This window comes from Streptomyces sp. NBC_00490, from assembly GCF_036013645.1.
Taxonomy (GTDB): domain Bacteria; phylum Actinomycetota; class Actinomycetes; order Streptomycetales; family Streptomycetaceae; genus Streptomyces; species Streptomyces canus_F.
In genome coordinates, this window is record NZ_CP107869.1 from 1,588,990 (window position 1) to 1,644,658 (window position 55,669).

Consider the following 55,669-nt stretch of genomic DNA (forward strand, 5'->3'; position numbering starts at 1 on the left):
GACCGCACGGCCCGTGAGCTGGCCGAGGTCGCCGTGCCGGAGCTCGCCGACATCGCCGCCGTGGATCTGTTGGACGCGGTGATGGAGGGCAGGCGCAGCATCCTCGGTCCCACCGAGCCGGCCGTGATCCGTGCCCTCGCCGTCCAGGCGGACCACCCCTCGGAGGCCCTCAGCGCCGCCGACCCGCCCGGGCAGGTCGCCCGGTACGGCGCCGACCGTCTGGTCACCGAGTGCGTGCGCACGGGACAGCCGGTCATGGTGGCCGAGGTCGCGGAGGCCGACCTGCCCCGCATCGCCCGCTCCCCCGAGGCGGCGGGACAGCTGGCCCGCGCGGGCGTCCACTCGTATCTGGCCGTGCCGCTCATCGCGCGCGGCGAGGTGCTCGGCGCCCTCGACCTCAAACGCACCCGCAATCCGCTGCCGTTCAGCGAGGACGACCTGCTGCTGGCCCGGGAGCTGGCGTCCCGGGCGGCCGTGCAGATCGACAACGCCCGCTGGTACCAGAACGCCCGCGACACCGCCCTGACCCTCCAGCGCAGTCTGCTGCCCAGCCATCCGCCGGTGACGGGCGGCCTGGAGGTCGCCTCCCGCTACCAGCCCGCGGGGGCGACCGCCGAGGTCGGGGGCGACTGGTTCGACGTGATCCCCCTCGACGGCCGCAGGACCGCGCTGGTCGTGGGCGACGTGATGGGCAGCGGCATCAACGCCGCCGCGACCATGGGCCGGCTGCGCACCGCGACGAACACCCTGGCCTCCCTGAACCTGGAACCGGCCCGGCTCCTGGAGCACCTCGACCGGATCACCCAGGACCTCGAGGACTCCATCGCCACCTGCGTCTACGCCGTCCACGACCCGCAGCTGCGCCAGTGCCGGATCGCCAACGCCGGGCACCTGCCGCCCGTCCGCCTCCGCTCGGGACGCAAGCCGGAACTCCTCGACCTGCCCACCGGGGCGCCGCTGGGCGTGGGCGGGGTCGCCTTCTCCACCACGACCGTCGACCTGGAACCCGGCGACCGGCTGGTGTTCTACACGGACGGTCTCGTCGAGACCCGCCAACACCCCCTCGACGAACGCCTGGACGCGCTCCTGGACCTCCTCGACGGCCCGGACCGCCCCCTGGAGGAGGTGTGCGACCTCCTGCTGCGCACCCTGCACCAGCCGGACAACTCCGACGACGTGGCGCTGCTCATCGCCCGCGCGCAGACGCCGGGTTGACCTTCCCGATGCACAGGAACCCGTTACCCGCCCCTTATCGGCCGCCCCGCACCATCTCAGCAAGACGTGGCATCGGGACGCCGGGTGGGAGCGAGGCATGACGCACGATCCGGATCAGGAAGCGACACCGCCCGAGGTACTCGTCGGGCCGGGCGAACACACTCCGCTACGAGACCGTCGGCGACGCGGGTCACGGGCCTGGCTGGAGGTTCGGCGCCGGCGGCGAGGCCGTGCACGGCGAGGCGACCGTCAAGGACCGGGACACCGGCGAGTGCGTCGTCCGGGTGTGGCAGCGCGGCACCGTCGAGAAGGTGGACGGCGACCGGGTGACCGTCAAGAGCGAGGACGGGGCCCGGTGGACGTGGACCGTGAACGCGGACACGACCGTCCTGCGTGAGGGCACCAAGAATTCCGGGGCCGACGACCTGAAGCAGGACGAGACGGTCCACGTGACCGGTACCCGGTCCGACGGCGGCACCCGGACGGCTTCCCATGCCGTGGCGGGCACCTGGGAGCGCAAGGGTCCCGAGAGCCGGCGCGACGGGCTCCCGGGCCACGGACACCGCGGGTGGGCCGAGCCGAGCCCCTCCGGTGGCGCTACGACCTGACGCCGATCACGACGTTGGCGTACCACTCCTCGGAGACGACCACCCGCGATGTCAGTCCCGCGCGGGTGAAGGCGTCGACGGCCGTGGGCGCCTGCCGTTCGCTCGTCTCGACGAGCAGACAGCCGCCGGGCGCAAGCCACTCGGGTGCCCCGGCGGCGACCCTGCGCAGCACGTCCAGCCCGTCGCTCCCCCCGTCCAGGGCGACCAGCGGTTCGTGCTCGCGCGCCTCCGCGGGCAGGAACGCGACCTCGTCGGTGGGGACGTACGGCACGTTCGCCGCGAGGATGCCGACGCGGCCGCGCAGTCGCCCGGACAGCGCCTCGTAGAGGTCGCCCGCGTGGACGTGGCCGCCGAAGGGGGCGATGTTGCGCCCCGCGCAGCGCACCGCGGCCGGGTCGATGTCGGCGGCGTGCAGTTCGGCACCGCCGAGCGCGTCGGCGAGGGCCGCTCCCACCGCGCCCGAGCCGCAGCACAGGTCCACGACGACGGAGGCGTCCGGGGCGTGGGCGAGGGCCTGTTCAACCAGGAACTCGGTGCGGCGGCGGGGCACGAAGACCCCGGGTTCCACGACGATGCGCAGCCCGCGGAACTCGGCCCATCCGACGACGAGTTCGAGGGGGGCGCCGCCGGCGCGGCGGTCCACCATCGCCGTGAGTTCGTCCGGGGTGCGGGCGGCGGCGAGGATCAACTGGGCCTCGTCCTCGGCGAAGACGCAGCCCGCGGCGCGCAGTGCCGTCACGACGGAGGCGCGCGAGGAGGCGGAAGTGGCAGTCATGGAGGCAGCAACCCTACCCGCCCACGGCCTCCCCTGGTCGGCATACCCGACTCGCCCAAGTTGTACTATGCAACGAGAGTCGTGGAGGAGGTTTCGTGGACGCAACCGAGGCCGTCGAGAGCATCCAGCGCGAGATGACGATCTTCGCCCGGCGGGCCCGGGCGTCGGCGGGCCGTATGCACCCCGAGCTGTCGCTGGTCTCGTACACGCTGCTCGGGCACCTGGAGGAGCGCGACGGCTGCCGCGCCACCGACCTCGCCGCGCACTACGCCCTCGACAAGTCCACCGTCAGCCGCCAGGTGGCCGCGCTGGAACGCGCCGCGCTCGTCGAGCGGCGCCAGGACCCGGAGGACCACCGTGTGCAGGTGCTGCATCTGACGGAGACCGGCCGGCAGATCCTCGCCCAGGTCACCGTGAGCCGCCGGGCCGCCTTCCGGGAGCGGCTCGCGAACTGGCCGGAGGAGGATCTCGCGCGGTTCGCCGACTACCTCGTGCGCTACAACGCCTGGCCGGGCCCGCAGGAGAGCTGAGCGCCTAGGACACGGCCACCAGCCGTTCCGGCGCCCGTGCCGCGGCGAACGCGGTCCTGCGACGGAGCCGGAAGCCCAGGGACTCGTACAGCCGGATCGCACCGGTGTTCCCGGCGGCCGTGTGCAGGAACGGCGTCTCACCGCGCTCCCTGATGCCGTACGCGACGGCGTGGATCAGCCGGGTCGCCAGGCCCTCGCCGCGGAAGGCGGGGTCGGTGCAGACCGCGCTGATCTCGGTCCACCCGGGCGGGTGGAGCCGCTCCCCCGCCATGGCGACCAGGGCCCCGTCCCGGCGTATGCCCAGGTAGGTGCCCATCTCGATGGTGCGCGGCAGGAAGGGGCCTGGCCGGGTGCGCTCGACCAGGTCGAGGATCTCGGGCACGTCGGCGGGGCCGAGGCGTACGGCCTCCGGTTCCGGTGCGGCGGCCACCCCGTCGTCGACGAGCTGTACGCCGTCGATGCGGGCCGTGATCTCCCAGCCGTCCGGCACCTCGCCCCGGTAGCCGGGCAGCGGGACCTCGGCGCCGGGACCCGCGAGAGCCGCGAGGTCGGCCCAGTCGTCGGCGTCCGGCTCGTCCGGCAGGGCGAGCCAGGGCGAGACGTCCAGCGGGTAGCGCACGACGCGTCCGCGGCGCTCGGCGAAGTGGGCGTGCGGCCCCGTCAGGGAGGCGAGGGCGGGGTTGTCGAGGATGTGGGGTATGCCGGGGCGGGGCGTGCCCGTCTGTGGCGTGCCGTGGCTCATCCGGCCACCTCGATCACGACCTTGCCGCGCGCATGACCGTCCTCGACGGTGCGCAACGCCTCGCCGGCCTCGGCGAGCGGGAACCGCCGCACGACATGCGGGTCCAGCTCGCCCTTCACCACCAACCGCGCCACGGCGTCCAGCACGGCGGAGGTACGGGCCCGGATCACCCTGGCGCCGCCCAGCCGCTCCACGTCCTGCTCCGACGCCCCCGCGGTGATCAGCTTCGTCCGGTCCGTCAGCAGCGTCGCCGCCTCGGTCAGCACCTCGCCGCCGACGAGGTCGTAGACCCCGTCGACGCCGTCCGGTGCCGCCGCGCGCGCCCGGTCGGACCAGTCCGGTCCCGACGGGACGTGGACGGCGCCCAGCGACTCGACGAAGTCCTTCTTGCCCGCGCTCGCGACCCCCACCACGCGGATTCCGAGCGCCCGGGCGATCTGCACGGCCGCAGCACCGACTCCGCCGCCCGCGCCGGTGACCAGCAGGGTCGCCCCCGCGGGCAGGTCCAGCTGGCGCACCCCGTCGTACGCCGTCGCGGCGGCCACGGGCAGGGTCGCCGCGTCGGCGAAGGCCAGCCCGGCCGGCTTGTGCGCGGCCACCGCGACCGGGAGCAGGGCGTACTCGGCGTAGCCGCCTGTCAGCGCGTCGCCGAAGACCTCGTCCCCGGCGGCGAACCCGTCGACGCCGTCCCCGACCGCCTCGACGACACCGGAGACCTCGCTGCCGAGGACCGCGGGGAACACGCGCTCGCCGGTGTCGGTGGGCCGGCGGTATCCGGTCCGCAGCTTCCAGTCGACCGGATTCACGCCCGCGACACGCACGGCGACCAGCAGCTGTCCGGGTCCGGGCACGGGCCGCTCGACCTCGACGAGTGCCTCGGTCTCCGGACCGCCGTACCGCGTGAACACGTACGCCTTGGGCATGGCTCCACTCTCCTTCGCTCGCGCCGGGCACCAGTCGGAAGGAAGATCGGCGAACAGCTATTCCCCGGGCGGCGGAGTGTTCATACGGCCGCAATGATCGCGGTCCTGACCAGGGACGGAGCACCGCCGACCACAGCGTACGGTTGAACCATGAACGTCACCCGAGGCTTCACCGGGCGCCCCCGCGCCCACAACGCCGGGCTGCCTCCCGGCCAGTACGACGCGGGCGACGACTGGCCCGTGCTGTCCGCGGAGGTCACGCCGGAGCTGTCGCCGGCCGAGTGGACCTTCCGCGTCGACGGGCTGGTCGAGGAACCGCACACCTGGGACTGGGACGAGGCGCACGCGCTGCCGGGTTCGGTGTACGAGGGTGACATCCACTGTGTGACGAGCTGGTCGAAGTTCGGGGTGCGGTTCGGGGGCGTCTCGCTGGACGCCTTCCTCGATGTGGTCCGTCCCCATGGGTCCGCCACCCATGTCGTCGCCTACTCCCACACCGGCTACACCACCAACCTGCCGCTGGCCGACGTGACCGGCGGCAAGGCGTGGATCGCGTGGGAGTTCGACGGGAAGCCGCTGTCCCCCGAGCACGGCGGGCCGGCGCGGCTGCTCGTGCCGCACCTGTACTTCTGGAAGAGCGCCAAGTGGATCGCGGGCCTGCGGCTCCTGGATCAGGACGAGCCGGGGTTCTGGGAGCAGAACGGCTATCACGCGCGGGGCAACCCGTGGGAGGAGCAAAGGTACTCCGGTGACTGAGCAAGCCGTGGAAGCGCCGTCCTTCACGCCCCCGACGCGGTTCGCCGTGCCCGGCCGCATCGCCGTCAGCAACCGGGCCGCCGCGCTGTGGCAGACCGCCACGCTCACCGAGATCCGCCGGGAGACTCCGCACGCCGCCACCTACCGGTTCGCGGTGCCCGCCTGGGCGGGACATCTGCCCGGCCAGCATCTGATGCTGCGGCTCACCGCCGAGGACGGCTATGTGGCCCAGCGCCACTACTCGATCGCGTCCGCGCCCGACGACGCGGGGCACATCGAGCTGACCCTGGACCATGTCGAGGGCGGCGAGGTGTCGGGCTGGTTCCACACGGTCGCCCAGCCCGGTGACGAGGTCGAGGTACGCGGCCCCCTGAGCGGCTTCTTCGCCTGGCCCGGCGACCGGCCCGCGCTGCTGATCGGCGCCGGCTCCGGGGTCGTCCCGCTGATGTCGATGGTGCGGCACCACCGGGCACAGGGCCTGTCCGTACCGCTGCGGCTGCTGGTGTCGGCGCGCAGCCCCGAGGAGCTCATCTACGCGGGCGAGTTCGGCGCCGAGACGACGCCCGTCTTCACCCGCAGGGCCCCGCAGGGGGCACCGGTGGGGCGTATGGCGGCCGCACATGTGGCGCCGCTCCTGGCCGAGCAGCCTCCCGGTGGGTGGGAGGCCTATGTGTGCGGCTCCAATGCCTTCGCGGAGCACGCGTCGCGCTTGCTGGTCGCGGCGGGACAGCCGGTGGAGCGGATCCGGATCGAACGGTTCGGCTGATCGTCCCCGCCATCGCTCCGTTTCACGGGCAAGACGGCCGGGCACTCCTGTGCAGCGGGGCTGTGAGCGGGTACTGGGTCTGTGCGGGCACTCGCAGGCGTACGCGGTGCGGAGGTCGACATGCGAACCCGGGTGCGCGGCTGGCGGTGGCGGCACAATCCGCTGCGGCGCCGGTCGGACGTGGTCGAGGCGTGGACGGCGCTGCTCTTCGCCGTGCTGCTGCTCGTGGCCGCGCCGCTCGCCGGGGTGGTGGCGGCCGGGTGGGCCCGTTCCGAGGCGCAGCAGACGGCGGCCTCCCAGCGTGCCGAGCGGCACAGCGTGCGGGCCGAGGTGGTCGGCGTGGATCCCGGGTCGCCGCCGACGTTGCAGGGCGCCCGGCAGCACACGTATCTCACGACGGTCCGCTGGACGGAACCGGACGGGAACGAGCGGACCGCCACGGCGCGGGTCCCGGGCGGCACACGCGACGGTGACGTGGTCGAGGTGTGGTTCGACTCCCGGGGCCGTAACGTCAAGCCGCCCCCGGACGGCTTCTCCGTCTGGCAGTACACCCTCACCATGGGCGCCTGCGCCGCGGGCGGCTCGGCCGCTCTGATTCTCCTGGGCCGTGCCGCCGTACGGCATGTGGCCACACGGCACCGGCTGGCGGAGTGGGAGGAGGAGTGGGCGCGCACCGAGCCGGAGTGGTCGCGGTGGCGGTGGGCGTGAACCGCCCCCGCGAGCGGCCGACCCTCCCGCCTCAGCCCGTCCCCTGCGTCCGCCGGGCGATCCGCCCGTGGTCCCGCAACGCCCCCGCCAGCCCCGGCAGCACGGGTTCCCCGCGGTCGACGAGGACCCGCCCGCCGACCATCGTCGTCCACGCCCGGGCCGGTCCGCAGCGCAGCCAGGCCTCCACCGGGTCGCTGAGCGCGCCCGCGAGGGCGACCTCGTGGAGGTCCCAGACGACGAGGTCGGCGCAGGCGCCGGGGCGCAGCTGGCCGATCTCCTCGTCGCGGCCGAGGCAGCGGGCCGAGCCGTGGGTGGCCATGTCGAGGGCGTCCCGCGCGGTCATCGCACCGGGGCCGCCGCGGTAGCGGCCGAGCAGCAGGGCGTTCCGCGTCTCCATCCAGAGGGAGGCGTGGTCCGTGGAGGCCGAGCCGTCGCAGCCGATGCCGACGGGCAGGCCGAGTTCGCCCATCTCCCGCACCCGGGCCGTGCCGCCGCCGATCAGCATGTTGGAGCTGGGGCAGTGCGCCACGCCGACGCCCGCGGCCGCGAGGCGGCGCATTTCGTCGTCGTTCGGGTGGATGCAGTGGGCGACCCAGGTCCGGTCGCTCATCCAGCCGCAGTCCTCGAAGTACTCCACGGGCCGGCAGCCGTAGGTCTCCAGGCAGTACGTGTCCTCGTCGTGGTCCTCGGCCAGGTGGGTGTGGAGGCGTACGTCGTGGCGCTCGGCGAGTTCGGCCGTGGCCGTCATGACGTCCTTGGTGACCGAGAACGGCGAGCAGGGGGCGAGCGCGACGCGGATCAGGGCGCCCGGTGCCGGGTCGTGGTGGGCCCTGATCAGCCGCTCGCTGTCGGCGAGCACCTCGTCCGTGCTCTGGGTGACGCTCCTCGGCGGCAGTCCCCCGTCCTCGACGGACCGGGTCATCGAGCCGCGCGTCGCGTGGAAGCGGAAGCCGATGTCGCGGGCGGCACTGATCTCGGCGTCCACCAGGCGTGGCCGCGGGTGGACGTAGAGATGGTCCGAGGAGGTCGTGCAGCCGCCCATGAGCAGTTCGGCCATGCCCACGTAGGCCGAGACGTACGCGGCCTCCTCGTCGAGGGCGGCCCACAGCGGGTAGAGCGTGGTCAGCCAGTCGAAGAGGGTGCCGTTCACGGCGGGCGCGTAGGAGCGGGTGAGGTTCTGGTAGAGGTGGTGGTGCGTGTTGACCAGACCCGGGGTGACGAGCCGTCCCGCCGCGGAGAGCGTGGTCGAGGCCCCGGGTTCGCTTCCGGGGGCGCCCACGGCGGTGACCCGACCATTGGTGACGGCCACCCAGCCGCCGGGGATCTCCCGATCCCCGTCCACGACCAGCAGTCCGGCGTCCTTGACCAGCAGATCAACGGCTGACGTCATGGCGTCATCGTAGACAGGTACCTGACCGAAGGCCTGGCGAGTCGTCGGACCTCACACGTACGGTGTGATCATCACTGGCCCTCTTCAAAGGCGGTCCTGCATGGCCCTGTTCGACCTCCCCCTCGACGAGCTCCACGAGTACCGCAGCGCGTCCGTCGAGCCCGAGGACTTCGACGCGTTCTGGACCAAGACCCTCCGGGAGGCCCGCGAGCACGACCTGGACGCCCGTTTCGAACTCGTCGACACCGGTCTGACCACGGTCGAGGTGTACGACGTGACGTTCGCGGGGTTCGGCGGGCACCCGGTGAAGGGCTGGCTGACACTGCCCGCCGGGGCCACCGAACCGCTCCCGCTGATCGTGGAGTTCATCGGGTACGGAGGCGGGCGCGGGCTGCCGCACGAGCATCTGCTGTGGGCGTCCACGGGCCGGGCGCACTTCGTGATGGACACCCGCGGCCAGGGCAGCGCGTGGGGCGGGGGCGGCGGCACGGCGGATCCCATAGGCGGGGCGCCCGCGTACCCCGGTTTCATGACGCGTGGCATCGACGCACCCGAGAACTACTACTACCGCCGGGTGTTCACGGACGGGGTGCGCGCCGTCGAGGCGGCCCGTTCGCATCCCGCGACCGACGCCTCCCGCACGGTCGTGCACGGCACGAGCCAGGGCGGCGGCATCACGATCGCCGTGGGCGGTCTGGTCCCGGACCTGGTCGCCGTCGCGCCGGACGTGCCGTTCCTGTGCGACTTCCCCCGCGCGGCGAAGTTGACGGACCGTCACCCGTACCGCGAGATCGGCCTGTTCCTCAAGACCCACCGCGGCCGCACCGAGGACGCGCTGCGCACCCTGTCCTACTTCGACGGTGTCCACTTCGCCGCCCGCGGCCGTGCCCCGGCCCTCTTCTCCACGGCCCTGGAGGATCAGACCTGCCCGCCCTCGACGGTCTTCGCCGCGTTCAACTCCTGGGCGCACGACGACAAGGAGATCGAGGTCTACGACTTCAACGACCACGAGGGCGGCGGCCCCTACCAGCAGGCCGTCAAGCTGCACTGGCTGCGCTCGCGCGTCTGAGGAACCGGGTCTTCCCTCCAGTCCGACCAGTCGGTACGTTCATCGGGCCCGGACCGCAGTGTCGCGGTCCGGGCTTTCGGCGGACGACGGAGGCCAGCCATGTCCGAGCACGGAGCCCGCGTTCAGGGGCACTGCGACGAGCGTTTCGCGGCGGTGCGTGTCGCGTTCGAGGAGAACTTCCGGGAGCGGGGCGAGCTCGGGGCGGCGGTGGCCGTCACGGTCGGCGGGCGGACCGTGGTGGATCTGTGGGGCGGTTGGGCGGACGCCGCGCGCACCCGGGCGTGGGAACGGGACACGCTGGTCAATGTGTGGTCGACCTCGAAGGGGCCGGTGGCCCTGTGCGCACACATCCTCGCCGACCGTGGGCTGCTGGACCTCGACGCGCCGGTGGCCGTGTACTGGCCCGAGTTCGCCGCGGCGGGCAAGGAGAAGGTGCTCGTACGGCATCTGCTGTCGCACCGGGCCGGGCTGTCCGGACCGCGGGAGCCGCACTCGCTGGAGCAGCTCTACGACTGGGAGTTCACGACGCGGCGGCTCGCGGGGACGCAGCCCTGGTGGGAGCCGGGCTCGCGGTCCGGGTACCACGCACTGACGTACGGCTTCCTGGTCGGCGAGGTGGTGCGGCGGGTGTCGGGGCTGCTTCCGGGGGCCTTCCTGGAGCGGGAGGTGACCGGGCCGCTCGGCATCGACTTCACCGTGGGGCTGCCGGAGAGGGAGTACGGGCGCGCGGCCGAGCTGGTCCATCCGCCGGCCGCGTCGAGCAGTGAACAGGCCGCGATCTTCAGCCAGTTGACGCCCCTCGCGCTGGCCGCGCTGGCCAACCCGTTGGCGGGTGCGACCGAGGCGAACACACCCGGGTGGCGGGCCGCCGAGATCCCCGCCGCCAACGGCCACGGGACCGCCCGTGCCGTGTCCCAGCTGTACGGCGTCTTCGCGGGGCGGGGGACGTACGACGGCCGCCGCGTCCTGTCGCCGGAGGCCGCCGAGCGGGTGCGCGAGGGGCAGGGCAGCTGCCGGGACCTGGTGCTGGGCGCCGGTTTCGAGAGCGAGACCGAGATCGGCCTGGGACTGTGGCTCAGCGGGGCGAACGCGTCGTACGGACCCAATCCGCGGGCCTTCGGGCACGACGGATTCGGCGGTTCCTGCGGGCTGGCCGACCCCGAGGCGGAGGTGTCCCTCGGTTACGTCATGAACCGGATGGGGCCCCATATCGCCGACGATCCGCGGAAGATGGCGCTGATCGAGGCCCTCTACGGGGCCCTGTGACGGGTGGGCCGGTTTCGGTCGATCCCACGGGCCGCCCTTCCCTTGTGGTTTAGACCAATGCTAGATCTGGTGGCGCAATGAGCCCGCACGGCTACGGCACGTCACCGACAGGAGGCGCGGCATGGCCCGCACCACCACCCCGCACGAGGACCAGCCCCTGTACTGGAGGATCGCCACACAGTTGCTCGACGAGCTGCGCGACGGCACCGTCCCACCCGGTGAACGGCTGCCGGGCGAGCGGAAGCTGGCCGAGCACTTCGGGGTCAGCAGGGAGACCGTCCGGCAGGCGCTCCAGGTGCTGCGCCGCGACGGCCTGGTCGCCACCGACCGGCGGGGCAGCCATGCCGCCCTTCCCGCGACACCGGTCGAGGCTCCGTCCACACTGGCCTTTCCGGTCGGCGCCGACAGCGCGGGCCCGGGTGCGGCCGACCGGGCGACCGTCACCTGGGAGACTCCCCCGCCGGAACACGCCGCGGCGCTGGGGCTCGCCCCGCACCGGCCGACCCTGGTGCACCGCTACGAGTCGGGCCGGCGTACGGCCCTGACCTCCTTCTCCGCCGTGGCGCTCGCCGAGGTCGAGGAGCTGGCCCGGTATCGCGGGCGGGCCGACGGCAACGCCTCGGCGCAGCTGCGGCGGGCCTACGACTGGATGCGCAAGGCGGGCCTTACCCTGCACCACCGCGACTCCATCACCCCGCTCGCCGACACCCCCTCGGTCCGGGTCACCCGCCGCGTCCACGACCAGTACGCCCGGCCCCTGGAGATCACCGACCTCGTACTGGACGCCCGGCAGGAGGCACTGGTCTACGAGTTCACGCTACCGGCCGACGGAAGTACAGCCGCACCGCGGAACCGGACGGGTCCAGATCCGCGCTGACCAGGTCCGTCAACTGCCGTACGAGCCACATCCCGTGGCCGCCCGGGGCGCGCGGCTCGGGCGGCAGATGGCCGGGAAAGGGCGGCCGCGGCGCCGAGGAGTGCGCTCCCTCGTCCCGGATCTCGCAGATGACGTACTCGGGGTCGCTGCGCAGCCGTACGACGCCCCGTCCGCCGCCGTGGCGCAGGGCGTTGACGACGCTCTCGTGCACCGCCGCCACCAGGTCGTACGTCCGCTGCTCCGGCAGGCCGACGCGACGGGCGTACGCGGCGAGGCCCCGGCGTACGGCGGCCGAGCCACCGCGGGCGAAGGGGAGGTCGTCCGGGCCCGCGGGCAGACGGGCGGGCCGCAGCGCGTCGCACTCCGCACCGAAGTCGGCGGGGTCGGTGAAGTCGGCTGCTGCGTCGGTGAGTTCGGGGTGGGTGCGGGCCGCGGTGCGGACGATGTCGGAGGGCAGCGTGCGGGTGTCGTACGGGCAGAGAATCCAGTGACCCGTACCGGCGAAGGCGACGTTCAGGAGGGACTCGTAGCGCATCCACTCCCGGGTCTCGAAGGCGTCGCGGCCCGCCCAGACGGGTTCGCCGACGACGCGCACCCGTCGGCCGGTGCCCTGGCGGTCGCAGTAGGCGTGGTAGCGACCCAGGGTGCGGGACGGGTAGTCGTACCAGTCGTGGGCGTCAACGAACTCGACCCCGCGGGAACGGTCGCCGAGCGTTTCGACGAGCAGCGTGATGTTGTGCGGGCTCACCACCGCGAGGACGGCGTCGCCGGCGTCGAGGCCCTCGGTGACGAAGCCCGCCGTGTCCGCGAGGAATTCGGTGTCCGAGCCGTAGCGCAGGGCCTGATGGACGAAGCGGGTGCGGGTCATGGTGTGTCTCCGTCCGGTTCGAAGCGCAGGCCGGGTACGCGGTCCCAGCCGGTCACCCGCATCACCCGCTGGATGTGCGGGGCGACTCCCGCCAGGACGAGGGTGCCGTCCACGGCGGAGAGGGCGAGAGCGGAGAAGACCAGCAGGCGCAGTGCGCCGACGTCGATGAAGTGCAGTTCGTGCAGGTCGAGCCGGATGCGGGCGCCGCTGGCGGGGCGGGCCCGTTCGGCGTGCAGGGCGCGTGCGACAGCGGTGACGTTGGTGTCGTCCACCTCCCCGGCGAGGGCGAGGCCGGGCGGTGCGAAGGTGCGCGTGATGGTCAGCAGGTCGTCGCGCCACACCTGGTCGGCACCCACCAGGCCGTGGTGGAGCCCGGCGAGCGGGGCCAGTTCGGACTCGTCGAAGACCCGGCTGTCGTACTGGCAGATGCCGAGCACCGGCAGGGCGGCGAACACGGGGTCGAGGAGGAGTTCGCTGTCGTGGAGCGTCTTGAGCCCCTTCCCCGCCTGCGAGCGCAGGATCTCCGTGCACACCCGCAGCCCCAGGAAACCGTCGCCGACCGCGCGGCGCGCCTCGCGGCGGATCATCTCGTCCAGGTCCCACAGCCCCTCGGGGGTGGCGAGATGGGCGTCGACGCACAGCCGGCCGGCGGCGACCTCCTCGTCGACCCGGCAGCCGTGCGCCTCCAGGAACGACAGGGCGACACCCGCGGGCATGTCGGCCGGCGGCAGGAGCAGTCCGCGGTGGCCGCTGGCCAGGCCGTCGAGCAGGAACGCGGCGAGGACGGTCTCACGCTCCTCGTCCGTGTCGTAGCCGAGGAGCAGATGGTCACCGTGGCGCATCTGGCCCACAGCCGTCACAGCGGATGCGGGGATCATCGCGCGCCTCCCTCGACGGGGCGTCACCACTTCCACGCTACGCCGGATTCCGGTTCCCCGTCAGGGGTCTAGGGTGACCTACCGTCGGGTTGCGGTGAGGGGGGACGATGGCGGCCTCTGTGCAGGGCGGCAGGACCGGCAACCTTCCCGCCGAGACGAACGAGTTCATCGGCCGCAAGCTCGAACTGGCCGAAATGGCAGGGCTGTTGGGGGCAGCGCGGCTGGTGACACTGACGGGGCCGGGAGGGGTCGGCAAGTCCCGGCTCGCGCTGCGCGCCGCACACGCCGCGAAGCCGGCCTTCCGTGGCGGGACCTGGCTGGTGGAGCTCTCGGAGCTCAGGAATCCGGACCTGCTCACGAACACCGTGGCGCAGGCGACCCGGCTGACCGAGCAGACCCTGCGGCCACTCCTGGGGGCCCTGTGCGAGCACCTCGCCGGGCCGCCGCTGCTGCTCGTCCTGGACACCTGCGAGCACGTCCTGGCGGAGTGCGCCCGCGTCGTGCGGGAACTCCTTTCCCAGGTACCGGAGTTGCGGGTGCTGGCGACCAGCCGTCAGGCGCTGGGTGTACCGGGTGAGCAACTGCTGGCGGTGGCTCCGCTGCCGCTGGGCGAACGGGACGACGCGGTGGCGCTGTTCGCGGCCCGGGCAGCGGCCGCGGTGCCGTCGTTCGCGCTCACCGAGGCCAACCGGCCCGACGTGGCGGCGGTCTGCGCCCGCCTCGACGGGATGCCGCTGGCCCTGGAGCTCGCCGCCGTACGGCTGCGGGGCCTGCCGCTCGACCGGCTGCTGGAAGGGCTGGGCTCACGTTTCGACCTGCTCGTCTCGTCCGCCCGGTCACAGCCTGCCCGGCACCAGACACTGCGCACGGCCATCGGCTGGAGCCATGAGCTGTGCACACCGCCGGAGCGGCTGCTGTGGGCCCGGCTGTCGGTGTTCGTCGGCGGCTGGGACGTGGAGGCGGCCGAGTTCGTGTGCCACGGCGGGCCGTTGAGTGCCGAGGACGTCCTCGCGCTGCTCGCCTCGCTCAGTGAGAAGTCGATCGTGACCCGGGACGGCGAGGGCGTGGCGGGACGCTACCGGATGCTCGACACCGTCCGCTCGTTCGGCGCCGAGTGGCTGGCCGGGCTCGGCGAGGAAGGGGCGGTCCGGCGCCGCCACCGGGACTACTTCCGGTGGATCGCCCGCCAGGGCGAGGCGGAGTGGCTGGGGCCGGGCCAGCGGATGTGGGCGGAGCGGCTGACCGCGGAGCACGCCAATCTGCGCCTGGCGGTCGAGGAGTGCCTGGCTGCGCCCGAGCCGGAGACCGCGCTCGAACTCACGGGCAGCCTCTGGTACTTCTGGTTCGCCTGCGGGTTCGCGGAGGAGGGCCGAGGCTGTCTGGAGCGGGCGCTGCGGCGTGCCTCCGAGGGCGGCGGGCCCGAACACACCCTCGCCGTGTGGGCACACCGGCTCGTCACGCTCGTACCGGACGACCTGGAGGCCGCCGAGTCGGTGAGCACCGCCTATGTGTGGCTGGCCGAGGAACGCCATCTCCCGGTTCCCGCGCTGCCGTTGACCGGGGCGAGCCTGGCGGTGCGGGGCGAGTCGGCGCGCTCGGCGGTGCTGTACGGGAGCACCCGGCAGGCCCCGGCGGGCGACGGCGGCGCCGAGTTCTTCCAGCTGATGACGCTCGCCCTGCAGGCGTATCTCCTGGCCGGGCAGGCCGCGTTCGAGCGCTGTGCCTCGGTCGCCGGACGGCTGCGCCAGGAATGCGAGAAGCGGGGCGAGCTGTGGATGCGGGCCTGGGGTGACTTCTTCGTCTCGCTCGCCGCGATCGGCCTCGGCCGGCCGGACGAGGCGCTGCGTCCGGCCCGGGAGGCGCTGACCGCGAAGTGGCGGGTGCACGACCGGCTCGGCGCCGCCGCGGTCGCCGACCTGCTGGTCGCCGCGCAGGCCGCCCGGGGCGAGGACGAGCTGGCGGCACGCCTGCTGGGCGTCAGCAGAAGCCTGTGGCGCACGGCGGGGCTGCCGCAGCTGGGCAGACCCGACACCACCGTCTTCCACCGGGAGTACGAGCGCCGGCTGCGCGCCTCCCTGGGCGACGCCCGGTTCGCCGAAGCGCTGCGCGAGGGCGGGGAGCTGGGGCCGGAGGCGGCGATCGGACTGGCGCTGGGCGGAGCCGGCACAGGAGAGGACTCCTAGCCCGGGGAGGCCACCGGTGACGGCCTCCTCACCTGCGGACGAGGGCCGAGCCGACGCGCAGCGGGCCCCGCCCAGCGACTCCGCCCCTCAGTACGGCAGCCGCGCCACGACCATGCGGACGCGCGGGCTTCCGTCGCCCCGGCGGCCGAACTCGGGCAGCGCCACCAGCTCGACGCGAAAACCGGTGCGCTCCAGCTCCCCACGCACCTCCCCCAGCCGGAAGGCCCGGTAGTACATGACGAAAGGCGGTCGCCACACCGCGTTGCGCACCCGCATCGCCGTGTCGAAGCCCAGCAGCATCCAGTAGCCGAGCGATCCGGGCCGGGGCGGCGCGACGACCGGGAAGGCGAACCGGCCGCCCGGCCGCAGTACGGAGCGGACCTGGCCGAACAGTCCCGGCAGCTCCCCCGGCAGGAAGTGCCCGAAGGCCCCGAAGCTGACGACGAGGTCGAAGGCGGGCCGGAAGGGCAGCGCGCGGGCGTCCGCTCGGACCCAGTGGACCCGGGGCCCGGCGGGCCGCTCACGCTCACGGGCGACGTCGAGCATGCCGGCACTGAAGTCCACGCCGGTGACGCTCTCGCGGCAGACCCGCGCGAGCACCTCCACCCCCGCCCCGGTGCCGCAGCACAGGTCGAGCCCGGCGTCGAAGGGCCCGGTCCGCCGCAGCGCCCGCGCGACGGAGTCGAGCACCGAATCCGGGGTCCGGAAGGGCGTGTGGTCGAACTTCGGGGCGAGGAGGTCGTAGCCACGCTCCACGGAGGACAGGGCCTGGACGGCGAGTTCGCGGAGGCTCGGGCCTTCTGGGCTGAACATCGCGTCAGCTTAGGGGAGCGCCCCCATGGACACGCCGCGGGCCGAGGCATACCGTAGGACGCGAATACTCAACTAATTGACTATGGAGTGAGGTCGTATGCGCGCTTTCCGTGAGGCCGTCGAGGCGTGGGACTTCGACGCCGTCGAGGCACTGCTGGCGGAGGACGTCGTCTTCACCAGCCCGGTCGTCTTCAAGCCGTACCCCGGCAAGGCGATCACGGCGGCGATCCTGCGGGGCGTCTCCCGGGTCTTCGAGGACTTCCGCTACGAGCGCGAGCTCACCGGGGCCGACGGCCGCGACCATGCTCTGGTGTTCGCCGCCCGGGTGGGCGACCGCGCCCTGACGGGCTGCGACTTCATCCACGTCAACGAGGACGGCCTGATCGACGAACTCACGGTCATGGTGCGGCCGTTGTCGGGCGCCCAGGCCCTCGCGGAGGCCATGGGCGCCCAGTTCGAGCGGATCGCGAAGGAGGCGGAGGCAAGCTCCGCCTCCTGACGCCACGAGATACGTCAGCGAACCGCCATCGGGGGTCCGATGGCTGGTATGCGGCTCAGGGTGCGGGCCCTTCCGGTTGGATGGCCTCATGAGCACCGACGAGCACGCGCGGTTCATGCGGGCCAACCAGGCCAACTGGGACGCCCGTACCCCCGTCCACCTCGCCAGCCGCTTCTACGGTCTCGACCAGGACCTCGATCCCGCCCGCTGGTTCGCCGGGTTCGAGTGGGACGACCTCGGCGAGCTGGGCGGCCGCGACGTGCTCCACCTCCAGTGCCATCTGGGCACCGAGACGATCGCCTTCGCCCGGCGCGGGGCCCGGGCCACCGGCCTGGACTTCTCGGCGGCGTCGGTGGCGGCCGCGCGGGACATCGCGGCGAAGGCGGGGCTGGACGTCGCGTACGTACAGGCCAATGTCTACGACGCCGTCGAGGCGCTCGGCGGGCGGCGGTTCGACGTCGTGTACACCGGGAAGGGTGCGCTGTGCTACCTACCCGACCTGGAGCGGTGGGCGGGTGTCGTCGCGCAACTGCTGCGCCCGGGCGGGCGGTTGTACCTCGTCGAGTTCCATCCGCTGCTCAACTCGCTGGGACCGAAACCCGCCCCGGGCGAGGGGCCCGAGCTGCTGCTCCGGCACGACTATCTGGGCGGGGGCGACGCCGTGCACCGTGACGCGACGCACACCTACACCGACGGGCCGGCCGTGGCGGACGCCACCGACAGCTACGAGTGGATGCACGGAATAGACGAGGTCATCAACTCGTTGACCGGGGCAGGACTGGCCATTCGGCGGCTCCGGGAGAGCGACGAGCTTCCCTGGCCGCGCTGGCCGCAGATGGTCCGCACCCCGTCCGGCTGGTGGCGTCTTCCCGAGCCGCGGATCCCGCTTCTCTACGGACTCCTCGCCACACGCTGAACCGCCGTGGTACCGTCCCGTTAGCACCTGTGTACGCCCGGTCCTGGGCGCCGGTGCCGATTCACCTTCAGTTCGCCGGTCGTCGTACCGGCTCTCCCCTCACCTCGCAGTCGACGATCGTCGCCGTTTCCGAGGTGCTCTCTCCGCCGCCCGAAGGCCTTCTGTCCGCCTTCCCGAAGTCCGCGGCACTCCCCTGCCTTCCGCATGTCCCATGCCCTGTGTCCTCGAAAGGACCGACCACCATGACCACCACACTCGAACACCCCCCTGTCCAGCAGCTCCCGGTCCGCGCCGCCACCGGCGTCCTCGACATCGACGCGCACGGGAAGGGTCTGCTGCGCGCCGAGAGCATGCTGCCCCTGCCGTCCGACCTCCAGGTCTCCCCCGCGCTGATCCGCAAGTACGGGCTGCGCAAGGGCGACGTCGTCGACGGCGTACGCGGCACCCAGCGCGCCCTCACCGAGGTCGCCCGGGTCAACGGCCGCACCCCCGACGCCCTGCGCGGCCGCCGCCACTTCCGCGACCTGACGCCGCTGCACCCCAGCGAGCGCATCCGCCTCGAACATCCGGCCTCCGGTCTCACCGGCCGGGTCGCCGACCTCATCGCCCCCGTGGGCAAGGGACAGCGCGGTCTGATCGTCGCCCCGCCCAAGACCGGCAAGACGGTCCTCCTCCAGCAGATCGCGGCGGCCGTCGCCGGCAACCACCCCGAGTGCCGGCTGATGGTCGTGCTGCTCGACGAGCGCCCCGAGGAAGTCACCGACATGCGGCGCTCCGTGCGCGGCGAGGTGTACGCCTCCACGTTCGACCGCACGCCCAAGCAGCACATCGCGCTCGCGGACCTCGTGATCGAGCGGGCCAAGCGGCTCGTCGAAAACGGCGAGGACGTCGTGATCCTCCTCGACTCGCTGACCCGGCTGTGCCGGGCGCACAACAACGCGGCCGCCGCCGGTGGCCGCACCCTCAGCGGCGGCGTGGACGCGACCGCGCTCATCGGACCCAAGCGGTTCTTCGGCGCCGCCCGGGCGGCCGAGGAGGGCGGCTCGCTCACCATCCTCGCCACCGCCCTGGTGGAGACCGGCTCCCGTGCCGACGACTTCTTCTTCGAGGAGCTCAAGAGCACCGGCAACATGGAGCTCCGCCTCGACCGCGACCTCGCCTCCCGCCGCGTCTTCCCGGCCGTCGCCATCAACCCCTCCGGCACCCGTCGCGAGGAACTCCTGCTGCCCCCGGCCGAGTTGACCGCCGTACGCGGCCTGCGCCGGGCCCTGCAGACCCGCGACGGCCAGCCCAGCCTGGAAACCCTCCTGGAGCGCATGCGCGAGACCCCGGACAACGCGACGTTCCTGCGCCGCGTCCTGCCGACGCTGCCCAGCGGCTGACGCACTCCCCCGTCCGGGTGCTCGGGCGCCCCGCACGGCCCGGGCAGCGGGGTACAGGGCCGGTCCATTCCTAGGTTTGCGGTATGACTATCGGATCTACCTCCCGGGTTGCCGTGTCGGCCTGCGCCCTGTGCACGGCGGGCCTGCTGGCGCTCGCCCCCCTCTCGGCGGCCGCTCGCACAGGCCCCGGCCCCGATGCGCCCGGCGGCCCGCGGGCCTCGGCCGTGCGGCCCGCACTGCTGTACCGCTCCGGCACACAGGTCCGCCCGCACCGGGACGCGCCCCGGGTGCCGGACGTCTCCGCGCTGTCGTGGGTCGTGGCCGACACGGAGAGCGGGGAGGTGCTCGCCGCGCACGACGCGCATCGCAAGCTGCCGCCCGCCAGCACGCTCAAGACGCTCTTCGCGCTCGCCGTGCTGCCCACCCTGCCCGGTGGCATCCGGCACAGGGTCGGGAACGAGGAGCTGGCGGACGTCGGGGCCGGCAGCAGCCTCGTCGGGGTGCGGGAAGGGCAGACGTACCGGGTCGCCGATCTGTGGCGCGGGGTGTTCCTCAACTCCGGGAACGACGCCGTGCACGTGCTGGCCCGGCTCAGCGGCGGCTGGCGCTTCACGGCCACCCGGATGCAGGCCAAGGCCCGAGCGCTCGGCGCCCTCGACACCCATGTCCGCTCGCCCGACGGCTACGACACACCCGGTCAGGTCTCGTCCGCGTACGACCTCGCCGTGTTCGGGCGAGCGGGCCTGCACAACCCGGACTTCGCCCGGTACTGCGGCACGGTCGAGGCGAAGTTCCCCGGTGGCGGGGGCTGGTCGTACGCCATCCAGAACACCAACCGGCTGCTCACCGGCGCCGACGGTGTGGAGCCCTACGACGGGCTGGTCGGGGTCAAGAACGGCTACACCAGCAACGCGGGCAACACGCTCGTCGCCGCCGCCGAGCGGGGCGGCCGCAGGCTCGTCGTCACCGTGATGAACCCTCAGGCGGGCGGTGGCTTCGCCGTGTACGAGGAGGCGCGCGCGCTGCTCGACTGGGGGTTCGCGGCGGCGGGGCGCGTCGAACCGGTGGGTTCCCTGGACGCGCTGCGGGTCCGGCCGCGGCCGGGGCCCGACCCGGCGCCCGCGACCGCCGCGCTCGTCGTCCCGGACGACGAACCCGGCTGGTCACGGACGGCGGCGATCACGGGCGCCGCCGGGCTAGGTGCGGGCGCCGTCGCCTTCGTCCTTCGGGTCAAGGCCAGGCGAATTCCCAGGAGTTGACCGGTCGGCAGCCACAGCAGCAGACCGAGACCGATCCAGGTGTACATGTCGCCGCCGATGCACAGCACCACGTACGGGGCGCCCGCCAGGCGCGGGTGCCCTGCGCGCCACCAGTTTCGGCGCTGTCCCCTTCCCGCTTCTCAAAACACCGACAGGCCCGTGAGCGTCGTGAACCTGTCCAGTGCCGCCACTCCGGCCACCGAGTTGCCTCGCTCGTCCAGGCCCGGACTCCACACGCACAGCGTGCAGCGGCCCGGTACCACCGCGATGATCCCGCCGCCGACCCCGCTCTTGCCCGGCAGCCCGACCCGGTAGGCGAAGTCGCCCGCCGCGTCGTACGTTCCGCAGGTCAGCATCACCGCGTTGACCTGCTTGGCCTGGCTGCGGGTGAGCAGGCGGGTGCCGTCGGCGCGGATGCCGTGGCGGGCCAGGAAGGAGGTGGCGAGGGCCAGGTCGGCGCAGGACGCCAGGAGGGAGCACTGGCGGAAGTACTGGTCGAGCAGGACCGGGACCGGATTGTCGATGTTGCCGTACGCGGCCATGAAGTGGGCGAGGGCGGCGTTGCGGTCGCCGTGGGCGGACTCGGAGGCGGCGACCTCCTCGTCGAAGTCCAGGCCCGGGTTGCCGCTCTCGGCGCGGAGGAACGACAGGAGCTCTCCGGCGGAGTCCCCGGTACGGCTCTGGAGGCGGTCGGTGACGACGAGCGCGCCCGCGTTGATGAACGGGTTGCGTGGGATGCCGTTCTCGTACTCCAGCTGGACCAGGGAGTTGAAAGGGTTGCCGGAGGGTTCGCGGCCCACGTGCTCCCAGAGGGCGTCACCCTCGCGGGCCAGGTCGAGGGCGAGGGTGAAGACCTTGGTGATGGACTGGGTGGAGAACGGCTGCCGCCAGTCGCCCACGCCGTACACCGTGCCGTCCAGTTCCGCGACGGCCATGCCGAAGCTGCGCGGGTCGCAGGCGGCGAGCGCCGGGATGTAGTCGGCGGGCCTGCCGCGCCCCGGGGTGCGTTCGATCTCCTCGGCGATGCGTGCCAGGACCGGCTCGAAGGTCATGGACGAAGTCATGATCACTATTGTGCCTCCGGGCCGGTCAGGGCGCGCATCAGCGGATCGGGACGGGTCAGGCCAGGGCCTGGCCGGTGCCCGCGACGACCTCGGGCCGCAGCAGGTCGGCGAGGGTCTCGGCGGGCAACAGGCCCTTCTCCAGGACGAGTTCGGCGACCCCGCGGCCGGTGGCGAGGGCCTCCTTGGCGATGTCGGTGGCGGCCGTGTACCCGATGTGCGGGTTGAGCGCGGTCACCAGGCCGATGGAGTTCTCCACGCTCGCGCGCAGCACCTCGGTGTTGGCGGTGATGCCGTCCACGCACCGCTCGGCGAGCGTGAGGCAGGCGGCGCGCAGATGTGTGATGGACTCCGACAGGGAGTGCAGGATGATCGGCTCGAACGCGTTGAGCTGGAGCTGCCCCGCCTCCGCGGCCATCGTGATCGTCACGTCGTTGCCGATCACCTCGAAGGCGACCTGGTTGACCACCTCGGGGATCACCGGGTTCACCTTGCCCGGCATGATCGACGAACCGGCCTGTACCGGCGGCAGGTTGATCTCACCGAGCCCCGCACGCGGACCGGACGACAGCAGCCGCAGATCGTTGCAGCTCTTGGACAGCTTGACCGCGACCCGCTTGAGCACGCCGGACATCTGGACGAACGCCCCGCAGTCCTGGGTCGCCTCGACCAGGTTGACGGCGGTGACCAGCGGCAGCCCGGTGATCTCGGCGAGATGGCGGCGGGCCGCCTCGGCGTACCCGGCGGGAGCGTTGAGTCCCGTACCGATGGCCGTGGCGCCGAGGTTGATCTCATGGATCAACTGGACGGCCTCGTCGAGACGATGACGATCCTCGTCGATCATGACGGCGAAGGCGGAGAACTCCTGACCGAGCGTCATCGGTACCGCGTCCTGCAACTGTGTACGGCCCATCTTGAGCACATCACGGAACTCGACCGCCTTACGGGCGAACGAGTCCTGCAGTACCGCCATCGCCTTGAGCAGTCCCCGCACCGCGAAGACCGTCGCCACCTTGACGGCGGTCGGGTAGACGTCGTTGGTGGACTGACCGAGGTTGACGTCCTCGTTCGGGTGCAGATGCGGGTACTGCCCCTTCCCGAACCCCAGCAGCTCCAACGCCCGGTTCGCGACGACCTCGTTGGCGTTCATGTTGGTCGAGGTGCCGGCGCCGCCCTGCACGACGTCCACCACGAACTGGTCGTGCAGCTTCCCCTCACGAATCTCCCGGCAGGCCTCGACGATCGCGGCGGCCTTCCGCGGCTCCAGCAGCCCGAGCTCCTCATTGGCGAGCGCGGCGGCCTCCTTGACGGCGGCGAGGGCCTCGATGAGGTGCGGGTAGGCGGAGATCGGCATGCCGGTGATGGGAAAGTTCTCGGTGGCACGCAGGGTGTGCACACCCCAGTAGGCATCAGCGGGAACATCACGATCACCGAGCAGATCGTGCTCGCGGCGAGTGACGGCGACGGCGGTCATGAGGTTCGGTGCCTCTTTCTGAGGGGGGAGGTGAGTTTTTTTAGGGGCGCGGGGAACTGCGCGACCAGCCACAAACGGCCCGCAGCCGCAGAACGACAAATCCAGGCACATCCTTAGGCGCAAGCGGAAACCGCAACCGGCTCGAGCGAACGAACCGGCCGAACCCGCCCGACCTCCCGACCGCCTCCCAGAAGAGCCTCACCCTGGAACTCGGCCAGCACAGACGGATCGACCCCGGCCCACGCCAACGCCGCCGCGGCAACCGGCACCCGCGCCCGGTTCGCCCCGTCAGCGATCTTCACAGCAACAGAACGCCCGTCCGGAAGGGCAGCGACCTGCACACCCTCGAAGCCGTCCTTGGCCAGCAGCCCCGGCACGGCCCGCATCAGCGCGGCCACGTCCCGCCCCGCCCCGGACGCCATCTCCGTATGCGCCCGCATCGCGTCGGCGACCCGGGCCTCGGGCGTACCCGGAGCCGCGGAGGTGATCCGCGCGGCGGCCCGGGCAAGCCCGTGCAGGGACACGGAGAACAGGGGCGCCCCGCAGCCGTCCACCGTCACCCGGGCGATCCGCTGCCCGGTGAGGTCCTCGACGATCTCGGCGATCGCCTGCTGAAGGGGATGACCGGGGTCCAGATACCCCTCGAGCGGCCAGTCGTTCAGCACGCACGTGTAGAGCATCGCCGCGTGCTTCCCGGAGCAGTTCTGGGCGAGCCGCGACGGCGGTCGGGACTCCCGCACCCACTCGTCGCGTACGACCGGGTCGTAGGGCATGTCCGGGACGTTGCGCAGGGCGTCCTCGCCCACGCCCGCCAGCTCCAGGATCCGGCGGGCACCGGCGAGATGACGTTCCTCGCCGGAGTGGCTCGCCGCGGTCAGCGACAGCAGCTCTCCGTCGAGCGGGAGCCCGGCCCGGACCATGGCGACGGCCTGCACCGGCTTCAGCGCCGAGCGCGGATAGAACGCCGCCTCGATGTCGCCGAGCTGGAACCGGACGTGCCCGTCCGCGCCGAGGACGACGACGGAGCCGTAGTGGATGCCCTCCACGACCCCGCCGCGTATGAGGTGGGCGACGGGGGCGTGGAGGGGCTCGCGGATCAGGGGTGGGTCCGCGACGAGACTGCTGTACATCACTTCCTGCTTCTAAGGGTGCGCCACGCGGGTCACGCGTCGGCGGCGGTGGATTCGGTCTCGGTGGAGGTGCGGGCGACCCGGCCGCGGACGGCGTACCACCCGGCGACGAGTGCTCCGGCGATCAGCGGCAGGCACAGCACGGTGGTGCGTCCGACCCCGCCGTCGGCGTACATGAGGACCAGGACGGAGGCGAGGAACACCATCGTCACGAGCTCGGTCCAGGGGGATCCCGGCAGTCGGTAGCCGGGGCGGGTCAGTTCGCCCTTCTCCGTCTTCTGCCAGAAGAGCAGGTGACAGAGCATGATCATGCCCCAGGTGGACAGGATCCCGATCGCGGCGAAGTTGAGCACGATCTCGAACGCGTCGGCGGGGACCACGAAGTTGAGGCCGACGCCGAGGACGCAGATGCCGCTGGTGAGCAGGATGCCGCCGTAGGGGACCTGGCTGCGGCTCATGACGCCGGTGAACCTGGGCGCGGAGCCGGACATCGCCATGGAGCGCAGGATGCGGCCGGTGGAGTAGAGGCCGGAGTTGAGCGAGGACATGGCGGCGGTGAGGACGACGAGGTTCATCACGCCGCCGGCCGCCGGGACGCCGATGTTGGAGAGCACGGTGACGAAGGGGCTCTGGCCGCCGGTGTACTTGTTCCACGGCAGCAGCATCGAGAGCAGGACGACCGAGCCGACGTAGAAGAGGCCGACGCGCCACATGATCGAGTTGATCGCCTTCGGCATGATCTTCTCGGGGTTCTCGGTCTCGCCGGCCGCGACGCCGACCAGTTCGACGGAGGCGTAGGCGAAGACGACGCCCTGGAGGATCAGCAGCATGGGCAGCAGACCGTTGGGGAAGATGCCGCCGTGGTCGGTGATCAGGGCCGGGCCGGGGGTGGTGTCGCCGACCTCGTGCTGGGTGACCAGCAGGAAGATGCCGATCAGCATGAACGCCACGAGCGCGCCCACCTTGATGATGGCGAACCAGAACTCCAGCTCGCCGAACATCTTCACCGAGATGAGGTTCACGGTGAGGACGACGGCGAGGGCGATGAGCGCGATCACCCACTGCGGGATGTCGGAGAACATGCCCCAGTAGTGGGTGTAGACGGCCACGGCGGTGATGTCGGCGATGCCGGTGGTGGCCCAGTTGAGGAAGTACATCCAGCCCGCTATGTAGGCGCCCTTCTCGCCCAGGAATTCCCGGGCGTAGGACACGAAGGCGCCGGAGGACGGGCGGTACAGGACGAGTTCGCCCAGGGCTCGGACCACGAGGAACGCGAAGATTCCGCAGACCGCGTAGGCGATGAACAGGGAGGGCCCGGCGTCGGCGAGGCGGCCGCCGGCTCCGAGGAAGAGGCCGGTGCCGATGGCGCCGCCGATGGCGATCATGTTGACGTGCCGGGACTTCAGCGACTTGCTGTAGCCCTCGTCTCCGGCGTCGACATGGCCGGAACGTTTCTGCACGCCGTCGTGCAGGCTTTGCTCGCTCACGCCTGGGGGTTGCCTTCCGTGGGGGTGTCCGTGCCCTTGCCAGGGGAACGCACGATGTCGGTGAGGGTGGTTTCGACGCGGTCGAGGTGGTGGGACATGGCCTCCACCGCGTCGAGCTCGGAACCGTCGATCAGCGCCTCGACGATCGCCCGGTGCTCCCGGTTGGACTGCTCCCGGCGGCCGCCCAGTTCGTTGAGGAAGGCCGACTGACGCGCCAGTGCGTCACGGATCTCCTCGATGACCCGGCGGAAGACCGGGTTCTGGGCGGCCTCGGCCACGGCGAGATGGAAGAGGGTGTCCATCGCGACCCACGCCGTGGTGTCCGTCTCCCGCTCCATGCGGTCCAGGAGATGGGCCAGGTGGTCGAGGTTCTCCGGGGTGCGGCGCAGGGCCGCGTACCCGGCGACCGGGATCTCGACGTGGCGGCGCACTTCCAGCAGGTCGCTGGCCGCGTAGTCGCCGAAGGTGGGGTCCTCCACCGCGTTGGCGACGACGAAGGTGCCCTTGCCGGTCTTGGAGACGGTCAGGCCCATGGTCTGCAGGGCTCGGAGCGCCTCGCGCAGCACGGGCCGGCTGACCTCCAGGGTGCGGCAGAGCTCGGCCTCGGAGGGGAGCTTGTCGCCGATGGCGTACTCCCCGCTCTCGATGGCGCCACGCAGATACCCCAGCACCGCTTCCATGGCACTGACGCGTCGCGGGGGCTGTCCGGCTGTCCGGCTGTCTGACAGGTTCACGGGAGTGATACTCCGGGCCCCGGGAGGGTGCTGTCAAGGCGTGCGAATGGAGAATTTCATGGGGTGTGAGACGTGAAAGCCGTCTCACACCCGCCGGCCTCGGGTCAGCTGCTCAACGCACCCGTCGCCAGCAGGCCGAACAGCAGCACGCCCACGACGAGCCGGTAGACGACGAAGGCGTTGAAGGAGTGCTTGGCCACGAACTTCAGCAGCCAGGCGATGGAGGCGTAGGCGACGACGAAGGAGACCGCCGTGCCGACGACCAGCGGGACCGCCCCCGCGCCGGTGCCGAGCGCGTCCTTGAGCTCGTAGATTCCGGCGCCGGTCAGGGCGGGGATGCCCAGGAAGAACGACAGACGGGTGGCCGCGACACGGTCCAGGTCCAGCATGAGCGCGGTGGACATGGTGGCGCCGGAGCGGGAGAAACCGGGGAAGAGCAGGGCGAGGATCTGGGAGCTGCCGACGAGCATCGCGTCCTTGAACGAGGTGTCGTCCTCCCCGCGCTTGTGCCGGCCCATCTGGTCCGCCGCCCACATCACGCCGCTGCCGACGATCAGGGAGCCCGCGACCACCCACAGCGAGGCGAGCGGGCCCTCGATGAGCGGCTTGGCGGCGAGACCCACGACGACGATCGGGACGGTGGCGTAGATGACCCACCAGGCGAACTTGTAGTCGTGGTGGTACCGCTCCTCCTTGTTCCGCAGCCCACGGCCCCACGCGGAGACGATCCGCACGATGTCCTTGAAGAAGTACACGAGCACGGCGGCGATCGCGCCGACCTGGATGACGGCCGAGAACCCGACGACCGCGTCGTCGTCGACGGGGATGTTCATGAGCCCCTCGGCGATCTTCAGATGGCCGGTGGAGGAGACGGGCAGGAACTCGGTCACCCCCTCGACGGCTCCGAGGACGACGGCCTGACCGACGCTGATGACGCTCATGGGTTCCAGTTCTTCCGGGCGGGGCGGGGGTGCGGCGGGGACAGTCTTACTACACGCCGATGTGGCCCGGGTCCTTACGCCCAGACGGCGCGGGCGAGTTCCACGCCCGCGAACGCCGCTCCCAGACCGGCGACCAGGCTCCCGCCCGCGTTGGCGAGGGCGTACAGCCCCGCGCCCGCCTCGGTCAGCCGCAGGGTCTCGTACGAGAAGGTCGAGTACGTGGTCAGGGCGCCGCACAGACCGGTGCCGAGCAGGAGCTGGAGGTGGTGGGACCCGGCGGCGCCGGTCAGCAGGCCGAGGATCAGACAGCCGGTGACATTGACGACGAAGGTGCCCCACGGGAAGACCGAGTCGTGGCGGGACTGGATCGCGCGGTCGGTGAGATAGCGGAGCGGTGCACCGACCGTGGCGCCCGCGACGACCAGCAGCCAGTTCACAACGACCTCTTACCGTGCGCGTCCGATTCGCCGGATTCATCGCCCCGTCCGGCGTACCTGATGACCTCGCAGCCGTCGAGGACGACCAGGCCTTCGGTGACGAGTTCGTCGAGCTGCGGCAGGAAGGCCCGCACCCGCTCCTCGGTGTCGACGATGAGGATCGCGACGGGCAGGTCCTCGCTCAGGGACAGCAGCCGTGAGGTGTGGATCCGGGAGGAGGCGCCGAAGCCCTCGATGCCCCGGAAGACGCTGGCGCCCGCGAGACCCGCCGCGTGGGCGCGGTGCACGATCTCGCTGTAGAGGGGCTTGTGGTGCCAGGTGTCGTGTTCGCCGATGAACACGGTCACCCGCAGCGCGTCGCCGGTCAGCCTTGTCATGGTCGCCTCCGCCGCAGGACGCGGCGGGTCGCCGTCGCGGCGAGCCACACCGCCGTGAGGGCCGCGAGCAGGGTCGCGGCGAGGTAGGTCAGGCCGGTGCCGGGATGGCCCGAGTCGAGGAGTTTCCGCACGTCGACGGCGTACGTGGAGAAGGTGGTGAAGCCGCCGAGGACGCCGGTGCCGAAGAAGGGACGGACCAGGCGGTGCGCGGCCCACCTCTCGGTGATGACCACCATGAACACACCGATGACGGCACAGCCGACGACGTTGGTCCAGAAGGTCGCCCACGGGAATCCGCCGGGCTGCGGGGGCCACCACAGGGTGAGTGCGTACCGGGCCGTGGCCCCGAGGGCACCGCCGAGCGCGACCACGGCGACCACGGGTCCCTGGCCGCGCAGGACCGGCTGCCGGGGGGTGGGGACGCGGAGCGTCTCGGTCTCCGGGGCTGTCATGGTCGTACGTCTCCTGCCTGGACGGCCTGATCACGGCCGTCAACAGGGTAACGCCGGGCTCACTTGGGCGCGGGCGGCTCGCACAGGGCCACGCCACGCTCCCAGAGGCTGCCCAGGACCAGGTGGCCGGCGGCCTCGCAGACGCTGGTGACCATACGGAAGCCGGAGTGGCGGCGGGTGAGGTGGTGGACGGTCTCGCCGTGGTCGTCGACAGCGAGGACGCCGATCGTGCCCGTGGGACGGAAGGGGGCGCGCACCGCCAAGCGGGCGGCGGTACGGCGGGCCGCCGGACCGGCGCGGTGCACAAGGTCCAGCGGGGGGACACGGGGTCCGGCCAGAGACACCCAGATCGGCCCGTCGGGCCCGGCGCGCCAGATGTTGTCGGGCATGCCGGGGAGGTTCTCGACGAAGGGTTCGGAGCGGCCCGCGTCCGGGCCGGTGAGCCAGTGCCGGGTCAGGCGGTACGCGCCGGTCTCGGCGACCACGAGGAACGATTCGTCGCCACTCGGGGCGAGGCCGTTGGCGAACTGGAGCCCGTCCAGGACGACTTCGGGTGTCTCGCTGCCGGGTGCGAGGCGCAGGAGCCGGCCCGTTCCGGTGTGTTCGACGAGGTCGCCGATCCACTGGTCGAGGGGGTAGCGGCGACTGGAGACCGTGAAGTACACGGTGCCGTCGGAGAGGGCGACGGTGTTGCTGCAGAACCGCAGCCGCTCCCCCGCCACCGAGTCGGCGAGGATGCGCATGACGCCCGTGTTCAGGTCGACGCGCAGCAGACCGAGTTCGGCGTCGCACACCAACAGGGTGTCGTCCGGGAGGAGTTCGAGGCCGAGCGGCCTGCCGCCGGTCTCGGCGAGCACCTCGACGCGGGTCGTGGCCGGGTCGGCGAGACCGTCGAGGCGCAGGATACGGCCGTCCTCCACACCGGTCAGCACACGGCCCCGGCTGTCGGCGACGACGTCCTCGGGGCCGTGGCCGCCGATCGCGACGTACCTGCGCGGGACCAGCATCTGTGCACGCTCCACGGACATCCGCCCTTCGTCGCCTCGGAGCCTTTGGCGGCCCGAGAGCCCTTCTTACCAGCCTTTCTCGAACATGCGCGCCACCTCTGCTATCCGCACCTCGTCCCGTCGGTAGTACATGCGTCGGCGGATCCGCTTGGCGCGCAACAGGCCGATGTCCGTGAGGAGTTCGAGGTGGGTGTCGGCGATCCGGCGGCGCACCCCGAGTTTGGCGGCCACGGCGTCCGCGGTGACGCCGTCCTCGGTCGGGTCGCGGCGACGTTGCGACGGGAAGTGCGCGGCCGGATCCTTCAGCAGTTCCAGAATGTCCAGCCGTCGCTCACTGACGGGAGTCCTCAGCATGTCGTCCCCCTCCGGACCGGCCTCCTCGTACCGCGTGTTCCCACTGTCCCGCAGTCCAGGCCGCCGTGTACGGACTTCACACGGCTTGTCCGATACCGAACCCACTTGCGTGGAACGTCTGTGTCTTTATGGGCGATCCGGTCGGTGGTTCTCGGCGAGGAGGAGATACGCGGCGGCGGTCCAGGTGTACGCCCGGTCACGCTGTCCCGTGCCGGTGAGGGCGTCGAAGTTCTCGGCGAAGCCGTGGGTCTCGCACAGGGTCCGGAAGCGGGCGCCGATCTCGTCGGCGAGGCGGTGGTGACCGGCGCGGCGCAGGCCGTCCTCGATGAGAACGGTCGCGGGTGCCCAGATGGGGCCGCGCCAGTAGCCGTCGGCGCGGTAGTGCGGTGAGGTGGGCAGTTCGGTGGCGAGGCCGTACGGGGTGAGGTGGGCCTCGATCCGGGTGGCCAGGGTCTTGGCGATGTGGTCGGGCAGGTGCTCGCCCAGGACGATCGGCATCAGGTCGAGGAGGCTGGAGCTGGTCCAGGTGTCGCCGCTGTCGGCGTCCCGCGTCACGAACCGCTCCCCCGTCCACAGTTCGTCGAGCAGCGCGGTCTGGGTCGCCTCGGCGGTGCGGGACCAGCGGTCGGCTTCGTCGGGCAGGTCCAGTTCCGTTGCCAGGGCGGCGAGTTCACGCAGTTGGAGGGTGAGGAACGCGGCCAGGTCGGCGGTGACGACCACGCGGGCGGGGTCGAAGGAGGTGGCGTTGTCCCAGCCGCTGTCGTTGCCGTGCTGGTAGTGCGGCAGGGCGGCGTCCGGTGCCCGTCGCGCGGCGAGCCAGAAGTCCGTCCAGCGGCTCAACCTGTCGTAGACGTCGGTGAGTTCGGCGCGGTCGAGGGGTGTCGGCAGTCGTCGGCGCAGTCGGGCCAGGGCCCAGCCGTGGACCGGGGGTTTGACGAAGTTGCGGAGGACCTCCGAGTGGGTGACCGAGTCAGGGAGCGCCCCGCTCTCGTCCTGGTGGTCGAACGGAAGGCAGAACTGGTCCCGGGCCAGTGCGGGTGCTCCGGGGGCGAGGGCGAGGGCGTTGAAGCAGTGGTCCCAGCTCCACACCTTGTCCATCCAGTGCTTGGACATCAGCACCGCGGGCCGGGTGACGAGGCCCGCCGGGTCGACGGTCGCCGACCACAGGACGTAGACGGCGAGTTCGGCGGCCGGGGTGCGCGGGGAGCGCCAGGGGGCGACAGCGTCCGCGAAGGCGGCGAAGGCTCGTTCCGCCTCCGCCGCGACCTCCTCGAAGGTCGCCGTGGCGGTGTAGGGGCGGCGGGCGGTGTCGAGCTCCTCGATCGCCGCCTCCCAGCTCCCGCCGGTGAGCGTGAGGCCGCGGTCGGCCTCTCCCAACGCCTGCCCGCCGGTGGATTCCGCCGCACTGCCGGACAGGACGGTGACGCGGTAGCGGCGGCCGGTCTCGTACGAGGTGAAGACGTGGGCTCCGTCGACCGGGTCGCGGAAGACGTACGTACCGGTGAAGGGCGTCAGGGTCCGCGCCGCCGCCGTGACACGCAGCCCGAGGCCCGTGCCGCGCAACCGGACGGTGTCGGGTGACTCGTAGGCGAGGTCGATCCGGCCGTTCGGGCCGCCCCAGGTGAGCAGGCTCGGCGTCGCGGTGAAGCGGGCCGGCGCCTCGGGGGCCAGACGCAGGACGGGGTGCATGCCGTTCTGGTGGGAGACCAGGTGGAGGTCTTCGGCGTACGTCTTCTCCCCGAGGACCGGGGAGATGCCGAACCAGGAGCCGCGCGTGCTGAACGGGATGTCGTGGAGGGAGAAGGCCGGGCCGGAGCGGGCTGCGGTCATGAAGGGGCTACTCGTTTCTTGGGCGGGAACGGCACGGGCCGTGTCAGTCCTTCACGGCACCGGCGGTCACACCGGCGGCGACGTAGCGCTGGGCGAGGACGAGGATGACGGCGGCCGGCAGCGAGGCCACGACGGCGGTGGCCATGATGGCGTTCCACTGCTGGTTGTTGTTGCCGATGTAGTGGTAGATGCCGAGGGTGATCGGCTCGTGCGTGCCTCCGTTGACGAGGGTGCCGGCGAAGACGAAGTCGGACCAGGACCACAGGAACGCGAACAGCGACACCGTGACGACGGCGTTGCGGCTCATGGGCAGCACGACCGACCGGAAGGTGCGCAGCGGCCCGGCGCCGTCCGTCTTCGCGGCCTGGAGGAGTTCTTCGGGGATGCCGGACATGAACGCGGTGAAGATCAGTACGGCGAAGGGGACGGCCAGGGTGGAGTCCGCGACGATCAGGCCGGGCACCGACTGGAGCAGGCCGAGGCTGAGGTAGATGGCGTAGAAGCCCATCGCCATGATGATGCCGGGGATCATCTGGGCGACCAGGAAGAGGAAGCTCAGTACGCCGCCGCCTCGCGGGCGCAGTTTCGCCAGGGCGTAGCCGGCGGGCGCGGCGAGGGCCACGGTCAGGGCGACCGTGCCCAGACCGATGACGAGGCTGGTGGCGAGGTAGGGCAACTGGTCGTCCAGGACGGCCCGGTAGCCCTCCAGCGTGGCGTGGGCGGGGAACAGTCCGGGTGGGCTCTTGCGCAGGTCCTGGTCGCGGGTGAAGGACGCGTTGAGCATCCAGTAGACCGGGAAGAGCATGACGGCGGTGAGCGCGAGGCCGATGGCCGTCTTCCACCAGGTGCGCCTGTCGCTTCGGTTCATGACAGTGCCTGCTTTCGCTGGACCCTGAGGTACACCAGGCCGAAGACCAGGGCGGCGACGACGAGCAGGTTGCCGACGGCCGCTCCGGGGCCGAAGGCGGGCAGGAGGTTGCCGAAGCCCAGCTGGTAGGACCAGGTGGCGAAGGTGGTGGAGGAGTCGGCGGGGCCGCCCTTGGTCATGATCCAGATGATGTCGAAGACCTTGAGTGTGTAGACCAGGCCCAGCAGCAGGGTGATGGCGGACACCGGGCGCAGCAGCGGGAAGGTGATGTGCCAGAAGCGCCGCCAGGCGTTCGCGCCGTCGAGCGCGGCCGCCTCGTAGAGGCTGTGGGGGATCGCCTGGAGGCCGCTGTGGAGGACGACCAGATTGAACGGGATGCCGATCCAGATGTTGGCGATGATCACCGAGGTCAGGGACCACGTGGGTGAGGTCAGCCAGTTCACCGGGTCGACGCCGACGGCGTGCAGGGCGGCGTTCACGATGCCCGAGTCGCTGTTCAGCATCCACGACCAGGTGGAGGCGGACACGATCAGCGGCAGCAGCCACGGCACGAGGAACAGGGCGCGCAGGGTCGTGGAGAGCCGGAAGTGCTGGTGGAAGAAGACCGCGAGGGCCAGGCCGATGGCGTACTGGAAGACCAGGCACACCACGGTGAAGACGACGGTGTGGGTGAGGGCCGGGGCGAAGGTGGGGTCGTCGAGGACGGTGCGGTAGTTGGCGAGGCCGGTGAAGGGCGCGTCGCCCTGGACGAAGGAGCGGACGGTGTAGTGGCGCAGGCTCAGGTCGAGGTTGCGGTACAGCGGATAGGCGTAGAAGAGGCCGAGGTAGAGGGTGACCGGGGTGAGGAAGGCCCAGGCGGCCCACTGCTGGGAAGTCGGGCGGCGGCGCCTGGGTATGGAGGGGGCCGGGAGCGGGGCGATGGTGGCCGCCCCCTTCCGGTCCGGCGGGAGGCGGCGCTCGGACAGGTGTGTCGTCTGCTTCATCGGACCGTCGTCACTTGACCGCGCTCTGCGCCGACGTCAGCGCGTCCTTGGGTGACTTGGCGCCGCTGAGCGCCGACTGGACCGCCTTCCACAACTGCTCCGAGATCTTCGGGTACTTGGTGCCGAGGTCGTCGCTGGTGCGTCCCTTGGCCGCCTTGACGGCCGCCACCCAGGGCTTCAACTCGGCGTTCGCCGCGACCTGTTCGTCCTGTACGGCGCTGACGGGTGCCACGTAGGACAGCGTGGTGTCGGTTTCCCGGAGGCTGGCGTCGCTGGTCAGGCAGGAGACCAGTTTGCGTGCGGTGGTGTAGCGGCCGGTGTCGCCCTGGACCGGGATCGTGACGAACTCCCCGCCGGTCGGGGCGGCGGCGTTGCCTCCGGAGGCGCCGGGTATCGGGAGCACGCCGTAGTCGAAGCCGGCCTTCTGGGCGTTCGCGAGCTGCCAGGTGCCGTTCTCCGCGAAGGCGTAGTCGCCGGTGGCGAACTCCTGCCAGCTGGTGGTCTGGGTGTTGTTGAGGACCGAGTTGGGGGCGTATCCCTTCTTCACCCAGTCGTTCCAGAGCGAGAGGGCCGACACGGCCTGGGCGGAGTCGAGTTCGGTGAGTTTCGCGCCCGAGCCCCAGAGCCAGGGCAGGAACTGGAAGCTGCCCTCCTCGGTGCCGATCGCGGAGAAGGTGATGCCCTTCTTGCCCGCCTTGTCGATCTTCTCCAGGGCCGCCGTCAGGGACGGCCAGTCCTTGACGGAGGCTATGTCGACGCCCGCGGCCTTGAGGACCTCCTTGTTGTAGTAGAGGGCGAGGGTGTTGGCTCCGATGGGAGTGCCGTAGGTCTTCCCGTCCGACTGTCCGGCCGCCAGCAGGTTGGGGTCGACCTTCGAGGTGTCCAGCTTGTTGTCGTCGGTGGTGGTCAGGACTCCGGCCTCCGCCAGGGTCGACACCACGGGGTTGTCGACGATGAGCACGTCCGGTGAGTTGTCCTGCTGGGCCGCCAGCAGGGTCTTGTTGGCCAGGTCGCCGGTGTCGAACGCGGTCCGCTTGACCTTCACGCCGGCCTTGGTGCCGCAGCCGTCGAGCAGCTTCGCCCAGTCCGAGTCCTTGGCGAACTGCGGGTAGGGGTCCCAGACGGTGTAGGTGCCGCCGTCGTCCCCCTCCGCGGAGGAACTCCCGTCGGAGGAACAGGCGGTCATGCCGGTGCTGAGGGCGGCGACGGTCAGGGCCGCGGCGGTGAGCCGTCGTCCGGTGGATCCGTTCATGGGGCGTTCCTTCGTGGTCTCGGCGAGGGCATGCCGCATCAGGGCATGCCGAAGATGGGGTCGGGAAGCAGCCGGCCGTGCATGGCCGGTGACGAGGGGAAGAAGCGGGAAAAGGGGCTCGGGCCGGCGTCAGGCGCCGTGGTGCGGGTGCGCGGGGCCGGTGCTCGAGCGCAGGGAGACGGGCGGAACGAGCAGGTGGTGGCGCGGTGCCGCGTCGGGGTGGTCCAGCCGCTCGACGAGCAGTTCGACGGCGAGCCGGCCCATCTGTTCGGCCGGCACGTCCGCCGCGGTGAGCTGCGGGGTCACCGTCTCCGCCCACCTGCCGGCCACGACCCCGGTGACGGAGAAGTCACGCGGCACATGGCGGCCCGCCACGGACAGGCCGCGGTAGATACCGCCCAGGGCGGCCTCGTTGAGGGTGACCAGCGCCGTGGTGGCGGGGTCGTCGTACAGGATCCGCTCCATGCAGGCCTCGCCGGAGGGGGCGTCGTCGCCGCAGCAGTACGTCCGCACGGTGAGCCCGCGCTCGGCCGCGGCCTTGGTGAAGCCGTCGAGCCCTCGGTGCGCCGACTCGTAGCCGGCGCGCAGCATTCGCTCGGGCCGGTTGACCAGGGCGATCCTGCGGTGGCCGAGGTCGGCGAGGTGGTGGACGCAGGCGGCCGCCAGCGCGGTGTGGTCCAGGCCCACCCACCAGTCGCCGTCCGGCTGTCCGGTGCGGCCGATGCAGACGGAGGGGAAGTTCTCGGCGGCCAGGTGGTCGAGCCGGTCGTCCTGGAGCCTGATCTCCATGAGGATCGCGCCGTCGACCCGGCGCTCGGCCAGCAGTCGCTGGAAGGAGCGGTCGCTGTCCACGCCGCTCGGGGAGAGCAGCACGTCGTAGTCGTAGGTCGCCGCGGCCTCCACCACGCTGCCGATGAAGTCCAGCTGCATGCCGGTGTAGTGGTTGCCGGCGGGCGGGAAGACCAGGCCGAGGGTGCTGGTGCGGCCGTTGGCCAGGGCGCGGGCGCTCGCGTTCGGGCGGTAGCCCAGTTCGTCGATGACCCGCTGGATCTTCTGCCGGGTGTCGTCCGACACCGGGCGCTTGCCGCTGAGGGCGTAGGAGACGGTGCTCCGCGAGACCCCGGCCCGCTTGGCGATCTCACCGATGTTCACGAGAGCACTCTCCTTTGTCGAACCGGTTCGCGTGAAGGGAAGTTAGGAGCCGCCGGGGCCGCTGTCAATGCCTTGCGTCCATTTCCAGGAAGCCTTGGGAAATCCACGTCGGGGGTATTGCTGACCGTTTTCCGGCACTGCTAGCGTCCGCCGTCGCTGTCATCGAACCGGTTCGAGTCACGTGTCCCATCCCCTCAGGATCCCCACGGAGACCCCAGTGCCACGCACCCGCAGCAGAACCAGAGCCGGCCTAGCCGCCACCGCGGTCCTCGCCGCCCTGCTCACCGTCCCCGCCGCCACCGGCACCGCGAGCGCCGCGGACCCGGAGAAGCTCACCATCGACCTGGCCACCGACACCGGCGCCTTCCACGGCGGCGCCTCCGGATCGCTCTACGGCGTCTACGGCGACGGCGTGCCCAGCCGCAACGTCCTGGAAGGTATGCACGTCCGCACGGTGTCGACGAAGGCCCAGGACGGACCCCAGCACCCGGGCGCGGACGCCCTGGAGATGCTGCCGCCGTTCGTGGACTCGGGCGGCGAGGACGTCTACATCTACATGACCGACATCTACCGCGGCTTCCCCTACCAGTGGCCCGGCGCCGACGGTCCGGCACGGCTCGCCGACTTCAAGGAGAAGATCACCAAGCAGGTCCGCCAGGTCCTGACCCTGGACGACGCGTACCAGGACCACGTCGTCTACGTCCCCTTCAACGAACCCGAAGGGAACATGTTCGGCACCGGCGAGTGGAGCTACAACAAGGTCTCCTGGCTCAACGACCCGCAGTACTACTTCGCGGCCTGGAAGGAGGTCTACCACCTCATCAAGGGCCTCGACCCGGACGCCCGGATCGCCGGCCCCAACACCAGCGTCCTCTACGACCAGGTCAAGGGCTTCCTGCAGTACGCCAAGGCCAACGACGTCGTCCCCGACGTGATGAGCTGGCACGAGCTGTCCAGCCCCGCCGCCGTCCGGACGAACGTGGCGAAGTACCGGCAGATGGAGAAGGACGTCGGCGTCGGCCCGCTGCCCGTCAACGTCAACGAGTACGGACACAACTTCCATCTGTCCGTACCCGGCCAGGTCGTGCAGTGGGTCTCCGCCATCGAGGAGTCCAAGATCGACGCCGATCTGGCGTACTGGAACATCGACGGCAACCTCAACGACTCGGCGGTCGAGGCCAACAAGGGCAACGGCCAGTGGTGGCTGTTCAACGCCTACGGCCAGATGTCCGGTCACACGGTCCAGGTGACCGCCCCGCACCCCAACCAGCAGTACACCCTCCAGGGCGTCGCCACCCTCGACGAGACCAAGAGACAGTCGAGGGCACTCTTCGGCGGCAAGAGCGGAGACGCGGACGTCGTCTTCGAGAACATCGACCCCGAGCTGTTCGGAACGACGGTCCACGCCACCGTCCAGGAGATCCCCTGGACCGGCCAGGTCGGCGACTCCGCCCAGCCGCTGCGCCTCGCGGACAAGGAGCTCGCGGTCGGCGCGGACGGCAGGGTGTCACTGCCCATGACCGGCATGAACGAGATGTCGGCGTACCAGGTCATCCTCTCCCCCGGCGGCCACGGCGGCGTGCCGGCCGAACCCTCGGTCAGCTGGCGCAAGACCTACGAGGCGGAGAACGCCACCTACACCGGCGGCGGTTACTCGAAGAACGGTCCTGAGGGCACACCGTCCAATGTCGGCGGGTTCGCCACCTCCGGGACGTACAACGTCGGCGGTCTGCGCACCGGCTCGGACGGCGTCCTCGCCTTCGACGTCGAGGTCCCGCGGGACGGGACGTACGACCTGAGTGTGTTCGCCAACTCCTACAACCTGTACGACCTGGTGAAGGAGCAGGGCCCCACCAACGTCTTCCTGCGCGTGGACGGCACGGCCCCGCAGGAGCTGCGGCTGCCGCTCGGCTACAAGTGGGTCGTCTGGGGGCACACCGACACCACGGTGAAGCTGACCGCGGGCAAGCACCGCATCACCCTCGCCGCGAAGGACGCCGACCTCGGCGCGACCAAGGGCGACGCCATCATCGACAAGGTCGACCTGTCGCTGCGGGACGCGAAGGTGACCGCGCCGGCGGTGTACGAGGCCGAGTACGCCACGCTGAACGGGACTCGGCCCACCTACACCCACCGCGGCGCCTCGGGTCCCGGCGCCGTACCACTGTCCAAGGGCGGCTCGGCGACCTTCTGGGTCTACTCCCCCGCCGAGGGCGAATCGACCGTGTCCGTCGACCACTTGGGCGGCGGACGGGCCAGCCTGGCCCTCAACGGTGAGAAGGTGTCCGGCATCAAGGGCGACAAGAAGGGCACCGAGCAGGTCCGGGTCTTCCTGTCCGGCGGTATCAACAAGCTGGTCGTGACCGGGAGTTCAGGCGCCCTGCGCCTCGACCGGATGCGGGTTGCTCCCTCCGGCGGCGCCCTGCGGACCCGGGTGTACCAGGCCGAGGACGGCACCCTCACCGGTGCCGCCAAGGTGACCGGCGCCTACACCTTCGCCTCCGGAGGCAAGGCGGTCACCGACATCGGTGACGGTCGGGCCAACGCCCTCACCGTCGATGTCGTCGCCCAGCGGGCCGGTCGGCACGCGGTCACGATCCGCTACTCCAACGCCGAACAAGCCCCCGCGACCCACTACAACCCCGACCCCATCGCCCGCCACGCAGACCTCTCGGTCAACGGCGGCCCGGCCCGCCGGTTGCTGTTCCCGACGACCTTCCACTTCAACAACTTCTGGGAGCTCACCGTCCCGGTCACCCTGAAGCAGGGCACCAACCGACTCACCTTCACCGCCGAGGAACTGCCCGACTTCAACGGCGACACCTACAACCAGTACGACCAGCGGTCCCCGTACGCCCCGGTCGTCGACCGGATCGCGGTGACCCCGCTCACGGAGAACTAACCGCGCCCGACCGCCTGCGCGAAGGTGCCCGGCCGCACTGCTGCGGCCGGGCACCTGTCGGGACGGAACTACCGGTGGCTGAACCACGCCATCGCCGGGAGCGCCTTGTTGTCGTAGTCGAACAGCGCCTGGTTCTCCCAGCCGTTGCCGGACGTGCTGTCGGTCGGGTCCCAGCCGTTGCCGGTGACCGCGGTCCAGGTCGACTCCCAGTAGAAGACTCCGAGGCCGCGGCCGTTCGGGACGGCCTCCACGATGCTGGCGACGTCGTTCATCCACCGGGTCTGGCCGGCCGTCGTGGCCGGGTAGCCGGAGACCAGTTCGCTGGAGAGGTCGATGATGTTCTCGAAGGAGTCGTCGCTGTCCAGACGGAAGGGGTAGGCCGTCTCGGCGACGAAGACCGGCTTGCCGTAGCGGGCGGCCGCGTCGTCCAGGGTCGTCTGGAAGTCGGCGAGCGAGCCGTGCCAGTAGCCGTAGTAGGACAGGCCGATGACGTCGAACTTCACGCCGTTGGAGACCGCGTTGTCGAACCACGAGCGGGTGCCGCTCAGGTCACCGCCCTTGGCGAGGTGCAGCGCCACCTGGGTGGAGGAGCTGACCGCCTTGACCGCGTCGTAGCCGGAGTTGAGCAGACCGGCGAGCTGCGACCAGTTGGAGGTGGAGCCCGCGTTCCACAGCATGCCGCCGTTGATCTCGTTGCCCACCTGGACCATGTCGGCCGTGGTGCCCTGCGCCTTCAGCGCGTTGAGGACGTCGTACGTGTGGTTGTAGACGTCCGTCTTCAGCTGGCTGTAGCTGTGCCCCGACCACGCGGACGGCACGGCCTGCGCCCCCGGGTCGGCCCAGGTGTCCGAGTAGTGGAAGTCGACCAGCAGCTTCATGCCCTGCGCCTTGATGCGCTTGGCCAGCGCCAGGACCTGCGTCTTGGTGTTGTAGCCGTCCTTCGGGCTCACCCAGACCTTGACGCGGGCGTAGTTCTGCCCGGCGGACTTCAGGATCGCGAGCGCGTCACCGGTCGTGCCGGAGCTGGTCCGGTACGTACCGCCGAGGGCCTCGCTCTTGGCGAGCGAGGAGACGTCGGAGCCCTTGATGGACGTGCTGGTCGAGCCCGAGGCGAAGGTCAGGTCGTCGACGTTGATCCAGTTGCCCGCGTTGGCATCGGAGTTGATGCTGATCGTGCACTGGTTGTTCGTCACCGCGACGGAGGTGACGACACGTATCCAGCCGCTGGCGGAGACCGGCAGGTTGGTGCGCTGCTCGGAACTGCCGCAGTTCTTCAGCGAGATGTACGCGGAGTTCTGCCCGCCGCCGGAGCGGACCCAGGCGGTGAGGGTGTAGTTCCCGTTGGTCAGCCCGGACAGGTACTGGTACGTCTCCACCTTGTAGGCGGCGGACGCGTAGTGGCTGAGGCGGTAACTGCCGCCGTGGCCACCGGACTCGGAGTACGAGGCGCCGGTCGAGCCGTACTCGGACCAGCCGGTCGGGGCTGCCGAGCCCGCGCCGTCCGCTTCGAAACCGCCGTTGGTGAGCGTGCTGGCCGCCTGGGCGGTCTGCGCGGGCAGGGCGGTGAGGGCGAGCCCCGCGGTGAGCGGGAGGAGCAGGGCCCGGAGGGTGCGTCTGGGATGGAACATCGTCGTCCGTCGTCCCTTCGACAAATGGGGTGGGGATTCCTCGCCGGGGCCGGCGAAGGGCCCCTCCGCCCGCGGCACGAGCGGCTCGCACGGGCGGAGGGGAGTCGGTTGGGCCGGTGGGGCGCCGGCTCAGCCGTCGAGTCGTACGACCCGGACGGCACCCGCGGGGACCTCGAGGCGGCCCGCGGCACGTTCACCGGTCAGCAGCTCGGTGCCGGAGACCTCCAGCGGCACCTTGGCGTCCGACGCGGTGTGGTTGATCGCGAAGAGGTACGTCCCCGACTCGCCGGTGCGGCGCACGAGTTCGACGTCCCGGGGCAGGTCGACACGCGCCGCGACCTGGGCGTCCTCGATCGCCCAGCCGAGCAGCGCGTCGAGGCCCTCCGCGCCGAGGCGGGTGGAGAGGTACCAGGCGGTGCCCCGGCCGAGGCGGTGACGGGTGACCGCCGGCTGCCCCTCGGTCAGGCCCTCGGCGTACGTCCACACCGTCTCCGCGCCGCGCGGCACCACGAACTCGGTCCACACGTCGCCGCTGAGCTCGGAGCCGTCGGGTCCGGTGATGCGCACGTTCTCGCCCTGGAGCAGCGGTGAGAACTCCTCGACGGTGAGGCCGAGGACGTCCCGCAGCGCGCCGGGGTAGGGGCCCTCGTGCACGGCGTCGTGCTCGTCGACGATGCCGGAGAAGAAGGAGACGACGAGGGTGCCGCCGTTCTCCACGTAAGCCTTGAGGTTGTTCCCTGCCGCCTCCGTCATCAGGTAGAGGGCGGGCACGACGACAAGGGGATACCTCGACAAGTCGGCTTCCGGGTGGGCGAAGTCGACGGTGAGGTGCCGGTCGTAGAGCGCCTCGTAGAAGGCGTCGGCGCGCTCGCGCGGGTCGTGGTCCTCGCTGGGGCGCCAGGCGAGGTTCTGCGCCCACCAGGAGTGCCAGTCCCACAGGACGGCCACGTCGGCCTGGGTGCGGGTGCCTTTCAGGGTGCTCAACGAGTCGAGGGACGCGCCGAGTTCGACGACCTCACGCCACACGCGTGTGTCGGTGCCGCCGTGCGGGAGCATCGCCGAGTGGAACTTCTCGGCGCCGCGCCGGGACTGCCGCCACTGGAAGAACATGGCGCCCTCGGAGCCGCGCGCCACGTGGGCGAGGGAGTTGCGGGCCATCTGGCCGGGGGCCTTGGCGGGGTTGCGGGCCTGCCAGTTGACGCCCGAGGTGGAGTGTTCCAGGAGGATCCAGGGCGCTCCCCCGGCCACCGAGCGGGTGAGGTCGGCGGCCATGGCGAGGTTGACGTGGGTGCGGCGGCCGTCGGTGATCAGGTAGTGGTCGTTGGTGACGATGTCGACCTCACGGCCCCAGGCCCAGTAGTCGACGGAGTCGCACTGGCTGAGGGCGGTCATGAAGTTGGTCGTCACCGGGACGCCGGGGGCGAGGCGGTGCAGGATGTCCCGCTCCATGACGAAGTTCTCGCGCATGGTGGCGTCGGCGAAGCGCTTGTAGTCCAGCGCCTGGGCCGGGTTGCCGACGGTCGGGGCGAGGCGCGGTGGGTTGATGTCCCCGAAGTCCGCGTACCGCTGGCCCCAGAAGGCGGTGCCCCAGGCCTCGTTGACGGCCTCGACCGTCTCGTACGTCGTCTCCAGCCAGCGGCGGAAGTGGGCCGCGCAGGAGTCGCAGTAGCAGGCGGAGACGGGGACGCCGTACTCGTTGTGCACGTGCCACATCGCCAGCGCCGGGTGGTCGCCGTAGCGCTCGGCGAGCCGGGTGGTGATGTTCGCGGCGGCCGCGCGGTAGTCGGCGTTGCTGTGACAGATGGCGCCGCGCGAGCCGAACTCGTAGCGCACGCCCTCCTGTGACACCGGCAGCGCGTCGGGGTGGGCCCGGTAGAACCAGACCGGCGGCACCACGGTGGGCGTGCCGAGGTCGACGCGGATGCCGTTCTCGTCCAGCAGGTCGATCAGGCGGTCGAGCCAGCCGAAGTCGTACACCCCCCGCGAGGGCTCCAGCAGCGCCCAGGAGAAAATTCCGACACTCACCATGGTGACGCCGGCCTCGCGCATCAGCCGGACGTCTTCCTGCCAGACGCTTTCCGGCCACTGCTCGGGGTTGTAGTCCCCGCCGAAGGCGAGCCTGGTGAGGCCCCTGGGGGTGGCTTCCGGCATGGATTTCTCCCGTTGTGGTCGATCTATTGGGAACGTGCACACAGTCGATCAGCGGTGCGAGGCCAAGATAACCGCACGGCAACAACCATTGACAAGTGTCCGGGATGTTTCTCTACTGTGAACGCTCACAGAAGCATGGCAGGTTCTCGCAGCAGGCGGGGACCCAGGTCAGGGGAGAGATCCGTGCCCATCACAACGCGCAGCGGGCTCAGTCGCATCGCAGCATCCACCGTCGCCGTCGCCCTCGGCGCCACCGCACTCACCGCCTGTGGCTCGTCCGACGGTGACAGCGAGGCCGACTCCGGTCCGGTCTCGCTCACGTACTGGACCTGGACGCCGGGCATGGACAAGGTCGTCGACCTCTGGAACAAGGGCCAGGGCAAGAAGGACCAGATCACGGTCACGGTGAAGAAGCAGGCGTCCGGCGACACGCTGATCACCAAGATCCTCACCGCCCACAAGGCCGGCAAGGCTCCCGACCTGGTCCAGGCCGAGTACCAGGCGCTGCCGACCCTGGTCAGCAATGACGCGCTCGCGGACATATCGAAGAACGTGGGCGACGCGAAGAGCAAGTTCGCCGACGGTGTCTGGCAGCAGACCACACTGGGCACGGACGCCGTCTACGCGGTCCCGCAGGACATCGGCCCGATGATGTTCTACTACCGCCAGGACCTCTTCAAGAAGTACGGCCTGACCGTCCCGACCACCTGGGACGAGTTCGCCGAGACGGCCCGCGCGCTGAAGAAGAAGTCCTCGGACACCGACCTCACCACGTTCTCCGCCAACGACTCCGGCCTCTTCGCGGGCCTGGCCCAGCAGGCCGGCGCCCAGTGGTGGACCACCGAGGGCGACAAGTGGAAGGTCGGCATCAACGACACGGCCACCAAGAAGGTCGCCGACTTCTGGGGCGGTCTCGTCAAGGAGGGCGCCATCGACAACCAGCCGATGTACACCCCGGCCTGGAACAAGGCGCTCAACACCGGCAAGCAGATCGCCTGGGTCTCCGCCGTGTGGGCGCCCGGCACCCTGACCACCGCCGCGCCCGACACCAAGGGCAAGTGGGCCATGGCCCCGCTCCCCCAGTGGACCGCGGGTGACAACAAGACCGGCAGCTGGGGCGGCTCCTCCACCGCCGTCACCACGGACTCCAAGCACCAGGAGGCCGCCGCGAAGTTCGCCGCCTGGCTGAACACCGACGACGCCGCCCTGCAGGCCCTGGCCAAGGAGAGCGGCATCTACCCGGCCGCCACGAACGCCCAGACCAGCGGCGCCTTCACCACCCCGCCGGACTACTTCTCCAACCAGTCGGACTTCTACGCCAAGGCCTCCGAGATCGCCAAGACCACGGCTCCCTCGGCCTGGGGCCCGAACGTGAACGTCGCCTACACGACCTTCAAGGACGCGTTCGGCGCCGCCGCCAAGAACAAGTCGGACTTCACCGCCGCCCTGGACAAGATGCAGGACGACACCGTCGCCGACCTCAAGAAGCAGGGCTTCGGGGTCTCCGAGTGACGAGCGCACGCCGGAAGTCGTACGGGGTCAAGGGGGCCCCGTACGCCCACCCGTCTCCCACCACCACCCTCAAACGAGCGCGAAGCGCCCCCTATTTTTTCCTCATCCCCGCCACGGTCCTCTTCGCGCTGTTCTTCGCGCTGCCCATCGGGTACGCGGTGTGGCTCAGCTTCCGCAAGGTGCACGTCTCCGGACTCGGCCTGGGCAAGGGCGCCCGCTCGGAGGTCTGGGCCGGCCTGGAGAACTACACGGACGCCCTCACCGACAGCGAGCTGCTGGACGGCGCGCTGCGCGTCCTCGGCTACGGCTGCATCGTCGTCCCGGTGATGCTCGGCCTCGCCCTGCTGTTCGCGCTGATGCTCGACTCCGACAAGGTGCGGTTCACCCCCTTCACCCGGCTCGCGATCTTCCTGCCGTACGCCATCCCCGGCGTCGTGGCGGCGCTGCTGTGGGGCTTCCTGTACCTGCCGGACGTCAGCCCCTTCTATTACGTGCTGGAGAAGCTGGGCCTGCCGCAGCCGGACCTGCTGGACGGCGGTCCGCTGTATCTCGCCCTGTCCAACATCGCGGTGTGGGGCGGCACCGGCTTCAACATGATCGTCATCTACACTTCCCTGCGATCCATCCCGGCCGAGGTGTACGAGGCGGCGAGGCTGGACGGCGCCACCCCGACGCAGATCGCGCTGCGGATCAAGATCCCGATGGTGGCGCCCTCGCTGGTGCTGACCTTCTTCTTCTCGATCATCGCCACGCTCCAGGTGTTCAACGAGCCGACCACGCTGAAGCCGCTCACCAACTCCGTGTCCACGACCTGGAGTCCGCTGATGAAGGTGTACCGGGACGCGTTCGGCACAGGTGACATCTACGCGGCGGCCGCCCAGGCCGTGATCATCGCGCTCGCCACGCTGCTGCTGTCCTTCGGGTTCCTGCGGGCCGCGAACCGTCGTCAGAAGCAGGAGGCAGCACGATGAGTTCTCTTGCCGTCCGCAAGACCGAACCGGCCGCGGGTACCACGCCGGGCGCGGCCCAGGGGCCGCCGCTGCGCCGCCGGATCTCGCTCGTCCCCACGGTGACGCTGCTGATCGGCGCCCTCTACACGCTCCTGCCGGTGGCGTGGGTGGTGATCGCGTCCACCAAGTCCGGCACAGAACTGTTCTCCACGTTCACGTTCCTGCCGGGCTCGGGATTCCTCGACAACATCAAGGACCTGAGCGCCTACCGCGACGGCGTCTACTGGGAGTGGATGGCCAACTCCGCCTTCTACGCAGTCCTGGGCGCCCTCCTGTCGACGGTCGTGTCCGCGTTCAGCGGCTACGCGCTCGCGACCTACCGCTTCCGCGGCCGCGAGACGATGTTCAACGTCCTGCTCGCGGGCGTGCTGATGCCCCCGATCATCCTCGCCGTCCCGCAGTACCTGCTGATGGCCCAGGCCGACCTCACCGACTCGTACCTCTCGGTGCTGCTCCCGCAGGTCCTGTCGCCGTACGGCGTCTACCTCGCGCGCATCTACGCCGCCGCCGCGGTCCCCGCCGACGTGGTCGAGGCCGGGCGGATGGACGGCGCGAGCGAGTGGCGGATCTTCACCCGGGTCGCGCTGCCGATGATGATCCCCGGCATGGTGACGGTCTTCCTCTTCCAATTCGTGGCGATCTGGAACAACTTCCTGCTGCCTTACATCATGCTGAGCGACGACGAGAAGTTCCCGATCACCCTCGGTCTGTACACACTGCTGGAGCAGGGCGCCAACACCCCGGCCCTGTACACGCTGGTGATCACCGGCGCATTCCTCGCGATCATCCCGCTCGTCGCGCTCTTCCTGGTCATCCAGGGGTTCTGGAGCCTCGATCTGCTCTCCGGAGCCGTAAAGTCATGACCATGAGCAATACGGGGGGTCGGCGCAGACCGCCGACGATCCACGACGTGGCCCGCGAGGCCGGAGTCTCACGAGGGACCGTCTCGCGCGTCCTCAACGGCGGACACTACGTCAGCCCGGCCGCCCAGGAGGCGGTCAACGCCGCGATCAAGAAGACGGGTTACGTCGTCAACCGGCACGCCCGTTCACTGATCACCGGGCGTTCGGACTCGATCGGGTTCCTGCTGACCGAGCCGCAGGAGCGGTTCTTCGAGGACCCCAACTTCAACGTCCTGCTGCGGGGCTGCACACAGGCGCTGGCCGCGCACGACATCCCCCTGCTGCTGATGCTGGCCGGCACCGAGGACGAACGGCGGCGCATAACGCGCTACATCACGGCCGGTCACGTCGACGGGGTGCTGCTGGTCTCCAGCCACTCCGGGGACCCGGTCGCCGAGCAGCTGCGCGAGGCGGGCGTGCCGCTGGTCGCGTGCGGCAAGCCGATCGGCCTGGGTTCCAAGGTGAGTTACGTGGCCGCGGACGACCGGGACGGCGCCCGGGACATGGTGCGCCATCTGCTGTCGCTGGGCCGCCGCCGGATCGGTGTGGTGACCGGTCCGCTGGACACGCCGGGCGGTGTCGAGCGGCTCGCGGGCTACAAGGAGGTACTCGCCGACACCGGCGTCGAGTTCGACGACCGGCTCGTGGTGTCCGGCGACTACAGCCGGAGCAGCGGTGAGGCGGGCGCCGAGCGGCTGCTCGCACAGGTTCCCGACCTGGACGCGGTGTTCGTCGCGTCCGACCTGATGGCGCAGGGTGTGCTGTCCGTAATGGAGCGGGCGGGGCGGCGCGTGCCGCAGGACGTCGCGGTCGGCGGCTTCGACGACTCGCCCGCCGCGGTGGCCGCCCGGCCCGAGCTCACCACCATCCGGCAGCCCTGGGACCGCATCAGCGCCGAGATGGTCCGGGTGCTGCTGGCCCAGATCGGCGGCGAGGACCCGGCCGCGGTCATACTGCCCACCGAGTTGGTCAAGCGCGACTCGACCTGACGGGCGCCGCCGCCACGAACATCGGTACGGCGACGCGATCCTCCTCCACGCGGGCGCGCTGCTCGGCTCTCCAGCCGACGGCGCGCCCTTCGTCTGTGACGCCGCCGAGGTCCATGAGCAGCGGGACCGCCTGCGGCCCGGTGAGCACGACGGCGCGGATCTTTTACGTCCTCGAAGCCCGCCTCGAGCGGCAGATTGCGGTGAGCGCGCACGGCGCGCGGCCCGGTCGGCGCGGGGTGCGTGGACCTCGGGCCTCGGCCAACAGCCGCTGCGGTTCGGCGTGTGAGTTCGCGGGGCGGCCCGCATCCGGTCGTCAGGGTCGACGCGGACGGACTCGACGCGGACGGACTCGACGCGAGGCCCGGTCACTCGGCGACGGCAGTCGCCCGGCGCTTCTGTCTGGAGCCGCATGTGCCGCGCGTGCGGGTCGCCTTCGTCCTGTGCGGCAAGGAGGCGGGGCTGTCGCTGCGGGCGAACTGTCCGCACGGGGATCTGCTCCCGTGCCGGCCTTCCGGCGCGGCCTCGCGGCAGGCGGTCAGGATCGGAGAAGCCGTCTCGCGCTCCCCGTCCTACGGTGAAACCACCGACGAAGGAACCCACGGAGGAGCATCCCGATGACCGCAGGACTGAACACCATCATCTACCCCGTCAAGGACATCGCCCGGGCGAAGGCCCTGTTCAGCGCGCTGCTGGAGACCGAGCCCTACGCCGACGAGCCCTACTACGTCGGCTTCAAGGACGCCGGCCAGGACGTGGGCCTCGACCCGAACGGTCACTCCCGGGGCATGACCGGCCCGGTCCCCTACTGGCACGTCACCGACATCCGGGCCCGGCTCGCCGCGCTGCTCGACGCGGGCGCCGAACTGCTCCAGGACGTCACGGACGTCGGCGGCGGCAAGCTGATCGCCTCCGTGAAGGACGCGGACGGCAACCTGGTCGGGATCACCCAGGACAGCTGAGCGCTCACGCCCGCCGGCCGGATGTCGATGCAGGCGCATTAACATGCGGTGTATGGCAGTGAACGCGGCCGGCTCCCGGCTCGAGGAACAGTGGCGGGACATCCTGGGGACGCACGCGCGCACGATGTGCGAGATCGACCGGGTGCTGCACCCGCACGGACTGGGCGCGAGCGACTTCGAGGTGCTCGACATCCTCGCGGCCGAGGCGCCCGCCGAGGGCGACCTGTGCCGGGTGCAGAACCTGGTCGGCCGGGTCCATCTCAGCCAGAGCGCGCTGTCCCGGCTCATCGGCCGGCTGGAGAAGGACGGCCTGGTGGAGCGTTCCGTGTGCCTGGAGGACCGGCGCGGGGTGTGGGTGACGCTGACCCGCAAGGGCCGCGATCTGCACGCCGAGGTGCTGCCGCTGCAGCGGGACGCGCTGGAGCGGATGCTGGGCGGCTGACACCCCTCGGCCGCGGCCTCAGTCGCGGGCCTCAGTCGCGGGCCCGGATACGGAAGACGGGATGGTCGGCGGGGTCGGGGAGCGCGGTGAGCACGCCGGAGACCGTCGGCATCCCGCCGTACTTTTTCCGATAGGCCGCCATCAGCGCCGGACGCTCGGACTCGGGCACCTCCTGCGTCGTGATCTCCTCGGCACGGCCGCGCACGGTCAGCCGGCAGTCGGGCGCCGCCCGCAGATTGAGGGCCCAGTCGCTGAGGCCGCGGTAGGAGACGAGGTACCGCTCCCCCTCGTGCTCCAGTACCGCCACGGGCACCGTGTGCCACTGTCCGCTCCGGCGCCCGCGCACGGAGAGCCGGGACACGACGGACCTGCCGAAGATCGGCGCCAGCCGGTTGCCGATGTTCCGTTGCATCCAGGGCGGCTTGAGGTAGGTGCGGGATGTCATGGATGACCCCCTGGTCATGGCCTGTCGGACGATCGCAGAATGCTAGGGTAGCTCTAATATTAGGGTCACCCTAAACAGGAGGGGCCGTTGAGCCTGCGGGCCCAGAAGAAGCGGCAGATGCGGGACCGGATCGCCGAGACCGCCTGGGGGCTGTTCACGGAGCGGGGCTTCGACCGGGTCACGGTCGCCGAGGTCGCCCGTGCCGCGCAGGTCTCCGAGGCCACGGTCTTCAACTACTTCCCGACCAAGGAGGACCTCTTCTCCTCCCGCTTCGAGTCCTTCGGGGAGCGGCTCGTCGAGGCCGTCCGCACCCGCCCGCCCGGTGACTCCGCCCTCGCCGCCTTCCGGAAGCGGCTGCTGGACTCCGGGGGACTGCTGGCACGGGTCGCGGCCGGGGACGCCGACGCGCTCGACCAGCTCCGCACCGTCAACGAGCTGATCGCGGACAGTACGGCGCTTCGCTCCCGCGAGCAGCGCGCCCTCGCCACCTGCGCCGACGCACTGGCCGAGACGCTGGGCGGCGACATCTCGGCCCGGGTGGTGGCCGATGCGCTGTTCGGCGTCCACCGCGCCCTGATCGAGCATGTGCGGGAGCGGGTCCTGGCCGACGACGACCCCGCCTCCCTCGCCGCCGACGTACGCGGGCTCGCCGCCCAGGCGTTCTCGCTGCTGGAGGGCGGGATGCGGGACTACGGCATCACGGGCGCAGCAGATCCCGTACGGCGCTGAAGGCGGCCTCCACGGTCGCCGGGTCCGCGCCCGGGCGGGCCAGGGCGCTCATGGGGATCGGGGGGACGGGCGGCAGGCCGTTGTACGGGGTCAGGCCGTCGGGAGCGGGGCCGACCGCGGCGAGGAGGGCGACGCCCTGGCCGGTGCGGGCGATGTCGAGGACGCCCGCGAGATAGCCGGCGTCGCCGACGACCGAGGCGGGCACCCCGTGCTCGGCGAGGGTCCCGATGGCCCGGCGCCTGATCGCGCACGGATCCTCGATGGCGACCAGGGGGACGGGAGCGGGAGCGGTGGGCGGCTCCCAGCCGGGGACCGCGTGCCAGGTGAGCGGGAGTCCGCCGACGGAGACGCCCTCGGTGGCGGCCGCCTCGGTGACGTACACCGCCACGTCGACGGTCCCCCGCTCCACGGCCTCGACGAGCCGGGCGGAGCGGTCGATGCGGAAGCGGACCCGGCAGCCGGGGCGCACCGCCTGGACGGCGGCGGTCAGCCGGGGCAGGAACTGGTCGGCGGCGTGCTCGGTGGAGCCCACGGTGACGGTGTCGCCGTCCGAGCCGAGCAGGGTGCGTACGGCCTCGTCGTGGACGGCGAGGACGCGGCGCGCCTGTTCCAGGAGCAGCCGGCCCTCGGTCGTGAACCGGGTGCCGCGCCCTTCCCGCTCGACGACCGGGCGGCCCAGTGTCTTCTCCAGCTTGCGGACGTGCTGGCTGACCGCGGACTGGCTGAGCGAGAGCGCCTGCGCGGCACGGTGGAACCCGCCGCAGTCGGCGACCGCGGTCAGACTGCGCAGGGCCACGATGTCGAGGACGGGTCGGGACATGCGGTGACAGTATCCGCTCACCGCGATCGATCGCGATCCCTGATCGGTTTCGATGCGGAATCATCGTTGGACGTGTTCGGTCCCCGGCGGTCATGATGGGCGCATGTTGCACGCGACCGCTACTGCTGCCCTTCTGACGCAGCGCCGAGTCATCGACTTCGGCGTGGCGTGCAGCGCGCGTTGTCGCTGACCTCTGCCGCTCATCGCCCCGGAGCACCCGCGCCTGCTCTCTGACGCTGCGCGCTTTTCTTCCGGCTGACACGTGACAGCCGCTCCGGCCTGTTCTTTCCTCTGCCTTTTCCCCTGGCATCTCCGCTGCCCCGAAACGGGAGCTATTCCCTCATGTCCTCTTCCTTCTCCTGGGACGAACCCGAAGGTCTCGCCGCGCGCGGCACGCTGATCGTGCTGTCCGGGCGGGGCGAGCACGGTGGTGTGTACGAGCGGTTCGGCCGCCGACTCGCCTTCGACGCCTACCGGGTCCGCGCACTCGGCGACCCCGCCGCCGATCCGTCCGTGCTCGACGAGGCGGCCAAGCTGCTCGCCGACGAGTCGCTGCCGGGCCCGAAGGTGGTGGTCGGTTCGGACACCGGCGGCCACTACGCCGTCCAGCTCGCCGCGGACGCCGACGCGCTGATCCTCGTGGGCCTGCCCACCTCCCCCTGGACGTCCGGGAGTTGGGAGGAGGAGGTCGAGGCCCGCACCGCCTGCCCCACCCACCAGGGCCGCCTCGCCGCCGACCCGGACTTCCGACGCGGGGCACTCGCCGAGAACCCTCGACTGCCCGCCCCGCGCCTCGACCGGGTGACCGTCCCGGTCCTGGCCCTGCACGGCACCGACGACACGGTGAGCCCGCTGGAGACGGCACGGGAGGCCTACGCCGGCTCGGGCGTGCGGCTGGTGACCTTCCACGGCGGCCGCCACGACGTCCTCAACGACGCGCTGCACCGCACGGCCGCCGCCACCGTCGTGCTCTTCCTCGAGCGGCTGCGCCTGTCCCCCGCGCTGCCCGTGATCGCGGAGGGACCGGCATGAGCGTCACGACCACGGTCAGCGAACTGCGCGACCTGCTGGACTCCGATCACCCTCCGGTCGTCCTCGACGTCCGCTGGGCCCTGGGCGATCCGCACGGCCGCGACCACTACGCCCAGGGGCACATCCCCGGTGCGGTCTACGTCGACCTGGACCGCGAGTTGGCCGCGCCGCCGAGCCCGGAGGGCGGACGGCATCCGCTGCCGCCGATCGACGCCCTCCAGGCCGCCGCCCGCAGGTGGGGCATCCGATCGGACCGACCGGTCGTCGTCCACGACGACTCGGGCAACACCGCCGCGGCACGGGCCTGGTGGCTGCTGCGGCACGCGGGAGTCTCCCGGGTGACGCTGCTCGACGGGGCACTGGGCGCGTGGCGGGCGGCCGGGCTGCCGCTGGAGTCCGGGACTCCCGCCGCCCCTGAGCCCGGGGACGTCCTCCTGGAGCCGGGCGGACTACCGGTCACCGACGCGGACGGAGCCGCCGAACTCGCCGCCGCCGGACTGCTGTTGGACGCCCGCGCCGCCGAGCGCTACCGAGGCGAGGTGGAGCCCGTCGACCCCCGGGCGGGGCACATCCCGGGTGCGGTGTCCGCGCCGACCGGCGAGAACCTCGCGGCGGACGGCACGTTCCTTCCCGCCGACGAGCTGCGCAAGCGGTTCGAGGAGAAGGGCGCGGGATCGGCCGCGCGGATCGGCGTGTACTGCGGCTCCGGTGTCACGGCAGCCCATCAGATCGCCGCGCTGGAGATCGCCGGTTTCGAGGCCGCTCTCTTCCCCGGCTCCTGGTCCGCGTGGTCCGCGGATCCGTCCCGCCCTGCCGTGAAGGGGGGCCGGCCGTGACGGCTTCACTGGACACGGTGGCCCCGGCCGCACAGGCACCCACCCGTGTCACCATCCGCGGCACCGCCAAGACGCGCCGCCGCTTCTCCGTCCCGCGTTCGGCCCGCCGGGCCGCCGGCCCCGTGGGACTCGTGCTCCTGTGGTTCCTGACCTCGGCCACCGGTCTCCTCCCGGAATCCGTGCTGGCCTCCCCCGTCGACGTGATCAAGCAGGCGGTCGAGCTCACCCGTAACGGTGAACTCCCCAGCGCCGTCGCCGCGTCGGGCCGCCGCGCCGCCATCGGCTTCCTGATCGGCGCGAGCGTGGCGCTCACCCTGTCCCTGCTGGCCGGCCTGTTCCGGCTCGGCGAGGACGTCATCGACTCCTCGATGGGCATGTTCCGGGCGATCCCCTGGGTGGGCCTGATCCCCCTGTTCATCGTCTGGTTCGGCATCGAGGAGACCCCGAAGATCGCGCTGGTCGCCCTCGGTGTGACGTACCCGCTGTACTTCAACATCTACGGCGGCATCCGCTCCACCGACTCCCAACTCGTCGAGGCCGCACGGATGATGGGGCTCGGCCGGCTCGGGCTGATCAAGTACGTGATCCTGCCCAGCGCACTGCCCGGGGCACTCGTGGGACTCCGGTACGCGCTGTCCACCGCGTGGCTCGCGCTGGTCTTCGCCGAGCAGATCAACGCGGACGCGGGGCTCGGCTATCTGATGAGCAACGCCCAGCAGTACTTCCGCACGGACGTCATCGTGCTCTGCCTCGTCGTGTACGCGCTGCTCGGCCTGGCCTGCGACTTCGCGGTACGGATCCTGTCGCGCCGGCTGCTGACCTGGCGGGCCAACTTCGAGGGCGAGGCCTAGAGATGCCCAACAGCGTGGAGATACGGGGCCTTTCGCGGGCCTTCGACGGCAACACCGTCCTGCACGAGCTCGATCTCGACATCCGCGAGGGCGAGTTCGTGGCCCTCCTCGGGCACAGCGGCTGCGGCAAGTCGACGCTGCTGCGGATCCTCGCCGGGCTCGACGACGAGATCGGCGGCGAGGTGACCGTGCCCGCCCGGCGCAGTGCCGCGTTCCAGTCGCCGCGGCTGCTGCCGTGGCTGAAGGTGTGGCGCAACGTGGTCCTCGGACTGCCCGGCCGTCCCGACAAGGCACGGGCACGCAAGGCGCTCGACGAGGTAGGCATCGCGGACCGGGCCGACGTCTGGCCCAAGACGCTCTCCGGCGGCCAGGCCCAGCGCGTCTCGCTCGCCCGCGCCCTGGTGCGCGAGCCCGAACTCCTGCTCCTGGACGAGCCGTTCGGCGCCCTCGACGCCCTGACGCGGGGCAAGGTGCAGCAACTCGTCGCCGAACTCTGGCGGCGGCACGGCTGCGCGATCCTCCTGGTCACCCATGACGTGGAGGAGGCGCTGCTGCTCGCCGACCGGGTCCTGGTGATGGACGAGGGCCGTATCGCCCACGAGCTCACCGTCGACCTGCCCCGCCCCCGTGATCTGACCGCCCCCGAGTTCGTGAACCTGCGCGCCCGCCTCCTGAACTGGCTCGGCGTGACCCACACCCTGGAAGGAATCCCCTCGTGATCCGCAGAATCGCAGCCGCCGCACTCAGCATGACCTCCCTGCTGGCGCTGACCGCCTGCGGCGCGGACTCCGAGGCGCAGGCCTCGTCCTCGGGGCAGGTCACGCTCACCATCGGCGACCAGGCCAAGACCCTCCAGACGATCGTCGCCGCGTCGGACGCCCTGAAGGGCGCCAAGTACAAGGTGAAGTGGGCCGAGTTCGAGGGCGCCGCCCCGCTGTACCAGGCCGTCCAGGCGGGCGCCGCGGACACCGGCTACTCCGCCGACCTGCCCGCGCTCCAGGCACTCAGCGGCGGGGTGAAGGTCAAGAACGTCGCCGCGCTCAAGAACGACGGCACCCACGTCGGCATCGTCGTCCGCAAGGACTCCGGCATCGACAGTGTGAAGGACCTCAAGGGCCAGAAGGTCGTGGTCTCCTCGGCCAAGGGCAGTGTCTCGGAGTATCTGCTGGCCAACGTGCTGAAGCAGAACGGGCTCAGCTACCGGGACGTCAAGGTCCAGTACCTCCTGCCGACGGACGCGCAGGCCGCGTTCGCCTCCGGCAAGGTCAAGGCCTGGGCGATCTTCGGGGTCTACCAGGCCGTCGCCCTGGAGCAGGGCGGCAAGCTCCTCGTGGACGGCGGGGACGGCCGGGTGAGCGGTATCGGCTTCGTCAACGCCTCCGAGGAGACCCTCGCCGACGCCAGTAAGAAGGCCGCGCTCGCCGACTTCCTCAAGCGCCTCGGCAAGGGCCTGAAGTGGACCAGCACCCACCAGGACGCCTACGCCAAGGCCATCGAGGAGCGCAACGGCGCCGACGCGTCGGTGGCGAAGACGCTCGCCTCGGCCGCGTACAGCCAGGTGCTGCCGATCACCCCGGACATCGACACGACCGTCCAGGGCGTGGCCGACCTCATGAACGGCATCGGAGTGCTGGACCCGAACGTCGACGTCGCGAAGTCGTCCGACACGTCCCTTCTCAAGTAGTCACGGGAGTCATTCATGCCTGTCGAGTTCATCAGCGCCGTCCACACCGACGCCGGGGCGTCCGGTCCCGCCGCGTCCAGTCGGACCGGCCTCGACACCGACCATCTGCGCAGGTACGCCCGCGCGTTGGACGACGGCGGCTTCGACCACACCCTGGTCGCCTACCACTCGGCCTCGCCGGACGCCTTCCAGATCGCCCAGTTCGTCGCCACGCACACCGAGCGCATCCGCCCGATCCTGGCGCACCGGCCGGGTGTCGTCTTCCCCACCCACGCGTCCCGCGCGCTGGCGACCCTCGACCGGATCAGCAACGGCCGGCTCACGGTGCACATCATCTCCGGCGGCAGCGACGAGGAGCAGCGCCGTGAGGGCGACTACCTCAACAAGGCGGAACGGTACGAGCGTTCGGACGAATACATCCAGATCCTGCGGAAGGTGTGGCAGGCCGACGGGCCCGTCTCGCACGAGGGCACGTACTTCAGGTTCGAGGGCTACTACTCGGATGTGAAGCCGGTGAACGGGCTCGTGCCGATCTCCGTCGGCGGCTCCTCGCAGGACGCGTACCGGGTCGGCGGTCAGCAGGGCGACATCTTCGGTCTGTGGGGCGAGCCGTTGAAGGAGACCGCCGAGCAGATCGCCGCCGTGAACGCGGTCGCCGATGCCGCCGGACGCCCCCGCCCCCGCATCTGGGTGTCGTTCCGGCCGATCATCGCGCCCACCGAGGAACTGGCCTGGGAGAAGGCGCACCGCACCCTGGGCGTCCTCAAGGACCAGGCGCGGAACACCGAGTTGCTCCGTCATTACCGCACCAGCGG

General features: G+C 71.2%; 56 protein-coding genes (2 of these 56 running past the window's edge). 29 read left to right on the plus strand and 27 right to left on the minus strand.

Annotated features, from left to right (window positions below; genetic code table 11):
- Both OG381_RS07175 and OG381_RS07180 read left to right on the plus strand, forming a co-directional pair.
- Positions 1-1,215 carry the 3' portion of a SpoIIE family protein phosphatase gene (locus OG381_RS07175; protein WP_327715264.1) on the plus strand. 864 nt of this gene lie to the left of the window's left edge, so the window shows 1,215 of its 2,079 coding nt (coding positions 865-2,079); its start codon lies beyond the left edge, outside the window; its stop codon occupies positions 1,213-1,215.
- Positions 1,216-1,445: 230 nt separating this feature from the next.
- Positions 1,446-1,823: a DUF5666 domain-containing protein gene (locus tag OG381_RS07180; protein ID WP_327715265.1), complete on the plus strand. Its 378-nt coding sequence runs from the start codon at positions 1,446-1,448 to the stop codon at positions 1,821-1,823.
- Here the strand turns inward: OG381_RS07180 and OG381_RS07185 are convergent.
- Positions 1,813-2,598 (minus strand): putative protein N(5)-glutamine methyltransferase, encoded by a 786-nt coding sequence (locus tag OG381_RS07185; protein ID WP_327715266.1) that lies wholly within the window; start codon positions 2,596-2,598, stop codon positions 1,813-1,815. The two genes, OG381_RS07180 and OG381_RS07185, sit on opposite strands and share 11 nt — an antisense overlap.
- 134 nt (positions 2,599-2,732) lie before the next feature.
- Between OG381_RS07185 and OG381_RS07190 the strand changes: the two genes are divergently transcribed.
- A complete protein-coding gene (locus OG381_RS07190; protein ID WP_443062027.1) occupies positions 2,733-3,128 on the plus strand; it encodes a MarR family winged helix-turn-helix transcriptional regulator in 396 nt (131 codons plus the stop codon).
- Between the two features lie 4 nt (positions 3,129-3,132).
- On the opposite strand, the gene OG381_RS07195 is transcribed toward OG381_RS07190, so the two are convergent.
- Together OG381_RS07195 and OG381_RS07200 are read right to left on the minus strand one after the other, a co-directional pair.
- On the minus strand, positions 3,133-3,870 hold the full coding sequence (locus OG381_RS07195) for a GNAT family N-acetyltransferase (RefSeq protein WP_327715268.1): 738 nt from the start codon (positions 3,868-3,870) through the stop codon (positions 3,133-3,135).
- Positions 3,867-4,793, minus strand: a complete 927-nt coding sequence (locus OG381_RS07200; RefSeq protein WP_327715269.1) for an NADP-dependent oxidoreductase — start codon at positions 4,791-4,793, stop codon at positions 3,867-3,869. Before OG381_RS07200 ends, OG381_RS07195 begins: the two co-directional genes overlap by 4 nt.
- A gap of 150 nt (positions 4,794-4,943) precedes the next feature.
- Here OG381_RS07200 and OG381_RS07205 point away from each other — a divergent pair, with 150 nt between their 5' ends.
- From OG381_RS07205 to OG381_RS07215, 3 genes are all read left to right on the plus strand, one after another.
- A complete protein-coding gene (locus tag OG381_RS07205; RefSeq protein WP_327715270.1) occupies positions 4,944-5,549 on the plus strand; it encodes a sulfite oxidase-like oxidoreductase in 606 nt (201 codons plus the stop codon).
- On the plus strand, positions 5,542-6,315 hold the full coding sequence (locus tag OG381_RS07210; RefSeq protein ID WP_327715271.1) for a ferredoxin reductase: 774 nt from the start codon (positions 5,542-5,544) through the stop codon (positions 6,313-6,315). Before OG381_RS07205 ends, OG381_RS07210 begins: the two co-directional genes overlap by 8 nt.
- Before the next feature lie 120 nt (positions 6,316-6,435).
- On the plus strand, positions 6,436-7,023 hold the full coding sequence (locus OG381_RS07215) for an Rv1733c family protein (RefSeq protein WP_327715272.1): 588 nt from the start codon (positions 6,436-6,438) through the stop codon (positions 7,021-7,023).
- 31 nt (positions 7,024-7,054) lie between these two features.
- Here OG381_RS07215 and OG381_RS07220 read toward each other — a convergent pair whose 3' ends face one another.
- A complete protein-coding gene (locus tag OG381_RS07220; RefSeq protein WP_327715273.1) occupies positions 7,055-8,413 on the minus strand; it encodes an 8-oxoguanine deaminase in 1,359 nt (452 codons plus the stop codon).
- A gap of 100 nt (positions 8,414-8,513) precedes the next feature.
- Between OG381_RS07220 and OG381_RS07225 the strand changes: the two genes are divergently transcribed.
- The 3 genes from OG381_RS07225 to OG381_RS07235 all read left to right on the plus strand — a co-directional run bounded on the left by OG381_RS07225 (position 8,514) and on the right by OG381_RS07235 (position 11,625).
- A complete protein-coding gene (locus OG381_RS07225; RefSeq protein WP_327715274.1) occupies positions 8,514-9,482 on the plus strand; it encodes an acetylxylan esterase in 969 nt (322 codons plus the stop codon).
- 99 nt (positions 9,483-9,581) lie between these two features.
- On the plus strand, positions 9,582-10,748 hold the full coding sequence (locus OG381_RS07230; protein ID WP_327715275.1) for a serine hydrolase domain-containing protein: 1,167 nt from the start codon (positions 9,582-9,584) through the stop codon (positions 10,746-10,748).
- 121 nt (positions 10,749-10,869) lie between these two features.
- On the plus strand, positions 10,870-11,625 hold the full coding sequence (locus OG381_RS07235; protein ID WP_327715276.1) for a GntR family transcriptional regulator: 756 nt from the start codon (positions 10,870-10,872) through the stop codon (positions 11,623-11,625).
- On the opposite strand, the gene OG381_RS07240 is transcribed toward OG381_RS07235, so the two are convergent.
- Both OG381_RS07240 and OG381_RS07245 read right to left on the minus strand, forming a co-directional pair.
- Positions 11,561-12,493 (minus strand): sensor histidine kinase, encoded by a 933-nt coding sequence (locus OG381_RS07240; protein WP_327715277.1) that lies wholly within the window; start codon positions 12,491-12,493, stop codon positions 11,561-11,563. The genes OG381_RS07235 and OG381_RS07240 overlap by 65 nt on opposite strands.
- Positions 12,490-13,371 (minus strand): MEDS domain-containing protein, encoded by an 882-nt coding sequence (locus OG381_RS07245; protein ID WP_327715278.1) that lies wholly within the window; start codon positions 13,369-13,371, stop codon positions 12,490-12,492. The genes OG381_RS07240 and OG381_RS07245 overlap by 4 nt, the downstream gene beginning before the upstream one ends.
- A 107-nt stretch (positions 13,372-13,478) precedes the next feature.
- Here OG381_RS07245 and OG381_RS07250 point away from each other — a divergent pair, with 107 nt between their 5' ends.
- Positions 13,479-15,554, plus strand: coding sequence for an ATP-binding protein (locus tag OG381_RS07250; protein WP_327715279.1), 2,076 nt, complete (start codon positions 13,479-13,481; stop codon positions 15,552-15,554).
- An 87-nt stretch (positions 15,555-15,641) separates the two neighbouring features.
- On the opposite strand, the gene OG381_RS07255 is transcribed toward OG381_RS07250, so the two are convergent.
- On the minus strand, positions 15,642-16,367 hold the full coding sequence (locus OG381_RS07255; RefSeq protein ID WP_327715280.1) for a class I SAM-dependent methyltransferase: 726 nt from the start codon (positions 16,365-16,367) through the stop codon (positions 15,642-15,644).
- A gap of 97 nt (positions 16,368-16,464) precedes the next feature.
- On the opposite strand from OG381_RS07255, the gene OG381_RS07260 reads away from it, so the two are divergent.
- The 4 genes from OG381_RS07260 (at position 16,465) to OG381_RS07275 (ending at position 20,423) form a co-directional block, all read left to right on the plus strand.
- Positions 16,465-16,866 (plus strand): nuclear transport factor 2 family protein, encoded by a 402-nt coding sequence (locus tag OG381_RS07260; protein WP_327715281.1) that lies wholly within the window; start codon positions 16,465-16,467, stop codon positions 16,864-16,866.
- An 88-nt stretch (positions 16,867-16,954) separates the two neighbouring features.
- Positions 16,955-17,782, plus strand: coding sequence for a class I SAM-dependent methyltransferase (locus tag OG381_RS07265; protein WP_327715282.1), 828 nt, complete (start codon positions 16,955-16,957; stop codon positions 17,780-17,782).
- 242 nt (positions 17,783-18,024) lie between these two features.
- Entirely contained in the window at positions 18,025-19,164 is a 1,140-nt protein-coding gene (rho, locus tag OG381_RS07270) for a transcription termination factor Rho (protein WP_327715283.1), read from the plus strand.
- Between the two features lie 83 nt (positions 19,165-19,247).
- Positions 19,248-20,423 (plus strand): D-alanyl-D-alanine carboxypeptidase family protein, encoded by a 1,176-nt coding sequence (locus OG381_RS07275; RefSeq protein WP_327715284.1) that lies wholly within the window; start codon positions 19,248-19,250, stop codon positions 20,421-20,423.
- A gap of 140 nt (positions 20,424-20,563) precedes the next feature.
- On the opposite strand, the gene OG381_RS07280 is transcribed toward OG381_RS07275, so the two are convergent.
- From OG381_RS07280 to OG381_RS07355, 16 genes are all read right to left on the minus strand, one after another.
- Complete coding sequence (locus OG381_RS07280; protein WP_327722407.1) at positions 20,564-21,496, minus strand: glutaminase; 933 nt, start codon at positions 21,494-21,496, stop codon at positions 20,564-20,566.
- Positions 21,497-21,542: 46 nt separating this feature from the next.
- Entirely contained in the window at positions 21,543-22,958 is a 1,416-nt protein-coding gene (gene aspA / locus OG381_RS07285) for an aspartate ammonia-lyase (RefSeq protein WP_327715285.1), read from the minus strand.
- 113 nt (positions 22,959-23,071) lie between these two features.
- Positions 23,072-24,088: an asparaginase gene (locus OG381_RS07290; RefSeq protein WP_327715286.1), complete on the minus strand. Its 1,017-nt coding sequence runs from the start codon at positions 24,086-24,088 to the stop codon at positions 23,072-23,074.
- A 32-nt stretch (positions 24,089-24,120) separates the two neighbouring features.
- On the minus strand, positions 24,121-25,575 hold the full coding sequence (locus tag OG381_RS07295; RefSeq protein ID WP_327715287.1) for an amino acid permease: 1,455 nt from the start codon (positions 25,573-25,575) through the stop codon (positions 24,121-24,123).
- A complete protein-coding gene (locus OG381_RS07300) occupies positions 25,572-26,255 on the minus strand; it encodes a FadR/GntR family transcriptional regulator (RefSeq protein ID WP_327722408.1) in 684 nt (227 codons plus the stop codon). Before OG381_RS07300 ends, OG381_RS07295 begins: the two co-directional genes overlap by 4 nt.
- A gap of 158 nt (positions 26,256-26,413) precedes the next feature.
- Positions 26,414-27,250: an undecaprenyl-diphosphate phosphatase gene (locus OG381_RS07305; protein WP_327715288.1), complete on the minus strand. Its 837-nt coding sequence runs from the start codon at positions 27,248-27,250 to the stop codon at positions 26,414-26,416.
- 74 nt (positions 27,251-27,324) lie between these two features.
- The gene (crcB, locus tag OG381_RS07310) at positions 27,325-27,687 is read right to left on the minus strand and encodes a fluoride efflux transporter CrcB (protein ID WP_327715289.1); all 363 of its coding nucleotides are present in this window, start codon (positions 27,685-27,687) and stop codon (positions 27,325-27,327) included.
- Complete coding sequence (locus tag OG381_RS07315; RefSeq protein ID WP_327715290.1) at positions 27,684-28,064, minus strand: DUF190 domain-containing protein; 381 nt, start codon at positions 28,062-28,064, stop codon at positions 27,684-27,686. The genes crcB (OG381_RS07310) and OG381_RS07315 overlap by 4 nt, the downstream gene beginning before the upstream one ends.
- Positions 28,061-28,516: a fluoride efflux transporter CrcB gene (crcB, locus tag OG381_RS07320; protein ID WP_327715291.1), complete on the minus strand. Its 456-nt coding sequence runs from the start codon at positions 28,514-28,516 to the stop codon at positions 28,061-28,063. Before crcB (OG381_RS07320) ends, OG381_RS07315 begins: the two co-directional genes overlap by 4 nt.
- Before the next feature lie 59 nt (positions 28,517-28,575).
- Positions 28,576-29,544 carry an SMP-30/gluconolactonase/LRE family protein gene (locus OG381_RS07325; RefSeq protein ID WP_443061881.1) on the minus strand — a complete coding sequence of 323 codons (969 nt, stop codon included), beginning with the start codon at positions 29,542-29,544 and terminating at the stop codon, positions 28,576-28,578.
- A gap of 45 nt (positions 29,545-29,589) precedes the next feature.
- Positions 29,590-29,877, minus strand: coding sequence for an ArsR family transcriptional regulator (locus tag OG381_RS07330; protein ID WP_327715292.1), 288 nt, complete (start codon positions 29,875-29,877; stop codon positions 29,590-29,592).
- A gap of 126 nt (positions 29,878-30,003) precedes the next feature.
- Positions 30,004-31,707: an amylo-alpha-1,6-glucosidase gene (locus OG381_RS07335; RefSeq protein ID WP_327715293.1), complete on the minus strand. Its 1,704-nt coding sequence runs from the start codon at positions 31,705-31,707 to the stop codon at positions 30,004-30,006.
- Positions 31,708-31,750: 43 nt separating this feature from the next.
- Complete coding sequence (locus OG381_RS07340; protein WP_327715294.1) at positions 31,751-32,575, minus strand: carbohydrate ABC transporter permease; 825 nt, start codon at positions 32,573-32,575, stop codon at positions 31,751-31,753.
- Positions 32,572-33,558 carry a carbohydrate ABC transporter permease gene (locus OG381_RS07345; protein WP_327715295.1) on the minus strand — a complete coding sequence of 329 codons (987 nt, stop codon included), beginning with the start codon at positions 33,556-33,558 and terminating at the stop codon, positions 32,572-32,574. The genes OG381_RS07340 and OG381_RS07345 overlap by 4 nt, the downstream gene beginning before the upstream one ends.
- A 10-nt stretch (positions 33,559-33,568) precedes the next feature.
- Positions 33,569-34,810: a sugar ABC transporter substrate-binding protein gene (locus OG381_RS07350; protein WP_327715296.1), complete on the minus strand. Its 1,242-nt coding sequence runs from the start codon at positions 34,808-34,810 to the stop codon at positions 33,569-33,571.
- A gap of 129 nt (positions 34,811-34,939) precedes the next feature.
- Positions 34,940-35,962, minus strand: a complete 1,023-nt coding sequence (locus tag OG381_RS07355) for a LacI family DNA-binding transcriptional regulator (RefSeq protein WP_327715297.1) — start codon at positions 35,960-35,962, stop codon at positions 34,940-34,942.
- Positions 35,963-36,179: 217 nt separating this feature from the next.
- Here OG381_RS07355 and OG381_RS07360 point away from each other — a divergent pair, with 217 nt between their 5' ends.
- On the plus strand, positions 36,180-38,864 hold the full coding sequence (locus OG381_RS07360) for a cellulosome protein (protein WP_327715298.1): 2,685 nt from the start codon (positions 36,180-36,182) through the stop codon (positions 38,862-38,864).
- A 68-nt stretch (positions 38,865-38,932) separates the two neighbouring features.
- Here the strand turns inward: OG381_RS07360 and OG381_RS07365 are convergent, their stop codons facing one another.
- Both OG381_RS07365 and OG381_RS07370 read right to left on the minus strand, forming a co-directional pair.
- Positions 38,933-40,492, minus strand: a complete 1,560-nt coding sequence (locus OG381_RS07365; protein ID WP_327715300.1) for a glycosyl hydrolase 53 family protein — start codon at positions 40,490-40,492, stop codon at positions 38,933-38,935.
- Positions 40,493-40,621: 129 nt separating this feature from the next.
- Complete coding sequence (locus OG381_RS07370) at positions 40,622-42,643, minus strand: beta-galactosidase (protein ID WP_327715301.1); 2,022 nt, start codon at positions 42,641-42,643, stop codon at positions 40,622-40,624.
- A gap of 183 nt (positions 42,644-42,826) precedes the next feature.
- Between OG381_RS07370 and OG381_RS07375 the strand changes: the two genes are divergently transcribed.
- From OG381_RS07375 to OG381_RS07405, 7 genes are all read left to right on the plus strand, one after another.
- Positions 42,827-44,155 carry an ABC transporter substrate-binding protein gene (locus tag OG381_RS07375; protein ID WP_327715302.1) on the plus strand — a complete coding sequence of 443 codons (1,329 nt, stop codon included), beginning with the start codon at positions 42,827-42,829 and terminating at the stop codon, positions 44,153-44,155.
- On the plus strand, positions 44,152-45,126 hold the full coding sequence (locus tag OG381_RS07380; protein ID WP_327715303.1) for a carbohydrate ABC transporter permease: 975 nt from the start codon (positions 44,152-44,154) through the stop codon (positions 45,124-45,126). Before OG381_RS07375 ends, OG381_RS07380 begins: the two co-directional genes overlap by 4 nt.
- Positions 45,123-46,028, plus strand: a complete 906-nt coding sequence (locus tag OG381_RS07385) for a carbohydrate ABC transporter permease (RefSeq protein ID WP_327715304.1) — start codon at positions 45,123-45,125, stop codon at positions 46,026-46,028. The genes OG381_RS07380 and OG381_RS07385 overlap by 4 nt, the downstream gene beginning before the upstream one ends.
- The gene (locus OG381_RS07390) at positions 46,025-47,056 is read left to right on the plus strand and encodes a LacI family DNA-binding transcriptional regulator (RefSeq protein ID WP_327715305.1); all 1,032 of its coding nucleotides are present in this window, start codon (positions 46,025-46,027) and stop codon (positions 47,054-47,056) included. Before OG381_RS07385 ends, OG381_RS07390 begins: the two co-directional genes overlap by 4 nt.
- A gap of 282 nt (positions 47,057-47,338) precedes the next feature.
- The gene (locus OG381_RS07395; RefSeq protein ID WP_327715306.1) at positions 47,339-47,674 is read left to right on the plus strand and encodes a hypothetical protein; all 336 of its coding nucleotides are present in this window, start codon (positions 47,339-47,341) and stop codon (positions 47,672-47,674) included.
- The gene (locus OG381_RS07400; protein ID WP_171140046.1) at positions 47,671-48,015 is read left to right on the plus strand and encodes a VOC family protein; all 345 of its coding nucleotides are present in this window, start codon (positions 47,671-47,673) and stop codon (positions 48,013-48,015) included. The genes OG381_RS07395 and OG381_RS07400 overlap by 4 nt, the downstream gene beginning before the upstream one ends.
- 52 nt (positions 48,016-48,067) lie before the next feature.
- On the plus strand, positions 48,068-48,457 hold the full coding sequence (locus tag OG381_RS07405) for a MarR family winged helix-turn-helix transcriptional regulator (protein ID WP_307034415.1): 390 nt from the start codon (positions 48,068-48,070) through the stop codon (positions 48,455-48,457).
- Between the two features lie 31 nt (positions 48,458-48,488).
- Here the strand turns inward: OG381_RS07405 and OG381_RS07410 are convergent, their stop codons facing one another.
- On the minus strand, positions 48,489-48,902 hold the full coding sequence (locus OG381_RS07410; protein ID WP_327715307.1) for a nitroreductase family deazaflavin-dependent oxidoreductase: 414 nt from the start codon (positions 48,900-48,902) through the stop codon (positions 48,489-48,491).
- Between the two features lie 87 nt (positions 48,903-48,989).
- Between OG381_RS07410 and OG381_RS07415 the strand changes: the two genes are divergently transcribed.
- A complete protein-coding gene (locus tag OG381_RS07415; RefSeq protein WP_327715308.1) occupies positions 48,990-49,631 on the plus strand; it encodes a TetR/AcrR family transcriptional regulator in 642 nt (213 codons plus the stop codon).
- On the opposite strand, the gene OG381_RS07420 is transcribed toward OG381_RS07415, so the two are convergent.
- Entirely contained in the window at positions 49,600-50,451 is an 852-nt protein-coding gene (locus tag OG381_RS07420; RefSeq protein WP_327715309.1) for a LysR family transcriptional regulator, read from the minus strand. The two genes, OG381_RS07415 and OG381_RS07420, sit on opposite strands and share 32 nt — an antisense overlap.
- 342 nt (positions 50,452-50,793) lie before the next feature.
- Here OG381_RS07420 and OG381_RS07425 point away from each other — a divergent pair, with 342 nt between their 5' ends.
- The 6 genes in view from OG381_RS07425 to OG381_RS07450 are tightly spaced (at most 15 nt apart) and all read left to right on the plus strand, a layout consistent with a single transcriptional unit that may run on beyond the window.
- Positions 50,794-51,483, plus strand: a complete 690-nt coding sequence (locus OG381_RS07425; protein WP_327715310.1) for an alpha/beta hydrolase — start codon at positions 50,794-50,796, stop codon at positions 51,481-51,483.
- Positions 51,480-52,319, plus strand: coding sequence for a sulfurtransferase (locus OG381_RS07430; protein ID WP_327715311.1), 840 nt, complete (start codon positions 51,480-51,482; stop codon positions 52,317-52,319). Before OG381_RS07425 ends, OG381_RS07430 begins: the two co-directional genes overlap by 4 nt.
- Positions 52,316-53,170, plus strand: a complete 855-nt coding sequence (locus OG381_RS07435; protein ID WP_327715312.1) for an ABC transporter permease — start codon at positions 52,316-52,318, stop codon at positions 53,168-53,170. Before OG381_RS07430 ends, OG381_RS07435 begins: the two co-directional genes overlap by 4 nt.
- A 2-nt stretch (positions 53,171-53,172) precedes the next feature.
- A complete protein-coding gene (locus OG381_RS07440; RefSeq protein WP_327715313.1) occupies positions 53,173-53,889 on the plus strand; it encodes an ABC transporter ATP-binding protein in 717 nt (238 codons plus the stop codon).
- Positions 53,886-54,854, plus strand: a complete 969-nt coding sequence (locus OG381_RS07445; protein ID WP_327715314.1) for an ABC transporter substrate-binding protein — start codon at positions 53,886-53,888, stop codon at positions 54,852-54,854. Before OG381_RS07440 ends, OG381_RS07445 begins: the two co-directional genes overlap by 4 nt.
- A gap of 15 nt (positions 54,855-54,869) precedes the next feature.
- On the plus strand, positions 54,870-55,669 hold the 5' portion of the coding sequence (locus OG381_RS07450) for an LLM class flavin-dependent oxidoreductase (protein WP_327715315.1). Its footprint extends 304 nt past the window's final position; only the first 800 of its 1,104 coding nucleotides appear in the window; the start codon lies at positions 54,870-54,872; its stop codon lies off the right edge, out of view.

Excerpts from the sequence above, each read along its gene's own strand:
- OG381_RS07205 (WP_327715270.1), top strand. The coding sequence starts at position 4,944 with ATGAACGTCACCCGAGGCTTCACCGGGCGCCCCCGCGCCCACAACGCC.
- OG381_RS07365 (WP_327715300.1), bottom strand. The coding sequence starts at position 40,492 with ATGTTCCATCCCAGACGCACCCTCCGGGCCCTGCTCCTCCCGCTCACC.
- OG381_RS07275 (WP_327715284.1), top strand. The coding sequence starts at position 19,248 with ATGACTATCGGATCTACCTCCCGGGTTGCCGTGTCGGCCTGCGCCCTG.
- OG381_RS07225 (WP_327715274.1), top strand. The coding sequence starts at position 8,514 with ATGGCCCTGTTCGACCTCCCCCTCGACGAGCTCCACGAGTACCGCAGC.
- OG381_RS07290 (WP_327715286.1), bottom strand. The coding sequence starts at position 24,088 with ATGTACAGCAGTCTCGTCGCGGACCCACCCCTGATCCGCGAGCCCCTC.
- OG381_RS07325 (WP_443061881.1), bottom strand. The coding sequence starts at position 29,544 with ATGTCCGTGGAGCGTGCACAGATGCTGGTCCCGCGCAGGTACGTCGCG.
- OG381_RS07305 (WP_327715288.1), bottom strand. The coding sequence starts at position 27,250 with ATGAGCGTCATCAGCGTCGGTCAGGCCGTCGTCCTCGGAGCCGTCGAG.
- OG381_RS07440 (WP_327715313.1), top strand. The coding sequence starts at position 53,173 with ATGCCCAACAGCGTGGAGATACGGGGCCTTTCGCGGGCCTTCGACGGC.
- OG381_RS07335 (WP_327715293.1), bottom strand. The coding sequence starts at position 31,707 with ATGACCGCAGCCCGCTCCGGCCCGGCCTTCTCCCTCCACGACATCCCG.
- OG381_RS07240 (WP_327715277.1), bottom strand. The coding sequence starts at position 12,493 with ATGACCCGCACCCGCTTCGTCCATCAGGCCCTGCGCTACGGCTCGGAC.
- crcB (WP_327715291.1), bottom strand. The coding sequence starts at position 28,516 with ATGACAGCCCCGGAGACCGAGACGCTCCGCGTCCCCACCCCCCGGCAG.
- OG381_RS07430 (WP_327715311.1), top strand. The coding sequence starts at position 51,480 with ATGAGCGTCACGACCACGGTCAGCGAACTGCGCGACCTGCTGGACTCC.
- OG381_RS07400 (WP_171140046.1), top strand. The coding sequence starts at position 47,671 with ATGACCGCAGGACTGAACACCATCATCTACCCCGTCAAGGACATCGCC.
- OG381_RS07300 (WP_327722408.1), bottom strand. The coding sequence starts at position 26,255 with ATGGAAGCGGTGCTGGGGTATCTGCGTGGCGCCATCGAGAGCGGGGAG.
- OG381_RS07425 (WP_327715310.1), top strand. The coding sequence starts at position 50,794 with ATGTCCTCTTCCTTCTCCTGGGACGAACCCGAAGGTCTCGCCGCGCGC.
- OG381_RS07390 (WP_327715305.1), top strand. The coding sequence starts at position 46,025 with ATGACCATGAGCAATACGGGGGGTCGGCGCAGACCGCCGACGATCCAC.
- OG381_RS07315 (WP_327715290.1), bottom strand. The coding sequence starts at position 28,064 with ATGACAAGGCTGACCGGCGACGCGCTGCGGGTGACCGTGTTCATCGGC.
- OG381_RS07235 (WP_327715276.1), top strand. The coding sequence starts at position 10,870 with ATGGCCCGCACCACCACCCCGCACGAGGACCAGCCCCTGTACTGGAGG.
- OG381_RS07250 (WP_327715279.1), top strand. The coding sequence starts at position 13,479 with ATGGCGGCCTCTGTGCAGGGCGGCAGGACCGGCAACCTTCCCGCCGAG.
- OG381_RS07350 (WP_327715296.1), bottom strand. The coding sequence starts at position 34,810 with ATGAACGGATCCACCGGACGACGGCTCACCGCCGCGGCCCTGACCGTC.
- OG381_RS07345 (WP_327715295.1), bottom strand. The coding sequence starts at position 33,558 with ATGAAGCAGACGACACACCTGTCCGAGCGCCGCCTCCCGCCGGACCGG.
- OG381_RS07265 (WP_327715282.1), top strand. The coding sequence starts at position 16,955 with ATGAGCACCGACGAGCACGCGCGGTTCATGCGGGCCAACCAGGCCAAC.
- OG381_RS07405 (WP_307034415.1), top strand. The coding sequence starts at position 48,068 with ATGGCAGTGAACGCGGCCGGCTCCCGGCTCGAGGAACAGTGGCGGGAC.
- OG381_RS07420 (WP_327715309.1), bottom strand. The coding sequence starts at position 50,451 with ATGTCCCGACCCGTCCTCGACATCGTGGCCCTGCGCAGTCTGACCGCG.
- OG381_RS07185 (WP_327715266.1), bottom strand. The coding sequence starts at position 2,598 with ATGACTGCCACTTCCGCCTCCTCGCGCGCCTCCGTCGTGACGGCACTG.
- OG381_RS07200 (WP_327715269.1), bottom strand. The coding sequence starts at position 4,793 with ATGCCCAAGGCGTACGTGTTCACGCGGTACGGCGGTCCGGAGACCGAG.
- OG381_RS07330 (WP_327715292.1), bottom strand. The coding sequence starts at position 29,877 with ATGCTGAGGACTCCCGTCAGTGAGCGACGGCTGGACATTCTGGAACTG.
- OG381_RS07410 (WP_327715307.1), bottom strand. The coding sequence starts at position 48,902 with ATGACATCCCGCACCTACCTCAAGCCGCCCTGGATGCAACGGAACATC.
- aspA (WP_327715285.1), bottom strand. The coding sequence starts at position 22,958 with ATGACCGCCGTCGCCGTCACTCGCCGCGAGCACGATCTGCTCGGTGAT.
- OG381_RS07260 (WP_327715281.1), top strand. The coding sequence starts at position 16,465 with ATGCGCGCTTTCCGTGAGGCCGTCGAGGCGTGGGACTTCGACGCCGTC.
- OG381_RS07385 (WP_327715304.1), top strand. The coding sequence starts at position 45,123 with ATGAGTTCTCTTGCCGTCCGCAAGACCGAACCGGCCGCGGGTACCACG.
- rho (WP_327715283.1), top strand. The coding sequence starts at position 18,025 with ATGACCACCACACTCGAACACCCCCCTGTCCAGCAGCTCCCGGTCCGC.
- OG381_RS07215 (WP_327715272.1), top strand. The coding sequence starts at position 6,436 with ATGCGAACCCGGGTGCGCGGCTGGCGGTGGCGGCACAATCCGCTGCGG.
- OG381_RS07230 (WP_327715275.1), top strand. The coding sequence starts at position 9,582 with ATGTCCGAGCACGGAGCCCGCGTTCAGGGGCACTGCGACGAGCGTTTC.
- OG381_RS07190 (WP_443062027.1), top strand. The coding sequence starts at position 2,733 with ATGACGATCTTCGCCCGGCGGGCCCGGGCGTCGGCGGGCCGTATGCAC.
- OG381_RS07220 (WP_327715273.1), bottom strand. The coding sequence starts at position 8,413 with ATGACGTCAGCCGTTGATCTGCTGGTCAAGGACGCCGGACTGCTGGTC.
- OG381_RS07245 (WP_327715278.1), bottom strand. The coding sequence starts at position 13,371 with ATGATCCCCGCATCCGCTGTGACGGCTGTGGGCCAGATGCGCCACGGT.
- OG381_RS07370 (WP_327715301.1), bottom strand. The coding sequence starts at position 42,643 with ATGCCGGAAGCCACCCCCAGGGGCCTCACCAGGCTCGCCTTCGGCGGG.
- OG381_RS07195 (WP_327715268.1), bottom strand. The coding sequence starts at position 3,870 with ATGAGCCACGGCACGCCACAGACGGGCACGCCCCGCCCCGGCATACCC.
- OG381_RS07340 (WP_327715294.1), bottom strand. The coding sequence starts at position 32,575 with ATGAACCGAAGCGACAGGCGCACCTGGTGGAAGACGGCCATCGGCCTC.
- OG381_RS07255 (WP_327715280.1), bottom strand. The coding sequence starts at position 16,367 with ATGTTCAGCCCAGAAGGCCCGAGCCTCCGCGAACTCGCCGTCCAGGCC.